Raw genomic sequence first — 57,671 nt, 5'->3', positions numbered from 1 at the left:
CAGCGCATCGAGCTGGGGCGTCAGGTGGCGCAGTGATGCGCTGCCCGGGCCGCCGAATCTTATAATTGCCTGTTTGGCCCGGCACTGCGCGCGGGCCCCGTCACGGCGCGGGCGGCGCCATGAGCTCACCAATGGGTGAGGGCATGGACCACCCACCCAACCAGAACCCTCTCTTTGCACCCCATGAGCACACCTATCACCGTCGCCCAGATTCGCAAGACCTTCCTCGATTTCTTCGCCTCCAAGGGGCACACCGTGGTGGCGTCGAGCTCGCTGGTGCCGGGCAACGACCCGACGCTGATGTTCACCAACTCAGGCATGGTGCAGTTCAAGGACGTGTTCCTGGGCACCGACAAGCGTCCCTATGTGCGTGCGGCTTCGGTTCAGGCCTGCCTGCGTGCCGGCGGCAAGCACAACGACCTGGAAAACGTGGGCTACACCGCCCGCCACCACACCTTTTTCGAGATGCTGGGCAACTGGAGCTTTGGCGACTACTTCAAGCGTGAGTCGCTGAAGTGGGCCTGGGAACTGTTGACCGAGGTCTACAAGCTGCCGGCCGACAAGCTGTGGGCCACGGTCTACATCGACGACGATGAGGCCTACGACATCTGGACGAAGGAAATCGGCCTGCCGCCCGAGCGTGTGGTGCGCATTGGCGACAACAAAGGCGCCAAGTATGCTTCTGACAACTTCTGGATGATGGCCGACACCGGCCCCTGCGGTCCCTGCAGCGAGATCTTCTTCGACCACGGCCCCGAAATCCCGGGCGGCCCTCCGGGCAGCCCCGACGCCGATGGCGACCGCTACATCGAGATCTGGAACAACGTGTTCATGCAGTTCGACATGCAGCCCGATGGCTCGGTCAAGCCGCTGCCGGCCCCCTGCGTGGACACGGGCATGGGCCTGGAGCGCCTGGCCGCCATCCTGCAGCATGTGCACAGCAACTACGAGATCGACATCTTCGACACGCTGATCAAGGCGGCCTCGCGCGAAACCGGCGAGAAAGACCTGGACAACAAGAGCCTGCGCGTGATCGCCGACCACATCCGTGCCACCGCCTTCCTGGTCAGCGACGGCGTGATCCCCTCCAACGAAGGCCGCGGCTACGTGCAGCGCCGCATCGTGCGCCGCGCCATCCGCCATGGCTACAAGCTGGGCCAGAAGACCCCGTTTTTCCACAAGCTCGTCAAAGACCTGGTGGTGCTGATGGGTGATGCCTACCCCAAGCTCAAGACCGATGAGGCCCGCATCACCGAGGTGCTGAAGGCCGAAGAAGAGCGCTTCTTCGAAACCTTGGCCAACGGCATGGAAATCCTGGACGCCGCCCTGGCCGATGGCAGCAAGACCCTGCCGGGCGAGGTGGCCTTCAAGCTGCACGACACCTATGGCTTCCCGCTCGACCTGTCGGCTGATGTGTGCCGTGAACGTGACGTGGCCGTCGATGAAGACGGCTTCAAGCTGGCCATGGACAAGCAAAAGGCCCAGGCCCGTGCTGCCGGCAAGTTCAAGATGGATCGCGCCCTGGAGTACACCGGCGCTGGCAACACCTTTGTGGGCTACGAGCAGCTCGAAGCCCCGGCCAAGGTGGTGGCCCTGTACGTGGATGGCACCCCGGCTGCCGAACTCAAGGCCGGCCAGACCGGTGTGATCGTGCTGGACACCACCCCCTTCTACGCCGAAAGCGGTGGTCAGGTGGGCGATGAAGGCGTGATCCGCAGCGGCTCGGCCATGTTCGCCGTGGGCGACACCCTGAAGATCAAGGCCGATGTGTTCGGTCACCATGGCACGCTGGAATCCGGCACGCTGGCGGTGGGCGACCACGTGACGGCTGCCGTGAACACCGCGGTGCGCGCTGCCACCATGCGCAACCACTCGGTCACCCACCTCATGCACAAGGCCTTGCGCGAAGTGCTGGGCGACCACGTGCAACAGAAGGGTTCGCTGGTCAATGCCGATCGCACCCGTTTCGACTTTGCGCACAACGCCCCCGTGACCGATGAACAGATCCGCGCCATCGAAGCCCAGGTGAACGCCGAAATTCTCGCCAATGCCCCCACCCAGGCCCGCGTGATGGACATCGAATCGGCCCAAAAGACTGGCGCCATGATGCTGTTCGGTGAAAAGTATGGCGAAACCGTGCGTGTGCTCGACATCGGCAGCAGCCGTGAACTGTGCGGCGGCACCCATGTGCAGCGCACCGGCGACATCGGCCTGTTCAAGGTGGTGGCTGAAAGCGGCGTGGCGGCGGGTGTGCGGCGGATTGAAGCCGTCACCGGTGTCAATGCATTGACCTACCTGCAAGGCCTCGAAGCCACGGTGCAGCAGGCCGCTGGCACGCTGAAGGCGCCGGCGGCCGAGCTGCAAGGCCGCATCACCCAGGTGCTGGACCAGGTCAGGACGCTTGAAAAGGAAGTGGCTGCGCTCAAGGGCAAGCTGGCTTCCTCGCAAGGCGACGAGTTGATGGGCCAGGCGGTGGACGTCAAGGGCATCAAGGTGCTGGCCGCTTTGCTCGATGGCGCCGATGCCAAAACCCTGCGCGAGACCCTGGACAAGCTCAAGGACAAGCTCAAGACCGCCGCCATCGTGCTGGCTGCCGTGGACGGTGGCAAGGTGCAGTTGGCGGCCGGCGTCACGGCCGACAGCGTTGGCAAGGTCAAGGCGGGTGAGTTGGTCAACTTTGTGGCCCAGCAAGTGGGCGGCAAGGGGGGCGGCAAACCCGACATGGCCATGGCGGGGGGCACGGATGCCTCCGGCCTGGCCAAGGCCCTGGCCTCGGTGCAGGGCTGGGTGGCCGAGCGCGCCTGAGGCGGGGCTTCTGAGCAAGGGGGGCGGGCTTTGCCCCCGACTGAGGCACGCCCTGGATGGGGCTTGTCCGGTGGCGGTGGCCGCGCTCAAGTTGATAATGCGGCCCATGGCCCTGGGCCACCTGTCCCCTTGCAAGCCCTTCGCCCCGTGCCAACTGGGTTGACTTCTTCTGGATCCCTGTTGTGAGTGCCGCGCTGAATCGACTCTTTCTGTTGTTCACGATGACCTTGGGCCTGGTGGGTCCGGCCCAGGCTTTGTCGGTGGCCTTCATCAACCCGGGGCGCAGCAACGAGGCCTATTGGGTCGCCGCAGCCTCTGCCATGGTGCAGGCGGCACGCAGCCTCGACCTGCAGCTGGAGGTGCGCTATGCCGAGCGGGACCACCTCAAAACGTTGGAGATTGCAGCGTCTCTGGCGGCCCGGCCGGCGGCCCAGAGGCCTGACTATGTGATTTTCTCCAACGACTACGCTACCGGCCCGGAGATTCTTCGGCTGCTGAACGGCTCGGGTATCAAGGCCATGATGGCCTTCAGCGGCATTCATGGTGCAGACCGTCGCACCACCGGTGGTCCTCGCGAGAAATACGATTTCTGGCTGGGGACGCTGGAGCCCCGCGCCGAAGACGCGGGCTACCTCACGGCAAAAACCTTGATCGAGAAAGGTCGCCGCGCCCAGCTGAGAGGGGCGGACGGCCTGCTGCATGTGATTGCCATCGCTGGCGACCGCTCCACGCCCAGTTCGGCGGCCCGCAATGCCGGCCTGCAGCGCGCCCTGGCCGAGGCCTCGGATGTGGTGCTGGACCAGATCGTTTACGCCAATTGGAGTCGCGAAACCGCCTTGACCAAGTCGCGTTGGCTGGTGCGCCGCCACCCGGATGCCCGGTTGGTGTGGGCGGGCAGTGACCAGATGGCCTTTGGTGCCATGCAGGCCTGGCGTGAGCATGCCGACGTGCCGGGCAAGGATGTGCTGTTCAGTGGTGTCAACACCTCCACAGAAGCCCTCAATGCGGTGCGTTCGGGCGAGCTTTCTGCTCTGGCGGGTGGGCATTTCATGGCCGGGGCCTGGGCGCTGGTCATGATCTACGACCATGCCAAGGGCCATGACTTTGCCAAGACCGAGGGGTTGGAGATGGTGGTGCCCATGTTCATCCTGTTCACCCCCCCCTTGGCCGAGCGCTTTCTGCAGCGTTTTGCGGGCGATGGTGGGGCGTTGGATTTCAGGCGCTACAGCCTGGCGCTGAATCCGCGCCTGGTCCATTACGATTTTGATGTAGGCGACCTGTTACGCTAGGCCGACATGTCTTTGAACCAGCCTTATTATCGTTCGATTGCCGCCACGCTGATCCGGCGCATCGTGGTGCTGGCCGGGCTTTGCCTGCTGGCCATGACCTTGCTCCAGGCGGGTCTGGCCTATCGCAGCAGTCAGTCACAGGTGGAACACGCGGTCAGCGAGATTGCTGACAACAGCCTGCCGATGCTGTCGCTGTCGTTGTGGGACATCGAGCCCGAGGTGATCCAGCGCCAGATGAACTGGTTGGCGGGCCTGCCCGAAATCGGGCGTGCCCGGGTGTTGGCCAGCACGGGCCAGATTTTTGAGGCTGGCGCGTTGTCGGCCGAGGTGGGCGGCGACACACCGCCGACCCACACGCTCGAGATCGCGTCGCCCCAGGGCGGCAAGGCAGTGGGCCAATTGCAACTGTGGGTGGATCCCAGCTACCTTTACCAACAGATTCTGGCCAATACCCTCACCATCGCCGCCGGTTATGGCGTTTTCACCGCCTTGCTGTGCCTGGTCGTGGCCTGGATGTTGCGGCGAGACCTGCAGCAGCCGCTGCAGCAGATTGCGCGTTTTGCGTCCGAGCTCAAGCCACAGGAAATCTCGCGTCCCCTGGTGCTGGACCGTGCCAGCAGCGATCATCTGGACGAGATCGATCTCGTGACCCAGGGCTTTCGCCAGCTCCAGGGCGAGCTGCAAAGCCACATTGCCAACCTCGATGGCCTGGTGGCCGAGCGCACCCAGCAGCTGGAGAAGTTGATTGGCGAGGTGCACCGGCTGTCGATCACGGATGCGCTGACCGGGTGTTTCAATCGGCGTGTGATCGAGGAGCGCCTGCCCTCCGAGATCGAGCGGGCACGGCGCTATGGCCGGCCGCTGTCAGTGATCTTTGCCGACATCGACCATTTCAAGGTCATCAACGATACCCATGGCCATGCGGCGGGCGACGCCGTGCTGCGCGACTTTGGCACTTTGCTGCGGGGGCAGCTGCGCAGCCAGGTGGATTGGGTGGCCCGCTATGGGGGCGAGGAGTTTCTGATCGTTCTGCCTGAAAGCGATCTGGTGGACGCGCGCCAGGCGGCAGAGCGATTGCGTGAACGGGTGGGCGAGCAACCCGCCCTCTGGGAGGGCATGGTGATCCCCCGGACAGCCAGCTTCGGCGTGGCCCAGTGCGGACCGGACGAGGGTGTGGCTGACCTGCTGGCACGCGCTGATGCCATGCTCTACCACGCCAAGAGCGAAGGGCGAGACCGTGTCGAAGTGAGCGGGTGACGCCGCCCCCGCCCGGGGCTGCGGCAGGACCGCGTTGCCTGAGGCGCTCTCAGGTCTTGTAGCCGGGGTCCAGTCGCTCCAGCTTGCGCAGCAGCGATGGCCAGACAAATTGGCCCCCCATGCCGCTCGTCTGTACCTTCATGGCGTGTGCCACGCCGTCGAGGATGGTGGGGTTGACCGAGATCACTTCGCCGCCACCCGCCAGGGCATCGATCTGGATCCGGCAGGTGTTCTCGAAGGTGTACATGGCCAAAAACGCCTCAGGAATGTTGCGCCCCACGGTCAGGAGCCCATGGTTGCGCAACACCAAGTAGTTGGCGGTGCCCAGATCGGCCTGCAGACGGGTCTTTTCATCGTCGCGGATCGCCACCCCTTCGTAGTCGTGGTAGGCCAGCGAACTCAGCACAAACGTGGATTGCTGGCTCAGCGGCAGAATGCCGTGCTTCTGTGCGCTCACGCCCACACCGGCGCGGGTGTGGGTGTGCAGCACACAGCCCGCCTCGGGGCGGGCCTCATGGATGGCGCTGTGGATCACGAAGCCCGCCGGGTTGACCGGGAAGGGGCTGTCGTGCAGCTTGTTGCACTGCATGTCCACCTTGACCAGGCTGGAGGCGGTGATTTCATCAAACATCAGCCCGTAGGGGTTGATCAAAAACTGGTGTTCATCGCCCGCCACCGAGCTGGGCAGCTTGGCGCTGATGTGGGTGAAGACCAGGTCGCTCCAGCCGTAGGCCGCCACCAGGCGGTAACAGGCGGCCAGATCGACGCGCAGCTGCCACTCTTCGGCGCTGACCTGCTGCTGCAGTGAGGGGATGTTCATGCTGTCTCCTGAAAGGGGGATCGGATGCGGGGTGGGGTGCCGCATCTTGCCCCACGCGGGCGCCGCCCCATGTCAAGGATTTGACACGGCATGGGCCATTGCGGCGCCGGCGGCAAGGGTGGAGCTTGACGGGCATCAATGTAGGTGACCTACCCCGTCCCTAGAATCCGCCCTTGGCCCCTCCAAATCGACCATGCTTCGCCCCATCACTTCCCGCTGGCTGTTGCTGATGGCCCTGTGTCTGGCACTGACCATGGCGGGTCTGTCGGTGCATTGGGCGCGCACGGATCTGCGTGAAACCTGGGGGCGCGTGGCAGAGCACGATGCCCGCGTCCTGACCCAACTGGGCGAGGCGCTGGGGCGCCATGTGAGCCTGGGTGACCGTGTGTTGGGGGCCTTGCGCGATGACTGGCAGGACCCTGGTCTGCAGAAACTGGCACCGGAGTGGCGCCAGCGTCTGTTGTTCAAACGGCTCACGGGTGAACCGGTATTTGCCGCCACCCTGGTACTGGACCGTGCCGGCCGCGCCGTGGCCGACAGCGCGGGCCTGGTGCCCCGCCTCGTCACGGCGACCCAGCGTGACTATTTTCATGCGCAATGGCATGCGGACCGCGATGCGCTCTACATCAGCCATCCCTTTGTCAGTCAGATCAAGAAGATTTCTTCGCTGGCCCTGAGCCGGCGCCTGCAGGATGAAGAGGGGCATTTTGCCGGTGTGGCGGTGGGCCTGGTTCCGCTGGCCCATTGGCAGGGGCTGCTGGACAAGGCCGACCTCGGCGGCGACTCGCTGCTTTGGCTGGAGCACCGCGATGGCACCTACCTGGCCGGGGCGGTTGGCCCAGGGGGGCCCTCGCTCAGTGGCAGCCTGAACTGGCCGGAACAGGGGCCACAAGGGCCGGCGCCGGCCGGCAGCTTCCGCTCGGATCTGGCGGGTGACGGCGCACCCCGCCTGGTCAGCTACCTGCAGGTTGGCGATGCGCCCCTGCGCCTGGTGCTGATGCGCCCTGCGGGGGCGGTCGAGTCGGCCTGGTGGCAGCGGGTTGCCAGCACCGGGGGGGTGACGCTGGTCCTGGTGGCCGGTTGTCTGGGGTTGGTGCTGTTGTTCGAGCGCGAATTGCGCCATCGTCAGCAGGTGTCGCAACTGCTGGCCCACGCCGAAGGGCATCTGCGCACCATCGTCAACCACCTGCCGTCGCTGGTCAGCTATTGGGACCGCGACCTGCGCAACCTGTTTGCCAACCACCTGCACCGCGACCTCTTCGGTCTTCTGCCTGAGGTCTTGCGGGGACAGACCCTGCCTGATGTGGTGGGACCGGCCCTGATGCATCGCTACGGGCCGTACATCAAGTTGGCTCTGGCGGGCGAGGCGCAGACTTTTGAGTGGCCGGTCAAGCTGCCCGGGGGGCTGCTGCGCACCTTGCTGGTGTCCTTGGCGCCGGATCTCCGCGAGGGCCGGGTCGCGGGCATTTTTGCCCAGCTCATGGACATCACCGATCGCAAGCAGGCCGAGAGCCAGGTCTTCGAAGAGAAGGAGCGTTTCAGGGTCACGCTGAGTTCGATCGGGGACGCCGTGATCACGGTCGATGTGGCGGGTCGGGTGACCTACCTCAACCCGGTGGCCGAGATGATGACCGACTGGCGCCTGGATCTGGCGCGGGGCGAGCCGGTGGAGGCGGTGATGCCCATCGTCAACTCGGTGGATGGCAGTCCCTTGCGAAACCCGGTGCGGCTCGCCCTGGAGCTTCAGGACACGGTGGGGCTGGCCGCAGACACGTCCTTGGTCCGGCGGGATGGGCAACGATTTGACATCGAGGACTCTGCCTCACCGATCAAGGACCGGCACGGTGAAATCATCGGTGCGGTGATGGTGTTTCATGATGTCAGTGAGATGCGCTCCATGGCCATCCGCATGGCCCACCTGGCCCAGCACGATGCCTTGACCGGTTTGCCCAACCGGCTGATGTTGTACGACCGGGCCGAACAGGCTATTTTGCTGGCTCAGCGCGAGCAAGAGCAGGTGGCGGTGATGTACCTGGATCTGGACCGCTTCAAGACCGTCAACGACTCGCTGGGTCATGAGGTGGGTGACCGCCTGCTGGTGGATTTTGCGCGGCGCCTGTCGGGGGCCATGCGCCATTCCGACACCCTGAGCCGACAGGGGGGGGATGAGTTCGTGATCCTGCAGACCGGTCTGAAAGATGGGGCCCAGGCCGGCCACCTGGCCCGCAAGCTGCTGCGCCTGTGCAGCGAGCCTTTTGTGGTGCAGGGCCGGGAGCTGAATGTGTCGGTGACGATCGGCATTGCCTTGTTTCCGGCCGACGGCAACAGCTTCGATGAACTGGCCAAGCACGCCGATGCGGCCCTTTATGCGGCCAAGAATGCAGGCCGCAACCGCTTCCATTACTTCACGCGTGAACTGGGGGTGGCCGCCCATCAGCGGTTGCAGCAGGAACAGGCGCTGAAGGCGGCTCTCGGGCATGGCGAGATCTTTCTTGAGTACCAACCCAAGGTCGATTTCAGTGCGGACCAAGTCGTGGGCGTGGAGGCCCTGGCGCGCTGGTGCTGGTCTGGGCAGCGGGTGTCGCCGGCCCAGTTCATTCCGCTGGCCGAAGAAAGTGGTCAGATCATCGAGATCGGGCGCCACATTCTGCGCACCGCCTGTGAAGAGGCCAGCCGTCTTTGCGGGCTCGGACTGTTGCGCGCTCCCATGGCGGTCAATGTGTCGGTCCGGCAGTTGGCCGACCCCAGCTTTGTGAGCGAGGTGCAGCAGGTGCTGAAAAGCACCGGACTGCCGCCGGCCCTGCTGGAGATCGAAGTCACCGAGAGCGGCTTGATGCAGAACATGGAGGCCATGGCCGGCGTGCTGCATGCGCTCAAGGCGCTGGGCCTGCGCATTGCGATTGATGACTTCGGCACGGGCTATTCCAGCCTGGCCTACCTGGCCACCCTGCCGGTGGATGTGCTGAAAATCGACAAATCGTTTGTGGATGACTACCAGGCCAGCCCGAAGAACATGGCCATCATCACCGCCATCATCGATCTGGCGCACCACTTGCAACTGGAGGTCATCGCCGAAGGGGTGGAGAGCCGCGAGCAGGCCGATTTTCTGGTGGCGTTCGGCTGCTGCAGCATGCAAGGCTATTACTTCAGCCGGCCGGTCTCGGCCTCGGATCTGCAAGCCTGGTGTGAGGCCCGTGCCAGCGTCGCGCTGCCGGCCTAGGCCTTGCGCGACGGCAGCGATCGGCTCTGCGTTCTGCAGCGGCCGTTCAGAACAGCTCGACTTCGTCGTGGGCCTGCGTTTGCTTCTTCAACTGGCCTGAGCCGATGAGTTCGTCGTAATGGCAGACCTGGTTACGGCCGTGCTCCTTGGCGAAATAGAGCGCCTGGTCTGCGTGCCCCAGGATCTCGACCGCAGACCCTTCGTGGGTACTGACGAAACCCACGCTGACGGTGACGCGCCCGACCTGCGGAAAGTCATGGTGCTCCACGGCCTGGCGAAAGCGGTTGAAGATCTGCCGTGCGGTGGCCAGCGTGGCGGAGCGCAGCAGGATCACAAATTCCTCGCCACCAAAGCGGAAAATCCGATCCTGGGCCCGGAAGGACGCCCGCAACAGGTTGGCCATCAGGATCAGCACCTCGTCGCCGTACAGGTGACCGAAACGGTCGTTGACCTGTTTGAAGTGGTCAATGTCCACCACGGCCAGCCAATGACGGGGGCTGTCTTCATCGTTGGCCTCTGCCGCGCCATTGGCGGCTGGGCTGTGGCCGGGACGGGCAAACTCGGCGTCAAAGGTCTTGCGGTTGAACAAGCCGGTCAGTGCATCGCGCTCGCTGTAGTCGAGCAGGCTCTGGTAGTTGCGGTAGACGTGAAAGATGCCATGGATCACGTTCAGGGTGTCCTGGGCAAAGGGGCTGTCGTTGCGGATCTCCAGGCAGGCCACCACCTTCTCCTGCAGCCACACCGGCAGCCACAGCTCATGCTCCCCGCTGGAAGAGCGCTCTTCCCGACCGGCAGATTTTTCGGCGATGCAGGTGGCCAAGGCCGGGTAGGCCATCAGAGGCAGGCGCGGAATGTCGGCGTGCTGAGGGTCTTCGATGGATTGGAGTGCCCCCTCGCTGATCCAGGCCTTGGGCCGCACGTGGGTCTCTTCACCAATGGTCACCACCTCCAGGGCGCGAACCTCTTTCACATTGCCCAACTGATGCAAGGCCGAGATGACCGAGATCTCCAGGCGGGCGTGATCTCGATGACCCGTGATCTCGACCAGATGCTGCAAAAGTGGATTCATTGTCAAAACCGGTTGCACACAAGGGGAAATGACGAGTTCGAGCCGGGCCGAATGAGGCGGATCCGTTTCAATCCCGGCAGAAGATGGATGAGGCGCGATGGTAGCCAGTTTTTGTAAAAGCACGCTTGTGCGGTGCTGGGCTGTCCTGAGAATTGTTTGATTTCAGACAGTTTTGTCGCATAAATGCAGCAGACCCGGGCCTTGGGCAGGCGTTGGGGTCACTGCCTCGCCCGCCAGCGCCTGGGGTCAGCCCCCAGGGGCGAACCGCTCCGGTCACGGGGGCTGTCACGGGGTCTTTTCGAACACCAGATCCCAGACGCCATGCCCCAGACGCAGGCCCCGGCGCTCGAATTTGGTCTCGGGCCGGTAGGCTGGGCGATCGGCGTAGCCACCGGCGGCCTGGCGATTGCGCAACAGAGGCTCGGCACCCAGTACCTCCAGCATCTGCTCGGCATAGGGCTGCCAGTCGGTGGCGCAATGCAGGTAACCGCCGGGGCGCAGCCGGGCGGCCAATTTGGCCACCAGCGGCGCTTGGATCAAGCGTCGCTTGTTGTGCTTGGTCTTGTGCCAAGGGTCGGGAAAGAAGATGTGCACGCCTTCGAGCACGCCATGAGGCAGCATGTTGTCGATCACCTCGACCGCGTCGTGCTGCAGGATGCGGATGTTGCTCAGCCCGCGCTCACCCACCTGCTTGAGCAGGGCACCCACTCCGGGTTCATGCACTTCGCAGCACAGAAAGTGCGTGTCAGGCATCAGGGCTGCAATGTGGGCCGTGGCGTCGCCCATGCCGAAGCCGATCTCCAGCACCACCGGGCCCGGCGCGCCAAAGGCTTCGCTCAGGTCCAGTGGCGCGGCGCGGTAGGGCAGGATGAAGCGGGGGCCTAGCAACTCAAAGGCCTTGGCCTGTCCGGTGGTGGTGCGGCCGGCGCGCCGCACAAAGCTCTTGATGGTCTTGGGGAAGGCCACGCCGGCAGGGGCGCCGGTCGGCTGGGCGTCAGAGGCCGTGCCAGACGGTTCGTCCACTGGGGCGGGGGCCACGGGGGTGGTGTGTTCTTGGTGTTCTTGCATGATGTCGGGGTTTCAGGCGCTGGGCCAGGCGGCCGGGTGGCGCCAAATGGAGTGAGATTGTAGGCAAGCGGGCGCCTTGTGGGCTCATTCAGGCCCAGCGCGCCCGCCACAGGCCGGTCCATTGGGTCAGTTGATCGCTGATGCTGGCGTCGGGCGCGGTTGCATGCGGCAAATCCAGGGCCGCGGCAGCTTGGCGCAGAGCGGCCAGGCAGGCGGCTGGGCTTGACGTGTCGATGGCTGGCGCCCCATGCTGCTTGGACAGTTTCTCACCCCGTGCGTCCAGCACCAGCGGGGTGTGCAGGTAACGCGGCGTGGGCAGGTTCAGCGCGTGTTGCAGCAGGATCTGGCGCGCCGTGTTGTCGCACAGGTCGGCGCCGCGCACGATGTCGGTCACGCCCTGGGCCGCATCGTCCACGACCACGGCCAACTGGTAGGCCCACAGGCCATCGGCGCGCTGGAGCACGAAGTCGCCCACTTCGGCCGCCACATCCTGGATCTGGGGCCCCAGCCGCCGGTCCTGCCAGCGCAGGGCGGTGGCCCCGGGGATCTGCCCCACGGCCAAGCGCCAGGCCCGCACGGGGCGGCCTTGGCGGCCCTGGCGGCAGGTGCCCGGGTAGACGGCTTGCTGGTGCCTTGCCCGCTGCAGGCCTTGGGCCAGCAGGGCGGCCTCGATCTCCTTGCGGGTGCAGGCACAGCCATAGGCCAGCCCCGCCTGGATCAGGGTCTGCAGGGCGCTGGCGTACAGCGCATGGCGTTGGGATTGCCAGACCGGTGGCTGATCGGGGTGCAGGCCGCAGGCCGCCAATTGTTGCAGCAGGTGTTGGTCAGCGCCCGGGCTGCAGCGCGGTGGGTCGATGTCTTCGATGCGCACCAGCCACTGCCCGCCATGGGCCCGGGCGTCAAGCCAGCTGGCCAGGGCCGCGACCAGTGAGCCCGCGTGCAGCGGGCCGGTGGGGGAGGGGGCAAAGCGGCCGGTGTAGCCGCCAAGTGGCAGAGGCATGGCAGAGGCATGGCCGCCCGGGGGGCAGGTCAGCTCAGCGAGAGCGCCAGGCTCAGGCCGGACACGAAGGCGTCTTCGACCCGGTGGCCCAGGCACCAGTCGCCGCACAGTCCGACGCCATTGGCCGGGTCCCAAAGGTGGGTCTGACCCAGGGGCTTGAGCGTTTTGGCGTGCTTCCAGCGTTTGAGTGCGATGTGGCTGGGCTCGGCATGGATGCCCGTGATGTCGACAAAGGCGCGGTGCAGCTTGCCCTGCACACGCTCGGCGCTGTCGTCCAGGTGTTCGCTTGACCAGACATCGCTGGCCTGGACGGTCCAGCGCTCGATCTGGCTGCGTCCGGGCTTGGATGATTCGCGTGCCAGCCAGGCGATGCGGTGGTGGGTGCTGCGGGCCGCGTTCCATTGCGGGCCCAAGGTGGTCAGGCCCGGCTGCACCGCCTGCGGGAAGGCCAGCATCAGGGTCCAGCAGGGGGCGATGGTCACGGGCTGCAAGGCTTCGACCAGGGCATTGGCGCTGGGCACTGCGGCCAGCAGTTCGGCCGCCTGGGGGGCCGGCAGGGCCAGCAGCACGGCGTCAAAGCCGGCGTGGACCTGGCTGCTGCCGTCGTCGCCAGCGGTGTGCAGTTGCCAGCGTTGGGGTTGCAGGGTGTCGCGCTGCAGGGCACTGACGCGGGTCTGCGTGAGCAGGCGGCCCTGGGCTTGCAAGGGCGCGGCCCAGTCACTCACCAGGCGGTTCATGGCCGGTACACCCACCCAATGGGGTTCGGGGTGGGGCAGGCTGGGGGAGCTGACCTGGCCATGCTCATCGAGCACGCGCACGGCATTGGCGCTCCAGCGGCGGGCAGCGTTGGGGGCGGTGGCCAGGGCCAGCTCAAAGCGGGGATCGCGCACCGTGAAGTACTGGGCTCCGGTGTCGAAACTGCCAAAGGCCGAGTCGGTGCTGGCCATGCGGCCGCTGACGCCCGCGCTCTTCTCGAACACGGTGACGTCGTGACCCGCCTGGGCCAGGGTACGGGCGCAGGTGATGCCGGCCATGCCGGCGCCGACGATGGCAATGCGTTGGGGCACCAGGGTGGGTGAGGCCGGCTTCTTGCGCGGGCCGGTCGAGCTGCGAGGACGTTTTGCCATGCTGGGTCTCCGATCAATGAGGACGTCACAAAGCCTAACCCAATTGGCGGTCGCTCCGGACGAGTTGGATCAGCGTTTTGTGTTGCAGGCTTCAGGGCTTTCCCGCCCCTGTGAGCGTCAGCACGTTCCTGGCCCGGCCTCAGCGCACGACAGGGCGAGGCTGTTCCAGCAACGCTTGCCGGGTGGCGGCCGACTCCAGGCGATCCAGCCACCATTGCAGCGCCCGCCCCGGACGTTGGCCCGGGCTGGCCCGCCAGGCATAGCCGCAGCGGACCGTGCGCGCTGCCCGCTCCAAGGGCTTGTGGATCAGCATGCCTGCTTCGAGGTAGTTTCGCACCATGGATTCGGGCAGAAAGCCCGCACCCAGCCCGCGCAACTGGGCTTCGACCTTGGCCTGCATGGTGGGCACCGTGAAAACATCCTGGCCGGGCAGCAGGTTGACGGTCATGCCCCGGCCACGCTGACTGGAGTCGGCGACGGCAACTGCTCTGTGTTGACGAATCAGGTCGTCGCACAGAGGCTCTTCGATCTTGGCCAGGGGGTGGTGCGGGGCCACCACATACAGGAAGTGCATCACCCCCAGCTCACGCTGCTGGATGTCAGTGGGGGTAGAGCCATCCATCACCACGCCGACGGCCAGGTCGGCATGCCCCAGCACCACAGCCTGCAAGGTGCCGGTCATGATCTCGTCACGGATGCGCAGCCGTGTCGGCGGGTTGAGCTGGAAGAAGTCGCCGGTCAGCTCCAGCAGGGTGCTGCGGGTGATCACGCCGTCGGCGGCCAGGGTGAACTGAGGTTCCCACCCCGTGGCCACACGCTTGACACGGTTGGCCACGGCATCGATCTCGTCCAGCAGGCGCTCCCCTTCGCGCAGCAGTTCCTGCCCCGCCTCGGTCAGGCGGGCCTGGCGGCTGCTGCGGTCAAACAGCAGCACGTCCAATGCGTCTTCGATGGCGCGCACCCGGTAGGTGAGGGCGCTGGGGACCAGGTTGAGTTGCCGCGCCGCCGCCGCAAAGCTGCCGCTCTGGGCGATTTCCTTCAACATGCCCAGGGCATCGGGGGTCAGGACATCGCGGGCCGTGGGGGTCGTGGAGGGCATGGCCAACGTCGATTCAAAAAAAATGAATGATGCCATCAATCACCGCGCATGGCAGAACGCGGGGCGGGCCCTAAAGTTCAGCTTCAGGAGATGCACACCATGCTCAGCATTCGCAAATCAGGGGAACGAGGTTATGCCGATCACGGCTGGCTGAAGTCCTTCCACAGTTTCTCTTTTGCCGGCTACCACGATCCGCGCCACATGGGCTGGGGCAACCTGCGGGTGATCAACGAAGACCGCATTGCGCCCGGCACTGGTTTCGGTACCCATGGCCACCGTGACATGGAAATCATCAGCTACGTGCTGAGTGGTGAGTTGGCCCACCAGGACAGCATGGGCCACGTCAAGGGCATCCGGCCTGGCGAGGTGCAGCGCATGAGCGCCGGACGCGGTGTGACCCACAGCGAGTTCAACCACGCCCCGGGCCAGACGACCCACTTTCTGCAGATCTGGATCCTGCCCGACGTGCAGGGCATCGAGCCTGGCTACGAGCAGAAGGCATTCTCAGACGCCGACAAGCGCGGTCGACTGCGCCTGGTGGCATCGGCCGATGGCGCCGACGGCTCGGTGCGCCTCCATGCCGATGCCCGTCTGTACGCCGGCCTGTTCGACGGGGAGGCCGAACAGGCCACCCTGGCGCTGCGCACGGGCCGCAAGGCCTATGTGCACCTGGTGCGCGGGCAACTGCAGGCCAACGGCCAGTGCCTGGAGGGCGGCGATGCGCTGCTGCTGGAGCACGAGAGCCAACTCTCCCTCAGTCACGGCCGCGATGCCGAAGTGCTGGTGTTTGAACTGGCGCCCTGAGCGGGCGTCAGAATCCGTTTTTCTCAACCAAGGTTTCTCAACCAAGGAGTCTTTCATGGCAAAAGTCGTTGTTGTTTTCCACTCGGGTTATGGTCATACCCTGCGCATGGCGCAATCGGTGGCCGAAGGCGCCGGCGCCACCCTGCTGCCCATCGACGCCGAGGGCAACCTGCCCGAAGGCGGCTGGGACACCCTGAACGCCGCGGACGCCATCGTCCTGGGCTCGCCCACCTACATGGGCTCGGTCAGCTGGCAGTTCAAGAAGTTTGCCGACGCCAGCTCCAAGGCCTGGTTCACCCAAGCCTGGAAGGACAAGCTTTTCGCCGGTTTCACCAACAGCGCCTCGCTGAATGGCGACAAGCAAAGCACCCTGCAATACCTGATGACCCTGGCCATGCAGCATGGCGGTGTCTGGGTAGGCCTGGGTTTGTTGCCCAGCAACAGCAAGGCGGCCCAGCGCAACGACTCGAACGTGCTCGGTGCTTCGCTTGGCGCCATGGCCCAGAGCCCCTCGGACTGCTCGCCCGCCGAAATGCTGCCGGGTGACCTGGAAGGGGCCAAGGCGTTCGGCGCCCGCGTGGCCGCCACGGCAGCCCGCCTCGCCAAATAATCGAAGGGGCCTGGGGCCTGCTGCCCGGTGGGTGCAGGCCTCCCATTTATTTCGCAAGGAGCACCGCCCATGACGTCCTGGACCCTGATTTCGCCCCACACCAAAGACCTGGGTGGCGGCTTCCTGGTGCGCCGGGCCTTGCCGGCAGCGCAGCGGCAGGCCGTGGGGCCTTTTCTGTTCTTCGACCACTTCGGGCCGGTGCAGGTGCAGCCTGCCGATCAGTTTGACGTGCGCCCCCATCCGCACATCGGTCTGGCCACGGTGACCTACCTGTTTGAAGGGGCGCAGATCCACCGCGACAACCTGGGCTTCGAGCAACGCATCGAGCCCGGTGCGATCAACTGGATGACGGCCGGCCGGGGCATCGTGCATTCGGAACGCCGCCCGCCTGACCTGACGGACCAGTCCTATGCCATGCATGGCTTGCAGCTGTGGGTGGCCTTGCCCGAAGCGCTGGAAGACGTGGTGCCGAGCTTTGTCCATACCCCGGCCGAGGCGCTGCCTGAAATTCAATACCCCGGCGTCCAGGTGCGGGTGCTGGTGGGTGAGGCCTTTGGTCACCGCTCACCGGTGCAGACTTTGTCGCCCACGCTGTACCTCGATGTGCAGATGGCGCCTGGTGCCACTTTGCACCTGCCCTTGCTGGCCCAGGAGCAGGCCTTGTACGTGGTGCAGGGCGGCTTGCTGGCGGGCGAACAGGCCTTGCCTTTGCAGCAGCTGGTGCTGCCGCAGGGCTCGCTGGATTTGAAGGCCGGCCCTGAGGGCTGTCGCTGGGTCTTGGTGGGGGGGCAGCCCCTGGGCCATCGAAACATCCGCTGGAACTTTGTCTCGACGTCCAAGGCCCGCATCGAGCAGGCCGAGCAGGACTGGGCTCAGGGGCGTGCGGAGGCCGGCATGGGGCAGGTGCCCGGCGAGACCGAGCGCATCGATCTGCCGGTGCGTCCCGGCCACTGAGCCGGAAATCGAAGGGGGCAGGGGCTTTGGCCCCGGGCCCCTGGAGCGGGCTCAGCGCAGCGGCGACAGGTCCGGCGCCAGCGCTTCGCGCTCGTCAAACACAAAGCAGCTGCCTTGGTAATGGGCGCCGTCGGTTTCCTCGAAGTACTTGAGGATGCCGCCTTCGAGCTGATAGACATGGGGCAGGCCTTCCTCGCGCATCAGGATGGCGGCCTTTTCGCACCGGATGCCGCCGGTGCAGAAGCTCACCACGGTCTTGTCCTGCAGTTCAGCTTTGTGGGCACGCAAGGCGTCTGGAAATTCGGTGAACTTTTGGATGCGCCAGTCGACCGCGCCTTCAAACGTGCCGTGGTCCACTTCGAAGGCATTGCGGGTGTCCAGGGTGACCACGGGCCGACCTTCATCGTCATGGCCTTGTTCCAGCCAACGGCGCACTGTGGCCGGCGTGACGGCGGGGGCCCGACCTTCGGCAGGGCGGATGGTGGGGTGGTTCATGCGGATGATCTCGCGCTTGACCTTGACCAGCATCTTGCGAAACGGCTGGTGGTCTGACCAGCTCTCCTTGGGCGCCAGATCGGCCAGGCGCGGATCTTGGCGCAGGGTGTTGACCACCTCGCGCACAGCCTCAGCGGGCCCGGCCAGGAAGAAGTTGATGCCTTCCTCGGCCAGCAGGATGGTGCCGCGCAACGCCAGGCGTTGGGTCTGCTCGGCCAGTTGATCGCGGAGTGTGGCCGCATCAGGCAGCGGCACAAACTTGTAGCAGGAGATGTTGAGGACGGGGGTGTTCACGGCGCGCATTGTAGGGGGCCGAACCAGCCCGCACTCATTGTGTGGACGTGGTGCTGCAGTTGCTGTCGCTGGACGAGGCTGGCTTGCACACCCGGGCCCGGCCCGTTCGGGCCAGCACCATGATGCGGGTCTCGGCGGGTTGCTGGCCTGTGCTCACGTCGTTGCGGCGCAGGCGCAGGGTCATGGCTTGAAAGCCGCTGTTGTCGGAGGTCTTGGAGTAGCCCGAGCCGTCGAAGCGGATCAGGCCCACGGCCGTGCCTGCCGAGTCGCTGGAAGTGATACTGAGGTAGCTGGGCTGGGCCGGCACGCTTTGCACCAACAGGTCATGTCCGTCGTTGTAGGTAGAGGATGTGACGTCAGTCGAGGTCGGGTCGTACACCCCGGTAGAGGTGCTGTAGCCGGGCCTCGAAACAAACACCTTCCAACCTGTCGTCCAGTCGGTGCCGGTGTTGGGCACGACGAACGCTGTCTGATTGCGTTTCATGGCCTCGCCGCGCGCAGCATTGATTGACGCCAGCAGGCCATTGGCCGTCGAGGTCAGCTGTGAGTTGCGCTGAAAGGTCACAAAATTGGGGATGGCCACCACGGCCAGCACCACGATGATGGCCATCACCACGATCAGCTCGATCAGCGTGAATCCCTGCGAGCCCCGATGTGGCAAGGCTTTCATGGCCAGCACAGCTTGGGGTTGGTGGATGCGGCGGTGCCGGTGCAGCTTTTGGTGCCGCTGCTGGTGGCCTGAAGGGATCCGACTGCGGTGTCATTGAACTGGGGCGTGGCGGTGATTTGCACGCAATCGCTCAGAACGGTACTGCCCGTGCAGGTTCCTGCGCTCAGCAGGTAGGCCGGGCTGCTTGCGTTGTCACCCGAGTAGAACTTGAACGGAAAAGTGCTGGCGGTGAAGCTGGGGGTGCTGCCGCAACTAGTCAGAGCAGTGGCTGCGCTGGTGGACGAGCTGAACGCCAAGTAGCAATTGCGCTGCGTCAGGTAGCGTTCCTGCTGTAGCAGCAACTCGGTGATGGCCGTACGGCCCTGGGCACGCTTGCCTTTGAGCACCGAGTCTTGGTAGGCCCCTAGGGCCACCTTGGCGAGGATGGCCACGATGGCCACAGTGATCATCAACTCGATGAGGGTGAAGCCTTGATTGGCTCGTTTGAAACTCATGGTGCGGCCTTCAAGTCCCAGTAATTGTTGATCTGGCGCCAGCTCAGGCGGCCCAGGATGTCGGTGATGACGACCTGGGTTCCGGCCACGGCGGAGCCCGTGGAGCCGCTTTGCAGGCTGGTTTTGGTGGTGGTTCGGGTGCGACGGCCAGTGCTGTCACTGGGTGACACCGGTGAGGTGCCCGAGTCGGTATCGATGTACAGGCTGGCACCCAGCAGGCCCACCGTGGAGACGGTGTAGCCCCCATTGCCGGTGGCAATCGTGACCACGTATTGGTTGCCGCTGCCTGGGGTTGCGGTGCACGAGCCCGAGGCCCCCGCCGCACCGGGGATGATGGTATTGAAGGTGACCTGGGGGCTGAGGTCCAGGAAGTTGCTGATCATCTTCTCGCCCGAGACGGGCAGATCGAAATACCAACCTGATTTCAGCGGCAGTGTGACCGTAGAGCCTGTGCTGGTGTCACTGCTGGTGGCCGTATCCGTCATGGGGCGGCCCCAGAAAAAGGCTGATACCGTGATGGTCTTGGCGCTTGTGTCCAGGGTACCAGCCTGCAAGCGGCTGCGGCCGGTGATCACACTGGGGGTGGTGCTGGCCAGCGTGGCCGTGTCTGACTGGTTGAGCGTGGTCTTGCCATCGTCATAAATGGCATAGATCGAGTTCTGCGCTGTCGAGGTCTTGTCCCCGGATTCCAGGAACTTGCCGGTGCCAAAGATCACGTAGAAGGTCTGCAGGCCACCCAATACCGGGCCGGTGACCACCTTCGGGGGCGAGAAGATCGGTTGGTTGTTGGTGCTGGTGGTGCCGTCCTTGGCGATGTACATCGGGTAGGCCGCCGGGGCAGCTGGGTCGCCGCTGTTGGAGAAGAAGGACAGGTTGTTGGCATTCCAGTTGGCGAGCACAGTGGGGTCAAAAGCCGCCCGTGTCGTGCTGACAGCCCGAGGCGTGAAATCGAACTTCCAGAGCTTGCCATGCAGGTCGCCCACAAAGATGCGGTTGGCAGCGCCGGCTGCATCGTACAGGGGGGTGAAATTGCTCACCCCTGGCGCCTTGCTGGCGGCCAGCGTGGTGTCCAAGGGCAACGACACTTTGTAATAGTTGGTGCCCAGGGTCCAGGCATCGCCTGCGGCCTTGTCCAGCGCCAGAAAGAACAGCGCGGGCTTGCCGGTGCTGCTGAAGCGGCCATTGGCATCGGTCACGTAGTTGTTGACGCCGCTGGCCACCACGGCAAACCATCGATAGGTGGTCGATGAGGCCCCCGGTGCGCTGGTGGCCAGCTTGAGGATCTGCGGTTGGCCAACCACATAGCCCAGGTCGTTGTCGTCGGTGTTGGTGAACTCCCACATCACCTTGGACGCCGAGAAGGCCGTCGGATCGGTCACATCGAGCGCGAACACCCCCTGGCCGCCGGCGCCAGTGCCCGAGACGAGCACCGATTTCCAGGTGCAGGTGGTGGCGCTCAGGGTGTGCGAGGACCCCACGCAAGCCTCACCGACGGCAGGCAGTCCGTCCACATAGCTTTGATGGTTGTTGGCATAGCTGGTGCCGGTGAGGGCAGACAGCTTGGTGGCCATCCAGCTCGGGATGTAGCCAAACAGCTCGGCGCCGGTGCTGGCATTGAAGGCGTGCAGCATGCCGTCGTTCGCGCCGACATAGACGGCCGCGGTACGGCTGGCATTGTTGGTGTAGAAAGTGCTGTAGGCGTTTTCGGTGTAGCCCGTGGCGGGCTTGCCTGCGTACACCACGCTGGAGTTGATGATGTCGCCGAGCAGCTTGCTGCGGGTTCGGAAGGTGGTGCCCTCCAGTGAGCGGTCGCCGCGCAGGTAGTTGAGTCGGCTTTGGCCGAGCGTGTCGGTGGCTGCCGTCGGCGAGGCCTTGTTCAGCGCCGCTTGGACGGTGGTGCTGATCGAGGCCCATTGAAAATCGGTGGCTGTGGGGTTGGCCGTGGCCCCGGATACCCCCATCACGATGTTGCGCGTGGTGGCCGGGTTGGCTCGGTTGGTCAGCATGTCGGCGGCACTCCAATTGGCATTGGTGCCCAGGGTGACGGTGCCACTGCTCACAGTCAGTGGCAGGGCGAGCACGTCGCCGGTCCAGTTGCTGGTGTCGAAGGCGCCCTGATAGATCACGCTGCCATTGGTGGCCGTGAGGTACTTGGATTGCAAAGCAACCCCGGCGATGTTGCGCGACGAGTTGGCCGCGCGGCTGAAAATCCCGTTGAAGGCACTCAAAACGCCACGCGCACTGCTTTGAAGGTAATAGGTGCTGGCTTCGCCGGGCGAGGTCAGGTTCTGCCAGACATTGTTGTCGTTGGTGCCATCTTGCCGCTTGAAGGGGTTGCCCCAGGTGTTGTAGGGGTTGCTGCCCACGTTGGACGCGTCGGTCTCAAAGCCGCCGTACTTGGAGGCCATGAAGAACTGGTTCGCGTAGTGGCGGGTGTTGGCGTCGTTCTGGGCACCGTATTCGTTGACGTCGAAGAGGAAGGTCTTAACACGCAAGCCCGGGCGTTGCATGGTTGTTGCATTGGTCCAGGAGGTCCCTCGGATGTCGTGGGTGTGTGCCCAGTAGGCCGAGCCCATGATCTGGCTTGTGGTGGTGGCGGAGGGAACACTGTTGTTGGCCCCGTTGGGGTTGCCCGTATTGCGGGTGGTGCCTTGCCCATCAACGTAGGTGGCAGTGGTCACGTTCTTCTCGAAATTTTGAACCGTGGTGCGCCATCCGTTGATATCGATGATGTTGTTGCTCATGTCCGGAGTGGGCAGGCGATTGCCGTCATGCGTGTTGATGTCGCCAATCACCACGATGTTGCTGCGCACGCAGGAGTAGTCTGCCGTGCTGCTGCGGCTGCCACCATAGGGGTCGCTCCAGGTGGTGAAGACGGGGAAGCCGTCCTTGTAGGTGTCGGTGATGTTGCTGATGGCGTCGGCGCTGGGGCTCAGGCCCTGCAGGTAGCGCAGCACCTCGTAATGCAACTCGCCCACCGGGTCGTAGATCTTGTATCGGCCAGCGACCGGACCGGTGCGACCGAACTTGTTGAGGTAATTGACCACACCGCTGATGCCCATGGCATTGCTGTCCGGGTTGGCGACAAAGATGCCGGTGGTCGTGTTCCATTCGACATTGGCATTGCCGGTGCTGGGGGTGTTGTCGTTGCCGGTTTCGTCAAACGTCTTGTAGCCCACGTACTTCATGGGCGCACGCAACACGCCGCCATAGCGACCACCGGTGTTGTAGCTGGCGGTCTGGTCCATCAGGTAACCAAAGGCCGCCAAGCGCAGTTGATCACTGTACTTCTGGATCACGCCCGTGGGCTTGTAATTGCCGCTGGGGTAGAGCGAACACAGCCCGTAATCGCGCACGTCTACGAGTGCTCCGCTGCTTTTGTTGCAGACCTGAACCCGCGAATAGAAGAACCCATCGCTGTTGAGCTGCGTGCCGGTGGCTGCGGGCGGGGTCCAGGTACCTGTGTAGGTCCGTGTATAGCAATTCTTGGCCACACCAGGGTAGGGGTCTCCAAACACCGTGTTGTTGCACCCAACCCCGTTCTTGACGGGTGCCACGGCCCACTTGCTGCCTGAGCCATACCAGACCTCCAAGACGCCGGTGAAACTGCAAGTGCCGTTCTCCGCGGCGCAATTGGTCGTACTGCCGGGCAAACTCTTATTGCCGTAGGTCGTGATTGGCCCGACGGCTTGGCTCGCCGCCGGACTGTTCAGCACATAGCTGCTCGGCCCCGAGCCACAGTCCCCTGTGGCCGAGGTGCCGAAATAGATGCGGTTGAGCGTGTTGGCCACATAGATGTCGCTGCCATTGGCTGCCGTGATCATGGCGGTGGGTACGGCACCCCAGTAGGTGCCAGCGCCGCCGCCATCCTTGCTGAGCTGCTTGGCCGGGAAGTTGCTGCTGTTCCACATGCAGATCGGGTCGCCATTGGGGATCAGGGCGCGTTGCAGAATGGTCAGACCGTCCTGGTCGATGTAACGATCGCCGCCTGACAAGGCCAGGCGCAGCATGTCGATGGCCGAACTGCTGGCCCAGTTCAGAAAGTTGCCGCTGAAGGCATTGCTGCACTTGCGATTGGTGGCGGCGCCACTGCGGTCAAAGCGCTTGTAGTCGGTGGTGCTGAGGCCGGTGGCCGGTGTTTCGCTGGGGCTGTCGTTGTAGGTGTAGCACGATTCGGCGTCGTAGTAGCCCAGGTACTCGTTGACGTTGGAGTAGGTGTTGTCACTGCTGCCGCCTGGCGTGTATTGCGCACCCACGGTGGGGTATTCCACGGAGAGTGCCAGCGCGAGGCTGGGTTTGTCGATGGGGGTGGTCGCATACAACGGTGTGGATGCCAATGCAATCGCCGGGTAGCTTGGCGCGGTGCTCTGGCTGTGCACCAGCCAGGACAGGCCCAGGCCGGTCAGCAGCAGGGCGACAGCGGCGGTGGCAAAACCAGCCCGCTGGATCAGGCCAAGACGCCATTGTTGTAGCCACGAGAGATGGGGGGTAGGGGCGTTCATGGTGTAGCCTGCTCAATCGCGGTAAATCATTTGCATCACGGCCTGGATGTCCTGACGCGGGCCGAAACCCATGGCCGTGACGCGGAATACGTAACGGGACTCGACGATGCCTTTGGTCTGTACTTCGGCGGGGTCCTTGATGGCTTCGATCACGTAGCGGGGCGCCTGGTAAGACTTCAAGCCTGCCCCGGTCGGATAGGTTGTGACGCGTGTGGTGAAGTCGCCCCAGGCGGCCGTCTTTGGGGTGCTGGTACTCAGAAAGTCGACAGTTAACCAGGCCGGCTTGCCGGTTGGGTTTTCAGCACACAGGCCGCGGTTCGTGGACGAGCTTCCACAGTTGAGTACAAAGGCGCTGGCATCGGTGATTGGGGCAAAGGTACCTCGCCTTGAGCCGGTGCCCATGCCTGCGGGGTCAATGTCCAACTCGGCATCCATCAACGCCGCTTCGGCGGCCTGCCAGGCAATCTGCTGGTCCCGGTCGTTGCGCGCGCTGCGCTCGCCCATGGTCGCGATCTGGATGCTGCCAACACCCAGCAAGGACACCACGATCAGCAGGATCAGAACCACGATCAGCGAAGCCCCGCGCTGAAGCTTTGCCATGCTGGTCGGGCGCTTGGAGGTAGGCTTGGCCATGTCAGCTTCCCTGGTCATTGCGCAAATGGATGGTGAAGGTCACGGCACGGCGGAAACGGGTATCGGTGAAGGTGTTCTCGCTGGCCGTGGTGCCGGGGTCGTTGCTGCTGGAAAAGGCACTGCCGGCTGAACCTGAGCTGCTGCCCTGACCGACGCCGAACGGCAAAAAGGTGGCCGAGGTGGCATCGGTGGATTGGCCCAGTGGGCTGCGCAACACCAGGCCGATGCGCACGCTGCGCACGCGGCGCCAGTTGAAATAGGTGGCTGTTGGGTTGCCGCCCACGGTCAATTCGTCGGCACGCAGGTAACGGTCGGGGAGGCTGTCGGGGGTGCTGGTGGTGGCGGTGTTGTTGGGGGTGATGCTGTCGGTGCCGTAAAGCACCTGAAAATTCTCCACCCCGCGCACCAGGGTGGTCTGCGTCACGGTGCTGCTGTTGACCGGGATGGAGCTGCACATCAGGCTGGGTTCACCATCTGAATCGGCTCCCACATGAAAGATGCTGATGGCGCGGTCATCCCGATTGGTTGGCAGTGTGGTCAGGTTCTCGCCATTGCAGTTGATCATGCTGCCATCGGCGGTCGTGGCGGTGGACGAGGTTGAGCTGGGTTGAAAGCGCAGCACCAGGATGTCGCTGCCATAGCCGGTGGCACCGGATGTCCAGGCGGTGCCGGCATCCCAGGCGTCGGTGCTGACGCGGCTCCTGTTGTTCAGCCCATAAATGGCAGGCGGTGGGTTGCTGACAATGCCCGCCACATTGGTGGGGCGCACGGTGGTGGCGTAGCTCAAATCCTTGAAACCTGTCTGCACCACCAGACGCTGCAGCAGGTCAGACACAAAACGCCCGTTTTCCCGCAACTGAGAGGCCGAGTCATTGACGGTGAAGCCTTGTCGGGCAATGTTCAAGGCGGCCAAGGCCGCAAGGGCCACGATCATGCTGACGGCCAAGGCCACCATCAATTCGACCAGGGTCACGCCCCTTTGATGGCGCATGGGGGCAGGGGGCAGATCAAGACGCATCAGGTGTTACCGGCTGTCACGGGGATCATGATGATGGGCCGCGTGCTGGCCTGCACGGTGACCGCCGAGCCCGTGTCGCTGCGATCGGTGCTGGTCTGGGGCCAGGCAAGCTTGATGTAGGCCACAAAGTCGGTGCCCGTGCCATTGCAGCCCCATTGCGGCAGGTTGTTGCTGTCGTAAGGCAAGTTGTCAAAGCAGATCTGTACCTTGGCACCTGGCAATTCGGCGTTTACACGCGCCAGCCACTCGGTCATTTCGGCGTTGGCAATGTCGGTGGCGCTGGTACAGCCCGTGCCGCTGTTGCTCACACTGAGGCAGTAATTTGCGGTGGGCGGGGTCAAGGTGCCGCTGAGGTCCACGAAGTAGGGGTTGTTGGTGGTGAGCAAGGCCTGATTCTTGTTGCCTCGCATCATTTCAGCCATCTCGCGGGCCAGCCCTGCTGCCGTCGAGGCCAGCCTGGCTTGGCGGTTCGCCTGCAGCGAAAACGACTGCATGCCCACCATGCCCAACATGCCGAAGGACAGCACAAAAATGGCCACCAGCACCTCCAGCAATGAGAAGCCACCCTGTGCGCGACCGCTGGCAAGGCGGCGGCAAGGGTGATGCAAGCGGGAGAACATCGGGGCGGACATGAGTTTTGTAACTTGAATGATCAATGGATTACTACCGATACCAAATTTAACATTGCCAGTGAAGATGGTTCAGATCTGGTGAATCTAGGTGATGATTGGTAAATATTGAACGATGAGTGGTTGCTTGTGCCGCTCGTCGGTATCGAGCGGTCAGTGGATCGTTCGCGAGGCTTGGAACCCGTCAGTGCCGGTCTGGTGCAAAGGATTTGTGCTGCCAGGCCCGTGCCCTGGGGCGGCCTTTCCTACAATGGCCGGATGTTTGTTCACCTGCGCCTGCATTCCGAGTTTTCCGTGGTCGACGGAACCACCCGCATCGATGAGGTCGTCAAGCTGGCGGCCAAGGATGCCCAGCCTGCCCTGGCCCTGACGGATTTCAACAACCTGTTCGGCGCGATCAAGCTGTACAAAGAGGCCCGCGGCAAGGGCGTCAAGCCCATCATCGGGGCCGAAATCGTGCTGGAAGGCACGCCGCAGGCCCCTGCCCAGGTGTCGCGCATGCTGCTGCTGGTGCAGAACCGCCAGGGCTACCTGAACCTGTGCGAGTTGCTGGCCCGGGGCTGGACGCGCAATGTGCACAACGCCCAGGCGGTGTGCACCCGGGACTGGCTGGCCGAACTCAATGAGGGCTTGATTGCCTTGTCAGGGGCCCATTCGGGGGCGGTGGGGCAGGCCCTGCTGCGCGGCGATGAAGGCGCGGCGGCCGACCTGGCTTTGCAGATGGCCAGCGTGTTTCCGCACCGTTTCTACATGGAGGTGCAGCGCGCCGGCCGCGCCGAGGACGAGGCCCACGTGGTGGCCGCAGTCAAACTGGCGGCGCGCCTCAAGCTGCCGGTGGTGGCCACCCACCCGGTGCAGTTCACCGGGCCGGACGACTTTGAAGCCCATGAGGCGCGGGTCTGTATTTCAGAGGGTGAAATCCTGGCCAACCCGCGGCGCGTGCGCAAGTTCACGCGTGAGCAGTATTTCAAGAACTCCGAGCAGATGCAGGCCTTGTTTGCCGATCTGCCTTCGGCGCTGCGCAACACGGTCGAGATCGCCCGCCGTTGCAGCCTGTCGCTGGTGTTGGGCAAGCCCCAACTGCCCGACTTCCCCACGCCCAACGGCATGCCGATTGCCGAGTACTTCCGCTTCGCCTCGCACGAGGGGTTGGAAGAGCGTCTGAAACTGCTGTTCCCGAAGGCCGAGGAGCGAGATGCCCAACGCCCACGCTACGTGGAGCGGCTGGAGTTCGAGCTCAACACCATCCTGAAGATGGGGTTCCCGGGTTACTTCCTGATCGTGGGCGACTTCATCCAGTGGGCCAAGACCCACGGTTGCCCGGTGGGCCCGGGCCGGGGTTCGGGGGCCGGCTCGCTGGTGGCCTATGCGTTGAAGATCACCGACCTGGATCCGCTGCAATACAACCTGCTGTTCGAGCGTTTCCTGAACCCTGAGCGGGTGTCGATGCCTGACTTTGACATCGACTTCTGCCAGGGCAACCGCGACCGCGTGATTGATTACGTGAAGGACAAGTACGGCAAGGACGCCGTGAGCCAGATTGCCACCTTTGGCACCATGGCGGCCAAGGCGGCCATCCGCGACGTGGGGCGCGTGATGGACATGAGCTACACGTTTTGCGATGGCATCTCGAAGCTGGTGCCGAACAAGCCGGGCATGTCCTACACCCTGCAGTACCCGCCGAACCCCAAGAAAGAGGGCGACAAGAACAATTACGCCATCGAACTGGAGCCGGTGCTGGCCGAGCGCATCCAGAAAGAAGAAGACGTCAAGACCGTCATCGAGATGGCGCAGAAGCTCGAAGGCATGACCCGCAACATCGGCATGCACGCCGGGGGGGTGTTGATCGCACCCGGCAAGCTGACCGATTTCTGTGCGCTTTACCAGCAGCCGGGCAGCGAGTCGGCCGTGAGCCAGTACGACAAGGATGACGTGGAGGCCATTGGCCTGGTGAAGTTCGACTTCTTGGGCCTGGCCACCTTGACCATCCTGGAAATTGCGCGCGAATTCATCATGAAGCGCCACAAGGGCCAGGAGAACTTCAACTTCGAGACCATCCCGCTCGATGACCTGCCCACCTACCGCCTGTTCCAGGACGGCAAGACCGAGGCGGTGTTCCAGTTTGAAAGCCGCGGCATGCAGGGCATGCTGAAAGACGCCAAGCCTTCGCGCCTGGAAGACCTGATTGCACTCAATGCCCTGTACCGTCCGGGCCCGATGGACCTGATCCCCAGCTTTGTGGCCCGCAAGCACGGTCGCGAAGAGGTCGAGTACCCGCATCCGCTGGTGGAGGCGGTGCTGTCCGAGACCTACGGGATCATGGTGTACCAGGAGCAGGTGATGCAGACCGCCCAGGTGCTGGGCGGCTACTCGCTGGGCGGCGCCGACTTGCTGCGCCGGGCCATGGGCAAGAAAAAGGCCGAGGAGATGGCCGAGCACCGCCTGATCTTCCGCGCCGGTGCGGCCAAGAATGGTCTGGACGAAAAGAAGGCCGACGAAGTCTTCGACTTGATGGAGAAGTTTGCGGGTTACGGCTTCAACAAGTCGCACGCGGCCGCGTACTCCCTGTTGGCCTACCACACGGCCTGGCTCAAGGTGCATTTCACCGCCGAGTTCTTCTGCGCCAACATGACCGTTGAAATGGACGACACCGACAAGCTCAAGGTGTTGTACGAAGACGGCGTGAAGATGGGCATGAGCTTCGAGCCGCCCGATGTGAACCGCGGCCGGTACCGTTTCGAGCCCGTCACCAACACCGTGATCCGTTACGGCCTGGGGGCCGTCAAGGGCACGGGGCAGTCGGCCATCGAGGCGATGGTGGCCGCGCGTGAAGAGGGCGGCCCCTTCAAGAGTCTGTTCGACTTTGCGCTCCGTGTGGACCGCAAGGCCATCAACAAGCGCACGGTCGAGGCCCTGATCAAGGCCGGTGCTTTCGATGCCATCGAACCGAACCGGGCCGCGCTGGTCGCTTCAATCGACCGGGCCTTCGAATTTGCCAATGCCACGGCGGCCAACGCCAACCAGGGCGGCCTGTTCGACATGTTCGGCGACGATGCGCACGGCTCCAGCACGCAGGAGCCTGGGCTGGTCGAAACGCTGCCCTGGGGCATCAAGGAACGGCTCACCTACGAAAAGACGGCGGTGGGCTTTTACCTCTCGGGCCACCTGTTCGATGAGGTGGCCACCGAGGTGCGCCGCTTTGTCAGGCGGCAGATCGATGAACTGGCCGACAGCCGGGATCCCCAGATGGTGGCCGGCATCGTGAGCGACCTGCGCGTCATCAATGGCCAGCGCGGCAAACTGGCGATCTTCAAGCTGGACGACAAGAGCCGCACGATCGAGGCCACCGCCGATGAAGCCTTGATCAATGCCAACAAGAACCTGCTCAAGGACGACGAGATGATCATCGTCAGCGCCAAGTGCCAGCCCGATCGGTTTTCGGGCGGGCTGCGCCTGCAGGTGGTGCAGATCTGGGACCTGGCGTCAGCACGCTGCCGTTTCGGCAAGCATTTGCAGGTGGTGGTCAACGGCCGGGCGCCCGACATTGCCCGGCTGCTGCGCGAACACCCGCCGCGCCTGGAAGAGTCCGAATCCGGCACCCTGGAGCGCGGCATGGACATTCGCCTGCAAGTGCTGCGCGAAAAGGATGGCATGGCCGTTTCGGCCGAGTTGCACCTCGGCGAGGGCGCCCGCTTTTTCCCCAGCGATGCCGCTTTGGCAGGTTGGACAGCGCAGGCCCATGAGGGGCAGGCCCGCATCATTTACGACTGAGCCGGCTGACGAACCCGCAGAGTGGCGGTTGAGGGCGAAATTTTTTCATTTTGTGAAAAATCAGCCCTTGAAATGTCCACTCGTGGGGGCCAATTGCCCTTTGAACCCTCGGGCCCCCAAGACCGTCATTAGAATGAAATTCATGGCAACGAAATCACCTTCCAAACCCGCTGCACCCAAGCTGGCGCCGCCGGAGCATGGCGGCGGCGATTCCGTGGTGCTTGAGCGCTTGACGCAAAAGGTCAAGCCACCACAGATGTACCAGGTGGTCATGTTGAACGACGACTACACCCCGATGGAGTTTGTGGTCCTCGTGATCCAGGAGTTTTTCAACAAGGACCGTGAAAGCGCGACCCAGATCATGCTGAAGATCCATCTCGATGGCAAAGGCGTCTGCGGCGTGTATTCGCGGGACGTGGCCGCCACCAAGGTGGATCAGGTCATGGATGCGGCCAACAAGGCTGGTCATCCGCTGCAATGTGTCAGTGAGCCTGTTGAATAAATGGCTTTCGATCCGATTTAAAGTTCAACCACTTAAAGCAAGGCAAAAGGAATTCACATGATTGCCCAGGAATTGGAAGTCAGTCTGCACATGGCCTTTGTTGAGGCCCGCCAGCAGCGCCACGAGTTCATCACCGTGGAGCACCTGCTGCTCGCCTTGCTCGACAACCCCAGCGCCGCCGAGGTACTGCGGGCCTGCTCAGCCAACATCGACGATCTGCGCAAGTCCTTGACCAACTTCATCAAGGACAACACCCCTCAGGTGGCCGGCACCGATGAGGTGGATACCCAGCCCACACTGGGTTTCCAGCGCGTCATCCAGCGCGCCATCATGCACGTGCAGTCCACCGGCAACGGCAAGAAGGAAGTGACCGGCGCCAACGTGCTGGTCGCGATCTTCGGTGAGAAGGATTCGCACGCGGTCTACTACCTGCACCAGCAGGGCGTGACCCGTCTGGACGTGGTGAACTTCATCGCCCACGGCATCAAGAAGGGCGAGCCGCCGGAACCCGTCAAGGGCAATGACCAGCCGCAAGCCGAGCAGGAAGAGGGCGGTGAGCGCAACGAGAAGGCGTCTCCGCTCGAACAGTTCACGCAGAACCTCAACCAATTGGCCAAGGACGGCAAGATCGACCCACTGATCGGCCGCGAGTACGAGGTCGAACGGGTGATCCAGATCCTGTGCCGTCGCCGCAAGAACAACCCTCTGCTGGTGGGTGAAGCCGGCGTGGGCAAGACCGCCATCGCCGAAGGCCTGGCCTGGCGCATCACCCAGGGTGACGTGCCCGAGATCCTGGCCGAGGCCATTGTTTACTCGCTGGACATGGGCGCCTTGCTGGCCGGCACCAAGTACCGTGGCGACTTCGAGCAACGCCTCAAGGGGGTGCTCAAGACGCTCAAGGAAAAGCCCAACGCCATCCTGTTCATTGACGAAATCCACACCTTGATCGGTGCGGGTGCTGCCTCGGGCGGCACACTGGATGCCTCCAACCTGCTCAAGCCGGCACTCTCCAGCGGTCAGCTCAAGTGCATTGGCGCCACCACCTTCACCGAGTACCGTGGCATCTTCGAAAAAGACGCCGCCTTGTCGCGTCGTTTCCAGAAGGTTGACGTGGTCGAGCCCACTGTGGACCAGACCATCGAGATCCTCAAGGGGCTGAAGTCGCGCTTTGAAGAGCACCACAGCGTCAAGTACGCGGCGGCCGCCCTGCAGGCTGCGGCTGAACTGAGTGCCAAGTACATCAATGACCGCCATCTGCCCGACAAGGCCATCGACGTGATTGACGAAGCCGGTGCTGCCCAACGCATCCTGGCCCCGTCCAAGCGCAAGAAGACCATCGGCAAGACCGAGGTCGAAGAAATCGTGGCCAAGATCGCGCGCATTCCGCCGGCCAATGTCTCCAACGACGACCGCGGCAAGCTGCAGACCCTGGAGCGCGACCTCAAGAGTGTGGTGTTCGGTCAGGACAAGGCCCTCGAAGTGTTGGCCTCGTCGGTCAAGATGGCTCGGTCGGGCCTGGGCAAGGGCGACAAGCCGATTGGTGCCTTCCTGTTCAGCGGCCCCACCGGTGTCGGCAAGACCGAGGCCGCCAAGCAGCTGGCCTACATCATGGGCATTGACCTGATCCGCTTCGACATGTCGGAGTACATGGAGCGCCACGCCGTGAGCCGCCTGATCGGTGCGCCCCCGGGCTATGTGGGCTTTGACCAGGGCGGTCTGCTGACCGAAGCCATCACCAAGAAGCCGCACGCGGTATTGCTGCTCGACGAAATCGAAAAGGCGCACCCGGACATCTTCAACGTGCTGTTGCAGGTGATGGACCACGGCACCTTGACCGACAACAACGGGCGCAAGGCCGACTTCCGCAACGTGATCCTGATCATGACCACGAACGCGGGCGCCGAAACCATGAACAAGGCGACCATCGGCTTCACCAACCCGCGTGAGGCGGGCGACGAGATGGCCGACATCAAGCGCCTGTTCACGCCTGAGTTCCGCAACCGCCTGGATGCCATCGTGGGCTTCAAGGCCCTGGACGAACAGGTCATCCTGCGCGTGGTCGACAAGTTCTTGCTGCAGTTGGAGACCCAACTGGCCGAGAAGAAGGTGGAAGTCACCTTCACCGACAAGCTGCGCAAGTACCTGGCCAAGAAGGGCTTCGATCCGCTGATGGGCGCGCGTCCGATGCAGCGCCTGATTCAGGACACCATCCGCCGGGCCTTGGCCGACGAACTGCTGTTCGGACGCCTGACCGACGGTGGCCGCCTGACGGTCGACCTCGACGACAACGCCGAAAAGCCGGATGTGGTGCTGGACATCCAGCCCCTGCCCAAGAAGGAGCGCGCCCCCAAGGCCGAACCCACGGAGCCGGAAGAGGCCGCCGCTGCAGATTGAGCTGCGCCAGCCACCAGAGGCTGACCTCAACAAGGCTGACCCAGGAGCGATCCGGGTCAGCTTTTTTGTTTTCTGCGGGTACAGAATGAACAGTTGGCGTTGATTTTGGCGAATCGGCCTGTGAGCATCAAACCACTTTGCTGCTAACAGTCCCTTTCACCAAGGAATCGCGATGTCATCTCGCCCCATGTCTTTGAGTTCCGAAGCCGGCCCGGCCAGCCCACGGCGGCGCTACGTCCAGTGGGCCGACACGATTCGCCTGCTGGCCGGCGTGGGCGTGATCGGCTCCAGTGCGGTGGGGCTGCTGGCCTATGGCGGGCTGCAATTGCCCGCAGGCTCGGATGCGATCGGGGCTGTGGTGCTGATGGTGGTGGCCCTGGTGTTCGTGGTGCGTCGATGAGTGCGCCTGACGGCAATCCGATCGACATTTTGTGCATCGTCATGGCCTTGCTGGCCACCCTGGTCCGTCTTTTGCGAATGCTTGTCGCCCCCATGGATCGCGAGCACAGCCTTGACGTGGCGCGGCTGATCAGCTGTACCTCGTGCCCGGCCACGTTGGAAAGATCCCCATCGACCCCATCGACCCCATCGGCCAACAGTTGAGACGGTCATCCCAGGAGATGTATCACTGCGTAAGGGCTGAAATCTGTCAGATCGAGACGCTTCACGAACTCCTTGAATGACAAGCACTTGCCGGGACTCGGTGCTCGTTGGCGCCAGGCTCTGTAGCGGCAGCCTACGCTTTGACACACCTCTGCCGGTGCCACGCCCCCCCGACTCCTAGACTGCCCGGCTTTCAGGCCAGGGCCTGGATGTTCGGGGTGCCTTGCTCATGCGGTGCCAAGGTGCCTCTTGTGGGCGATGACGGCTGGGCTGTTCATGCATTGGTTTTCTTCTCTCCTGGCGGCGTTGCGTCGCATTGTGTCGTTGGGCCACACGGTGGGCTGGGCCGGCTTGGCCCTGGGCTTGCTGTGCTGTCAGCCTGCGCTGGCTTGGGCGGGGGCCGCGGGGGTCTCTTACCAGCTCTACCTGGACAGTGATGGTCAGCCAACGGGGGGCTGCACGGAGGCTGCTGCTGGCGCAGGAGGCGGTTCCTCAGGTTTTGAGTTCCGTCTGCAGGTGGCGCTGGATGCGCAGGGCGAGCCCCTGCCAGCGCGTTGGAGCGTCTGCCAGGCCGGCGCCTTTGTCGAAGTGACGCCGTCGCCGCCCATTGATGTGCTGGCCAGCAGCACCCTGTCAGGCCCTGGCGGGCTGGAGGATGTGCTGGACCTGGCCGTGCCCTGGGCTTTGCTGGGTGACGCCACGGCGGTGAGGGTGAGGGTCAGCGCCGGGGCCGATGTGCTCGACTCGGGGACGGGCGGTGCTACCGGGGCCATCTGGCTGCTGCGGTCCGAGGCCAACAGTGGGCCGGCCCCTGGTTCCGGGTCGGTGCAGGCCGTTCCGGCGCTGCAGCCTGTTCTGCAAGGGGTTTTGATGTTGGGCGTGGTGCTGGTGGCCGCGTGGGCTTGGCGCCGTGGTGGCCCAGCGGTTCTGGCTGTGGGGGGGCTGTGCCTGTTGTTGGCGGCGACGCCTTGGCAGGCCCCGGCCTGGGCCGACCAACCCCTTGAATTGCCCGCGGTCGGTGTGGATGCGGCTGGCGATGTGCCCGCCGGCAGCCCTGATTTGCTGAGCTTGCAGGCCCAGACCCGCCAAGACACGCTGTACCTGCGCTTGCGCTCCAGGGGCAACAACCATGCGCCGACCTGGCAGCCGGCAATCCCCCCTGTGCAATACGGGGTCGCTGGGCAGACCACCGAGCTGAAGCTGCAAGCCCTCGACCCTGACGGCGAGGCCTTGCGCTGGCAATGGCTGGGGCCGGTGCCAGCAGGGATGAGCCTGCAGCCCGACGCACAGGCCGTCTCGGGGGTCTCGGGCGCCACCGTGACCGCCCGCTTCGATCAGCCCGGCCGCTACAGTGCCCAATTGCTGGTGTTGGACGCCGCTGGCGCAAAGGCGCTGGCCGTGCTGGCCTGGGAGGTGGCCCCGGCACCGCGTCAGCCCGACCCCGACGCGGGCCACTGTGGCGTTCTGGGCGGCGGTGGTCTGAGCACCGGCGGGGTGGACCAGGCCAGTGTGTCCTATGTCACGGCCATCGACTACATCACGCTCAAGCAGCACCTGGATCGTCTGGAGCCCTACATCCATGTGCCTGCCGGCGTGACCATCGACATCCCCAACCGCAAGTATGCGGTGGTGCTGCACCGAGGGCAGACCTTGTTTGGCGATCGCGGCCAGGACGGGCAGCCGGGGGCCTTGCTGCGCGTGGCCTACGAAGACGAGCAGCCGCACGAGTGGGCCGTGTTCAGCCTGGACACAGGTTCCCGCATCAGTGGCCTGCGCATCGAAGGGCCCTACCAGGCGGCCAACACCGCCAACAACACCATCGGCCTGCAACTGGCGGTGGACGCCCTGGACATCGAAGTCGACAACTCAGAAATCTACGGCTGGCCCTGGGCTGCGGTGTCGGTCAAGGCCTCGCGCCAGGCCCGCATCCATCACAACCACATCCACCACAACATCAAATCCGGGCTGGGCTACGGTGTGGTGGTGCAAAACGGCCGCACCTCGGCGGACATCGCCTGCAATGTGTTTCATTTCAACCGGCATGCCGTCGCGGGCTCTGGGCAGAGTGGCGAGCGCTATGAAGTGCACCACAACCTGGTGCGGCCCGGCGGCGGGCGCGATGCCTACCATCAGGTCGACATGCACGCCTACCCCAACACGACCCAGGCCGGGGCTTTCCTCGATATCCATGACAACTGGTTTGACTATGGGCAGTACGGGACCATGAGCCGGGTGGTGATCGGCATCCGTGGCATCCCGACCGATGGGCCACCGGTGATCTATGGCAACGTCTTCAACCAGCCCTACCACGTCAGCTCGACCCAGGACAGCATTTCGCTGACCCTGAACCCCACGCCCACCGAGGCCGATCTGGTGCGTGACAACCGCTTCAAGGTGGCGTTCTCGTACCGCCGTGAGGGCGACAAGTGTGTGCTGGGTTGGCTGGGCCAGCGGCAGACCGTGTCTTGCAGCAGTGTCGACCTGGCCCCTTGAGCCTGACGGCCCTGCGCAGCAAGGATAATGGGCGCCCATGTCGCATACCTTCCTCTGGCACGATTACGAAACCTTTGGCGCCAACACCCGGCGCGATCGCCCGGCCCAGTTTGCGGCCATCCGCACCGATGCCGAACTCAATGAGATCGGTGCGCCGCTGATGCTGTATTGCCAGCCCGCGCCCGACTACCTGCCCGACCCGCAGTCTTGCCTGATTACGGGCATCACCCCACAGCTGTGCCTCGAAAAGGGCCTGCCTGAGCATCAGTTCGCGGCGCAGATCGAGACCGCCTTCTCAGAGCCGGGTACGGTCGGCGTGGGGTATAACACCATCCGTTTTGACGATGAGATCACGCGCTTCATGTTCTGGCGCAACCTGATCGACCCCTATGCGCGCGAATGGCAGAACGGCTGTGGCCGCTGGGACCTGCTCGATGTGGTGCGCATGGCCTATGCGCTGCGCCCCGAGGGCATCGTCTGGCCCACCAAGGAAGACGGCAGCCAGAGCTTCAAACTGGAGCACCTGAGCGCCGCCAATGGCCTGCAGCACGAGGCTGCCCACGATGCCTTGTCCGATGTGCGTGCCACCATCGCGCTGGCCCGGCTGATCCGCGACAAGCAGCCGCGTCTGTTCGACTTCTGCTTCAGCCTGCACAAGAAAGACCGTGTGGCCGCTGAGCTGGGCTTGCCCACCTCGCCGCAAAACGCCAAGCCTTTTTTGCATGTGTCGGGCATGTTCCCGGCCGACCGGGGTTGCCTGGCCGTGATGTGGCCCCTGGCCACCCACCCGACCAACAAGAACGAGCTGCTGGCCTGGGACCTGGCGCACGACCCCAGTGAGCTGGCCATGTTGGACGCTGCCACCGCCCGGCAGCGCCTGTTCAGCAAACGCGATGAACTGCCCGAGGGGGTGCATCGCCTGCCCGTCAAATCGGTGCACTTGAACAAGTCGCCCATGGTGGTGGGGCAGCTCAAGACATTGCGTCCCGAGATGGCCCAGCGTTGGGGCATCGACCTGGCCCAAGCGATGCGCCACGCGGAAAAGGCCTTGGCCCTGCCCGACCTCAGCGAACTGTGGAAGAACGTGTTCCACCGGCCTGCGGACGACCAACCCACCGACGTGGACCAGGATTTGTACGGCGGCTTCATCGGCCCGGCCGACCGGCGCCGCTTGAACCAGCTGCGCGCCCAGTCGCCCGAAGAGCTGGCCACCAGCCGCACGGGTTTTGATGACCCACGCCTGGGTGAACTGCTGTTCCGCTACCGGGCACGCAATTTTCCGGCCACGCTGTCAGGCGCCGAAGCCCAGCGCTGGGAGCAGTTGCGCACCGCCCGCCTGTTCGAAGGTGAGGGTGGGGCGCGCACCCTGGAGCAATTGTTTGCTGAGATCGATACGCTCTCCGAGACCGCGGATGAGCGCGGCGAAGCCATCCTGGGCGCCTTGTACGATTACGCCGAACACATCGCCCCCGAGTTCTGAGGGCTTCACCGTTTTCCCTGTTTTTTGACCCCTGCCATGACCGATACCCACTCCAACGGCTTCACCACCCAGATCGTCCATGCCGACCGCCGCGGCCACGTGGAGCACGGTGGCGTGCACAAGCCCGTGCACAACTCGGTGCAGTATGGTTTCGACCGCGTCGAAGACCTGATCGCCGTGTTCCAGGGCACCGCCAAGGGCGGTTTCAACTATGCCCGCCAGGGCACGCCCACCACGGCTGCGCTGGAAGCCAAGCTCACCCAGATGGAGCAAGGCCTGGGCAGCATCAGCTTTGCCACCGGCATGGCGGCCATCTGCGCCGTCTTCCTGACGCTGCTCAAGGCGGGTGACCATCTGGTGGCCAGCCGCTTTGTGTTCGGCAACACCAACAGCATTTTCGGCACCCTGGCCGACCTGGGCATCCAGGTCAGCACGGTGGACGCCACCGACGCGGCCCAGGTGGCCGCGGCCATTCAACCCAACACCCGCATGGTGTTTGTCGAGACCATCGCCAACCCAGGCACCCAGGTGGCCGATCTGGCCGGCATCGGCCAACTGTGCCGCGACAAGGGCTTGCTCTACGTGGTCGACAACACGGTGGCCTCGCCCTACCTGTTCAAGGCGCGCAGCGTGGGGGCTGGCCTGGTGATCCACTCGCTGACCAAGAGCATCGGCGGCCACGGCAACGCGCTTGGTGGTTCGGTCACCGACACCGGCTTGTTCGATTGGGCCGCCTACCCCAACATCTTTCCGCCCTACCGCAAGGGCGATGCCAAGGGCTGGGGCCTGCAGCAGATCCGCAAGAAGGGCTTGCGCGACATGGGGGGCACGCTGTCTTCGCATGCGGCCAGCCAACTGGCCACCGGTGCCGAGACCCTGGCGCTGCGCATGGACCGCACCAGCGCCACCGCCCTGGCCCTGGCGCAGTGGCTGGAGCAGCACCCTGCGGTCGCTCGTGTGCTCTACCCCGGCCTGCCGTCGCACCCGCAGTACGAGCGCGCGCGTGAGCATTTCAAGGCCGGTTCGTGGCTGCTGTCCTTCGAACTCAAGAACGCTGACGACTGCCTGGGCCTGTGCAACCGCCTGCAGCTGCCCATCAAGGCCACTGGCCTGGCCGACACCCGCACCCTGATCATCCCGGTGGCACACACCATTTTCTGGGAGGCCGGCGCCGAGGTGCGTGCCGGCATGGGCATTGCCGACAGCATGATCCGGCTGTCGGTCGGCCTGGAAGACGCCGAAGACCTGATCGCCGACTTCGCCCAGGCCCTGGGCTGAGTTTCCACGCAGGCAAGGGGCGGCTGAGGCCCCAGTTCAGCTCCGGAAGGCCGTGCTGTCCGGTCGACCTGCCAGTTGCAACTGACTGATCGCCGGTTGGGCCTGCGCAATGCAGCGGCCACGGCGATAGACGCGCAGGCGGGGCGGGCGCAGCCGCAGGGCTTCGACGGGGTCGGTGGCATCCAGCAGCACAAAATCGGCATGGCAGCCTGCGGCGAGGCCGTAGTCCTCCAGGTGCAGCAGGTGGGCCGGCGCCGTGGTCACGGCTTCGAAGCACTGGCGCATGGCCGCCTGGCTGGTCATCTGGGCCACATGCAAGCCCATGCTGGCGACCTCGAGCATGTCGCCCGAGCCCAGGCTGTACCAGGGGTCCATCACGCAGTCGTGGCCAAAGGCCACGGTCAGGCCCGCCGCCAACTGTTCGGGCACCCGGGTCATGCCGCGGCGTTTGGGGTAGCTGTCGTGGCGCCCTTGCAGGGTGATGTTGATCAGCGGGTTGGCCACCACGCCCAATTGGGCCTCGGCCATCAGGGCCAGCAGCTTGCTGACGTAGTAGTTGTCCATGCTGTGCATGGAGGTCAGGTGCGAGCCCGTGACCCGGCCGTGCAGGCCCAGTCGATGCGTTTCACAGGCCAGGGTCTCCACATGGCGTGACAGCGGGTCGTCGGATTCGTCGCAATGCATGTCGACCAGCAGGCCGCGTTCTGCCGCCAGCTCGCACAGCAGCTTCACACTGTCGGCACCGTGGGCCATGGTGCGCTCGAAGTGCGGAATACCGCCCACCACCTCAACCCCGAGGTCCAAGGCACGCTTCAGGTTGTGGAGGGCGTTGGGCGAGCGCAGCACGCCGTCCTGCGGGAAGGCCACCAATTGCAGGTCGAGGTAGGGCGCCACGGTCTTTTTCACCTCCAGCAGGGCTTGCACGGCCAGCAGTCGGTCATCGCAGACATCCACATGCGAGCGGATTGCCAGCAGGCCCTTGGCCACAGCCCAGTCGCAATAGCTCAGGGCCCGCTGCACGATGGCGTCATGGGTCAGTTGAGGCTTGAGTTCACCCCAGAGCGCGATGCCCTCCAGCAGCGTGCCGCTCTGGTTGATGCGCGGCAGGCCGTAACTGAGGGTGGAGTCCATGTGGAAGTGGGCGTCGACAAAAGGCGGGCTCAGCAACCGGCCCTGGCCGTCCAGCGTCTCATGGGCGGGGGCCTGCAGGCCCGCGGCCACTTCGACGATGCGGCCGTTCTGTACCGCCACCGATTGGTCGCGGCGGCCGTCCGGCAGGTTCACGTGTTGGATCAGGAGGTCAAGCATGGGCAGTCTCGGTGGTGCAGGCTCGGCGCCGGGGCAGGCTCAGCGTTCGCCTTTGCGGTAGGGTTTCATCAGGGCCTGGGGATAACTGGCTTTGCGCGCCACCACCACCAGGGCCAGGATCGACAGGGCGTAGGGCAGCATCAGGTAGAGCTGATAGGGCAGGGCGCTGCCCCCTGCTTGCTGCAGGCGCAGCTGCAGGGCGTCAAAGAAGGCAAACAGCAGGGCGCCAAGCAAGGCCTTGCCGGGTCGCCATGAGGCAAACACCACCAGGGCCACGCAGATCCAGCCGCGCCCATTGACCATGTTGAAGAAAAAGGCGTTGAAGGCCGACAAGGTCAGGAAGGAGCCCGCCACACCCATCAGGGCCGAACCGGCCACGATGCCTGCCGTGCGGGTGCGGCCCACGCTGAGGCCCTGGCCTTCTGCGGCCTGGGGGTTTTCGCCCACCATGCGCAGCGCCAGCCCCGATGGGGTTCGGTACAGCCACCAGGCCAGGGCTGGGACCAGCAGCAGGGCCAGCAGGGTGAGCGGGGTCTGCGCCGACAGCACCGGAATGCCCAGCCCGTCCATGGCCGTGAAGGGCGTGATGGTGGGGGGCGTGTTCACCTTGGGAAAGCTGACCCGGTAGCCGTAGTAGCTGAGCGCAGTGGCCAGCATCGTGATGCCCAGGCCCGCCACATGCTGCGACAGCGCCAGGCCCACGGTGAGCGCGGCATGCAACAGGCCGAAGGCCGCCCCGGTCAGTGCGGCCACGGCCACGCCGCCCCACAGCGGCAGACCCAGGTAGACCGCCAGCCAGCCGGCGAAGGCGCCTGCGACCATGATGCCCTCGATGCCCAGGTTGAGCACGCCGGCACGTTCGCACAGCAGCACGCCCAGGGTGCCGAAGATCAGGGGCGTGGCGATGCGCAACACGGCCACCCAGAAGGCCGGTTGGGCCAGGATGTCGAACAGTTCGGTCATTTCAGGCGCACCCGGTATTGCGTGAGCAGGGTGGCCACCAGCACTGACAGCAGCGAGGCCGCCACGATCACGTCGGCGATGTAGGTGGGCACGCCCACGGCGCGGCTCATGCTGTCGGCGCCTACCTGCACGCCGGCCACAAAGATGCTGGCCACCAGCACACCCAGAGGGTGCAAGCCGGCCAGCATGGCGATCACGATGCCGCTGTAGCCATAGCCCGGTGACATGTCCAGCGTCACATAGCTGGTGCGCCCGGCCACCTCGACCGCCCCCGCCAGCCCTGCCAGTGCCCCCGACATCATGGCCACCAGCAAAGCGGTGCGTCCGGTCGCCACCCCGGCAAAGGCCGCCGCGCGGGCATTGGCGCCCGTGGCCCGGATGTCAAAGCCCAGCACGGTAAAGCGCATCAGCACCCACACCCCCAGGCACAGGGCCGCCGCCAGCAACAGGCCGGTGTGCACCCGGGTGCCCTCGACCAGGCGCGACAGCTCCAACTTGGGCTGCAGGGCCACGCTTTGCGGCCAGCCCAGGGCGGTGGGGTCTTTCATGGGGCCGTCCAGCAGGGCCGACACGCCCAGCAGGGCCATGAAATTGAGCAGCAGGGTGGTCACGACCTCGTCCACGCCAAGCCGGCTCTTGAGCAGCGCGGGCCCCAGCAGCAGCAGGGCGCCGGCCGCGGCTGCCGCCAGCAGCATCAGGGTGAACAGCAGCGGCAATGGCAAGGCCCAGCCGGCGCTGTCGTGCATGCCACCCACGGCCACGGCGGCCAAGGCCCCGGCATACAACTGGCCCTCGGCGCCGATGTTGAACAGCCGGGCCCGGAAGGCCACAGCGGCCGCCAGGCCGGTGAAGATCAGCGGGGTGGCGCGCGTCAGGGTCTCGCTCCAGGCGAACAGCGAGCCGAACCCCCCCTGAACCAGCAGGCCGTAGGTGCGCCCCACCGGGGCCCCGGCCCACAGCACCAGCAGGGCACTGATCAGCAGGGTGAAGGCGATGGCCCCCAGCGGGGCCAGCACATGGGCCAGGTGAGAGGCCTGGTGCCGTTTCTCAAGTCTCATGGGGTCTCCGAGGCCTGGGCCGCGACCGGGCCGCCGGCCATGGCCAGGCCGATGCTGTCGCGGCTCCAGTGGGAACTGGGGTGGGCCGGGCTCAGATGCCCGTGATGCATGACCGCGATGCGGTCACCGAGGGCCATGGCTTCGTCCAGGTCGTCGGTGATCAACAACACCGCGGCCCCTGCGTCACGGGCGGCCAGCAGCTGTTGCTGCACATAGGCCACGGCGCCGATGTCCAGGCCCCAGGTGGGTTGGTGGGCCACGATCAGGCAAGGCCCCTGTTGGGCGGTCTGGCCGGGCAGCGGCAGCAGGGCGCGGCCCAGGATGAGTTTCTGCATGTTGCCGCCCGACAGGGCCCGGGCCGGACTCAGGGGGCCGGCGCCGCGCACATCGAAGGCCTCGATCACCCGCTGGGCGTGTTGTCGCGCCACGGCACGGCGCACCCAGCCCCAGCGCGAGAACACGGGGTGCCGAAGCCGCTCTGAGACCGCGTTCTCCCAGACCGGCAGATCACCGACCACGCCCACAGCGTGCCGGTCCTCGGGAATCCGTGCCACCCCTTGGGTGACCAGCCAGGCAGGCGAGGCCTGCAGGGGCTGGCCCTTGAGCCAGACCTCGCCCTGGGCGGCGCGGCGCGTGCCACACAGCAGTTCGGCCAGCGCCAGTTGCCCGTTGCCTGAGACGCCGGCGACGGCCACGATCTCGCCCGCCCTCAATTGCAGGTTGACCTGGCTGAGGCGCTCGCGCTGACCGGCCGGTGTGCTGACGTTGCGCAATTCACAGGCCACCGGGCCAGGCGCCGCCGCGGGGCGCCGTTCGGGCGCTGAGACGGCGTGGCCCACCATCCACTGCGCCAGCTGAGCCTGGGTGGTTCCGGCAGCCGGGGCTTCGGCGACCAGGCGGCCGCTGCGCAGCACCGCTACCCGGTGCGAGACGCGCAGCACCTCGGCCAGTTTGTGGCTGATGAAGATCACTGACAGGCCCTCTCGGACCAACTGGGCCAGGGTGTCGAACAGGGCTTCGCTCTCTTGCGGGGTGAGTACGGCCGTGGGCTCGTCCAGGATCAGGATGCGCGCGCCGCGGTACAAGGCCTTGAGGATCTCGACGCGCTGGCGCTCGCCGACCGAGAGCTGGCCCACGCGGGCCTCGGGCTGCACGGTCAGGCCAAAGCGCTGACCCACCTGCATCAGGCGGTTCCGGGCCCGGGCCCGGGCCGACCAGGGCTGCCAAAGGGCTTCGGTGCCCAGGATCACGTTGTCCAGCACACTGAGGTTGTCGGCCAGCGTGAAGTGCTGGTGCACCATGCCGATGCCGGCGGCCAGGGCCGCGGCCGGATTGCCAGGGGGCAGGGGCTGACCGTTCAGGGTGATGTGGCCTTCGTCGGCCCGGTAGTGGCCGAACAGGATGGACATCAGGGTGGATTTACCGGCCCCGTTTTCGCCCAGAAGGGCCAACACCTCGCCTGCGTTCAGGCTCAGGGAGATGTTGTCGTTGGCCACCAAGGGGCCAAAGCGCTTGGTGATGCCCTGCAGTTGCAGCACCGGGGCGGGGCGGGGGGTGTCAGTCATGGAGGGCTGCCAGAAAGGCCAGCAGAACCCGCGCCGAATTGCCGGCGGCCAGCGTCATGAAGGTGTGCATTTCGTTTTCGCCCTCGCCGCCGCCCGCCAGATCGCTGAGGGAGCGGAACGCAATGAAGGGGACCTGGTTGCTGTAGGCCACCTGGGCGGTGGCGGCGCTTTCCATGTCGAGCACCTGGGCCTGGAAAGTATTGAAGGCGTATTCGCGCCAGGCTGTGTTGTCGACAAAGGCGGCGCCCGAAACGCCATTGCCGCCTACCACCACGCGGGGTGCCTGGCTCAGGCATTGCTGACGGGCATCGCAGCGCTGCAGCGGGGTCTGGGCGATGCGCTCGGCCATGGCCAGCAGGGCCGCATCGACTTCGAACCAGGCTTTGCGCTCGGTGCCCGCCTGGCGGCTGGAACGCACCTCGACCGAGCGCGGCACGAAGGGGCCGAAGCCCGGGCCGACCAGGTCGTCCATCCAGGGCGGGGGCTGGTAGTGGCCTGGGGTGGTTTCGCGGGCCAGCACCCCTTCGAGGTAAGGGGCCCAGCGGCGTGGAACAGCCACATCACCCACGTGCAGGGCAGGGTCGACACCGCCGGCGATGCCGCTGAACAACAGTCGGCGCACCTTGAAATGGTCCAGGGCGCGTTGGGTGTTCATGGCCGCATTGGTCATGCTGATGCCGCTGAGAAACAGCAGCACGGGCTTGCCCTGCAACTGGCCGGTGGTGAATTCGACCCCGGCGATCCGTTGCACGCGGGGCTGGCGCAGCTGCGAGCGCAGCAGCACCAGCTCGGGCTCGAACGCAGACACGATGGCTGTGCGCGGCACGCCATCGTGCCTGGGGGCCGCTTGCAGCGGCGCGGCGAGGGCGCCGGCCAGCAGGCCGGCCGTCAGCAAGCTGCGCCACCGAGGCACGCTGGGTGGGGCAGGCCGCCTCATCACTTGGCGCTGGACTTGGGCTGGCTGTCGTCCACCTTGACGGTGAACTTGCCGGACAGGATCTCGGCCTCGCGTGCCTTGACCTTGTTCATGATGGTGGCAGGCACTTTTTTCTCGAAGGTGCCCAGGGGCGCCAGCTCAGAGCCCTTGTGCTTCATCGTCGAGTAGGGGCCGTAGTCTTCGGCGGTGAATTTGCCTTCCTTGACCAGCTTGAGGGCGCGATCGATGCTGGGCTCCATGTTCCACAGCGCCGAGGCGACCACGGTGTCAGGGTATTTGTCCTGGGTGTTGATGACGTTGCCGATGGCCAGCTTGCCCTTTTCTTTGGCGGCATCACTGACGCCGAAGCGCTCGGCATACAGCACGTCGGCGCCCTGATCGATCATGGCAAAGGTGGCTTCCTTGGCCTTGGGCGGGTCAAACCAGCTGTTGATGAAGCTCACGCTGAAGGTCACCTTGGGGTTGACCTCCTTGGCGCCCGCCATGAAGGCATTCATGAGGCGGTTCACCTCGGGAATGGGGAAACCGCCCACCATGCCGATCTTGTTGGATTGGGTCATGGCACCCGCCACCATGCCGCTGAGGTAGGCCGGCTCTTGGATGTAGTTGTCGAAGACGCTGAAGTTGGGCGCCTGCGGCTTGCCCGAAGAGCCCAGCAGGAAGTAGGTCTTGGGTGAGTCTTTGGCCACCTTGCGGGCGGCGGCCTCGACCCCGAACACCTCGCCGACGATCAACTGGTTGCCACCGGCGATGTATTCGCGCATCACGCGCTCGTAGTCGGCGTTGGCCACGTTTTCGCTGGCCTTGTATTCAATCTCGCCACGGGCCTCGGCGGCTTTCAGGGCCTTGTGGATGCGGCTCACCCATTGCTGCTCGAAGGGCACGGTATAGATGGCCGCCACCTTGATTTTGGCCTGGGCCAGGACGGGCAACGAAACCGAAGCCGCGAGCGCGGTGGCTGCCACCACCAGGTGGCGGCGGGACGGGGCGAAACGACGGGACATGAAGGCTCCTTTTGGCAAAGTTGGCGGGGGTTGCAAAATTGAGCGGGCCCGGCAGGCCCCGGACGGCCCGTCGTGGCGGCCGTAGGCGGTATTTACTGGGTACCGAAGATGCGGTCGCCCGCGTCACCCAGGCCCGGCAGGATGTAGCCGTGGTCGTTGAGCTGGCGGTCGATCGACGCGGTGTAGATGGGGACGTCGGGGTGGGCGGCCTGCATGGCGGCCACGCCCTCGGGGCAGGTCAACAGGCACACGAACTTGATCGACTTGGGTTTCAGGGCCTTGAGCTTTTCAATCGCCGCAATGGCCGAGTTGCCGGTGGCCAGCATCGGGTCGACCACGATGATGTCGCGCTCGGTCATTTCCGAGGGCATCTTGAAGTAGTACTCGACCGGCTTGAGGGTGTCGGGGTCGCGGTACAGGCCAATGTGGCCGACCCGGGCGCCAGGCACCACGTTGAGCATGCCCTCCAGAATGCCGTTGCCGGCACGCAGGATGGACACGAAAACCAGCTTCTTGCCATCGATCACGCGGCCAGTGGTGGTTTCCAGGGGGGTCTGAACCTCAACGTCCTGCAACGGCAGTTCGCGGGTGATCTCATAGGTCATGAGGCTCGCCAGTTCGCCGAGCAGGCGGCGGAAGCTGTTGGTGCTGGCCTCGCGGTTGCGCATCAGGGTCAGCTTGTGCTGAACCAGGGGGTGGTCGATGACGTGGACGTTGCTCATGGTGTTGGGCTTGGGTGCAGTGAAAGGTCAGGGACGCCCGCCGGCAGCGCTGGCCGGACCGGGGTGATCAGTGCAAGCGCTGTGCCAGGATGGGGGGAAGACCGGTGGCATGGGGTGACAGGGCTCCTGCAGGGCTTGGCAAAGAGGGGCCGCTGTCGGGTGGCCTTGGGCCCAGGCGGACGCCGGGCCAGGGCGCACCCCCGCAGCGGGCGGTGGCTGGGGCAAAAGAATACCATGCAGGCGCACTCGGCTGGTGCCTGGGGGGCACCAAATTTGATCAGATGGTCAAGAAACGGGCGCCCCGCGAGGCCGAGTGGGCCTGGCAGTCAGGGCGGGGGCAGGCCAGGGCGTCGCGGCATGTGCAGCCCCGGGTGATGGCTCAAGTCTTCGCTGAGTTCGTCGATGAACAGGCGCAGCTTGGGTGGCACGTGTTGGCGGTCGCGATAACACACATAGAACTCCAGTGGCTCGGGTGCGGCATGGGCTGTGGCCGGGTCGGTGAACAGCGGGATCAGTTCGCCCGATTCAATCAGCGGGTTGGACACGAAGCTGCCCAGGCGCGCGATGCCGGCACCGGCCAGGCAGGCTTGCGCCAGGGTGTCGATGTCGCTGCAGGTCAGGCTGGGCTCAAAGGCGGCTTCAATGCGCAAACCCTCCCGGATGAACGGCCAGGGCATGATCCGGCCGTCCATGGCCATGCGGTAGGCCAGGCAGCGGTGTCTGGCCAGGTCTTCCAGCGTGGCGGGCTGCCCGTGATGGGCCAGGTAGGCTGGCGAGGCGCAGTAGTGGATCGGCGCACTGGCGATGCGCCGGGCCACCAGGCCGGGCTCCAGCATGTGCTGGTAGCGGATGCTGGCGTCGACGTTCTCGTGCAAGAAGTCGACCTGCCGGTCGACCACCAGCAACTCCACGTTCAGGCGCGGGTAGCGTTGCATGAAGCCGGTGATCCAGGGCCCCAGCACATGGCGACCGAAGGCCACCGAGCAGGCCACCTTGAAGCGGCCCTGGGGTTCGCCCCGCAGTGCCCCGATTTCGCCATGTGCGTCCTCCAGCACGCCGAGCACCGGTCGCACGCGTTCAAAGTAGATCTGGCCCTCGTCGGTCAGCGCCAGGGACCGGGTGCTGCGGCGCAGCAGCCGGGTGCCCAGATCGGCTTCCAGTCGGGCAATGCTCTGGCTGGCGGCGGCAGCGCTCAGGCCCAGCTGGCGACCTGCCGCCGCAATGCTCCCGCCTTCCACCGCCTTGATGAAGGCCTCGATGCCGCGCAGGGAAGGGGTGGTCATGTCTTTTGAATGATGGTCATCAGTCGAAAGATTTTAGGATGACTGACGGTGTGCCAAGCCCTCTTCTGCGCTGGGATGAAGCTGGCCAGAATCCAGCCATCGAACTGAACCTGAGGGAATTGACCATGCCACACACGAAGGACACCCGCCCGCGACGCCGGATTCCGCGCCTGCACAAACGTTTCACTCCGCTGGTTTTTGCCTTTTACATGGCCGGGATCATGGCCTTGCTGATGTCGGCCGTGATCGTCGCCGCCGGCTCGGGCCTGGGAGGCGATTACCACTGGCGCGTACTGCGCGCTTACGCGCTGGCCATGCCGGTGGCCTTTGTCTGTGTGATGCTTGTGCGGCCCTTGGTGATGCGCCTGGTGGCCCTCACCGTGCAAGGCTGAGGCCCGCAGCCTGCGGTGCCGTGGCTCAGACGCCCTGGCTCAGCAGCTGGGCATAGCGGGGCAGGTCGACGTTGCCGCCGCTGATGATCACCCCCACGCGCAGGCCCTTCAGGTCCAGCCCGCCATGGTGGGCGCCTGCCAGGCTGAGTGCGCCGGTGGGTTCCACCACCAGTTTCATGCGTTCGGCATAGAAGCGCATGGATTCGACCAGTTGGGCATCACTGACGGTCAGGATGTCGCTGACATCGCGGCGGAGGATGCCGAAGGTCAGTTGCCCCAGGTGCTGGGTCTGAGCGCCGTCGGCGATGGTGCGGGGCGGGGCGATGTGGATCACCTCGCCACGGCGCAGCGATTGTTGGCCGTCGTTGCCCGCCTCGGGCTCGACCCCATACACGCGGCAGTCGGGCGACAGGGCCCGCGCGGCCAAGGCGCTGCCGGCCAGCAGGCCGCCCCCGCCCAGGCAGACCAGCAACACATCCAGGGGGCCCACCTCTTCGAGCAACTCTTTGGCGGCGGTGCCTTGCCCTGCGATCACATCGGCATGGTCGAATGGCGGGATCAAGGTCATGCCCCGTTCGGCAGCGACGCGGCGGCTGATGGCGTCCCGGTCTTCGCTGTAGCGGTCGTAGGTGATGACTTCGGCCCCATATCCGCGGGTGGCCTGCAGCTTGGCCGCGGGCGCATCGGCGGGCATCACGATCACCGCCGGCATGCCCAGTTCGCGCGCCGACAGGGCGATTGCCTGGGCGTGGTTGCCGGACGAGAAGGCCAGCACGCCGGCACGTCGCTGATCTGCACTGAAGCGGCTCAGCGCATTGAAGGCGCCGCGAAACTTGAAGGCGCCCATGCGCTGCAGGTTTTCGCATTTGAAGAACAGCGTCGCTTGCAGGGCCTCGTTGGCCGTGCGCGAGCGCAGCACCGGTGTGCGGTTGGCGTGGCCGGCCAGACGGGCCGAGGCGGCCTCGACATCGGCGTAAGTGGGCAGGAGCAGTTCGGTCATGGGGAGGCTTTCGTGGGGCTCAGCGGCTCTTGCCGCCAAAAATGCCGCCCAGCACGCCGCGGATGATTTCCTTGCCTACGGTGGTGCCCATGGTGCGCAGCGCCGATTTGGCCAAGGTCTGCGCCAGACCATCGTGGTGGCCGCCACGGGGGCCGGTGGTGCCGAACAACACATCGTTGAGCACTGAGCCCAGGCCGGCACTGCCGGCCTGGCCGCCCTGAGGCTGCAGACCGGGCAGGGTGGGTTTGGCCGATCCCTGGGCTGGTGCTGCCGGTGCGCTCGCGGTACGGCCCTTGAGCACTTCGTAGGCCGATTCCCGGTCGACGGCCTTTTCATAGACGCCAGCGACCAGCGACCCGGCCAGCAAGACCTGTCGCTGCGCCGGGGTGATCGGGCCAATCTGGCTGCCGGGGGGCAGCACATAGACACGCTCGGTTTCGCAAGGGCGACCTTTGGCATCCAGCAGGCTGATCAGTGCCTCGCCCACGCCAAGCTCGGTGATGGCGGCCTCGATGTCCAGGCCGGCTTTGGGCCGCATGGTCTGGGCGGTGGCCTTGACGGCCTTCTGGTCACGCGGTGTGAAGGCGCGCAGCGCATGCTGCACGCGGTTGCCGAGCTGGGCCAGCACGGTGTCGGGGATGTCCAGCGGGTTCTGGGTGACGAAATAGACCCCCACCCCCTTGGAGCGCACCAGGCGCACCACCAGTTCGATGCGCTCGACCAGTACCTTGGGTGCCTCGTTGAACAGCAGGTGGGCCTCGTCAAAGAAGAAAACCAGCTTGGGTTGGTCGGGGTCGCCGATTTCGGGCAGGTGTTCGAACAGCTCGGACAGCATCCACAGCAGAAAGGTGGCATACAGGCGCGGTGCGTTCATCAGCTTGTCGGCTGCCAGGATGTTGACCACGCCGCGGCCGTCCACGGTCTGCATCAAGTCGCTGATGTTGAGCATGGGCTCGCCGAAGAATTTGTCGCCACCCTGGGTCTCGATTTGCAGCAGGCCGCGTTGGATGGCCCCCACGCTGGCGGCGCTGATGTTGCCGTAGCTGGTGGTGAATTCGGAGGCGTTGTCGGCCACGTGCTGCAGCATCGCGCGCAGGTCTTTGAGATCCAGCAGTGCCAGGCCGTGGTCGTCCGCGATCTTGAACACCAGGTTCAGCACGCCGCACTGGGTGTCGTTGAGGTTGAGCATGCGCCCCAGCAGCAGGGGGCCCATGTCCGACACGGTGGCACGCACCGGGTGGCCTTGTTCGCCGAAAACGTCCCACAGGGTGGTAGGGCAGGCCTGGGATTCGGGCGTGGGCAACGCACGTTCTTTCAGCGCCGCGGCCAGCTTGCCGCTGATCTGGCCGGCCTGGCTGATGCCGGTCAGATCGCCCTTGACGTCGGCCATGAATACCGGCACACCGATGCGGGAAAAGCTCTCGGCCAGGGTTTGCAGGGTGACAGTCTTGCCGGTGCCGGTGGCCCCTGTGATCAGTCCGTGGCGGTTGGCCAGGCCGGGCAGCAGAGTGCATTGGGCGTGGGCATTTTGGGCAATCAGGATCGGGTCGGCCATGGTGGGGTGGGCGAAAAGTAAAATCGGTCCCGATAGATTAAACAATTAATAAGGAATCTCCCGTGGCTGGACACAGTAAATGGGCCAATATTCAACACCGCAAGGGTCGTCAGGACGAAAAGCGCGGCAAGGTCTGGACCCGCGTCATCCGTGAAATCATGGTGGCCGCGCGTGCCGGTGGCGGCGATCTGACCACCAACCCCCGTCTGCGCCTGGCCGTTGAAAAGGCCAAGGCCGCCAACATGCCGGCCGACACCATCAAGCGCAACATCGACAAGGCCACTGGCAACCTCGAAGGCGTGAGCTACGAGGAAATCCGGTACGAGGGCTATGGCATCGGCGGCGCTGCGATCATCGTCGACACCATGACCGACAACCGTGTCCGCACCGTGGCGGATGTCCGTCACGCCTTCAGCAAGTACGGCGGCAACATGGGCACCGAAGGGTCGGTGGCCTTCCAGTTCAAGCACTGCGGCCAGATGATCTTTGCGCCGGGCACCGACGAGGACAAGCTGATGGAATTGGCCCTGGAGGCCGGGGCCGAAGACGTGATCACGGGCGACGACGGCGCCATCGAGGTGCTGACGGCACCTGCTGACTTTGAGGCCGTGAAGAACGCCCTGGAGGCCGCCGGCCTGACGCCCGAAGTGGCCGAAGTGACCATGCGCGCCGAGAACACCATCGAGTTGACCGGCGACGACGCCGCCAAGATGCAAAAACTGCTCGACATGATCGAAGACCTGGACGATGTCCAGGAGGTCTACCACAACGCTGCACTGTGAGCACCATGAAAGTATTAGTCATTGGCGGCGGTGGCCGCGAACATGCCCTGGCATGGAAACTCAACCAGTCGCCCAAGGTGCACAAGGTCTATGTGGCGCCCGGCAACGGCGGCACGGCCCTCGACAATCGCCTGATCAACGTGCCCATCACTGATGTGAAGGCCTTGCGTGAGTGGGCCCAGGCCGAGAAGATTGGTCTGGCCGTGGTGGGCCCTGAGGCCCCGCTGGCCGCCGGGGTGGTGGATGAATTCCGCGCCCACGGCCTGCGGGTGTTCGGCCCGACCAAGGCGGCGGCCCAACTGGAAAGCTCGAAAGCCTTCTCCAAGGCCTTCATGAAGCGCCACGGCATTCCGACCGCTGAATACGAGAGCTTCACCGATGCGGCACTGGCCCACGCCTATGTGGACGCCAAGGGCGCCCCGATCGTGGTCAAGGCCGATGGCCTGGCTGCCGGCAAGGGCGTGGTGGTGGCCATGACGGCCGCCGAGGCCCATGAAGCCATCGATTTCATGCTGCTCGACAACAAGCTTGGCGTGGTGCACAACGATGGTGGCGCCCGCGTGGTGATCGAAGAGTTCCTGCAGGGCGAAGAGGCCAGTTTCATCGTGCTGTGCGATGGCAAGAACGTGACCGCCCTGGCCACCAGCCAGGACCACAAACGCTTGCTGGATGGCGACGAAGGCCCCAACACCGGCGGCATGGGCGCCTACTCGCCGGCCCCGGTGGTCACGGCCGACGTGCACGCCCGCGCCATGCGCGAAATCATCCTGCCGACCATCCGCGGCATGGAAAAGGACGGCATCCCCTACACCGGCTTCTTGTACGCCGGCCTGATGATTGATGCCCAGGGCCGGCCCAAGACCCTGGAGTTCAACTGCCGCATGGGCGACCCGGAAACGCAGCCCATCATGATGCGCCTGAAGAGCGATCTGTCCGATGTCTTGGCCGCTGCGGTCGATGGCAAGCTCGACCAGATCGAACTGCAATGGGACCGTCGCACTGCCCTGGGCGTGGTGATGGCCGCCCACGGTTACCCCATGACCCCCCGCAAGGGCGATGTCATCACCGGCTTGCCGGCTGAGGCGGACGATGCTGTGGTGTTTCATGCGGGCACTGAGCTGCAAGACGGTGCTGTGCGCGTGACCGGCGGGCGAGTGTTGTGCGTGACGGCCTTGGCCGACAACGTCAAGCTGGCACAGCAGCGCGTGTATGAGGTGGCGGCGGGCATTCATTTCGACGGTGCGCAGTACCGTCGTGACATCGGTCACCGGGCGGTGAAGAGCTGATGGAGGCCGCACACGACGCCGTGGCCTCGGTGCGGTCCTGGCTGCTGGGACTGCAAGATCGCATCACCTCGGCGATCGAAGTCCAGGAAACAGCCGGGGGCGGCGCAGCCCGCTTCCTGGCCGACGCCTGGGACAAACCTGCCGGCGAGAAGTTGCAGGGCAATGGCCTGACCAAGATCCTGGAGGGCGGCACGGTGTTTGAGCGCGCCGGCTGCGGCTTTTCGCACGTGCGTGGCCCGCAGTTACCGCCCTCGGCCACCCAGCACCGCCCGGAGCTGGCCGGTGCGCCCTTCGAGGCGATGGGCGTGTCGCTGGTGTTCCACCCGCGCAACCCCTATGTCCCGACCGTGCACATGAACGTGCGCATGATTGCTGCCACTCCGGCGGACAAGGCGCCGGTGTGCTGGTTTGGCGGCGGCATGGACCTCACGCCCTTTTACGGCTTTGATGAGGATGCACGGCACTTTCATACCACCTGCCGGGATGCGCTCGCCCCCTTTGGCGACGACAAGTACCCTCGCTTCAAGACCTGGTGCGATGAGTATTTCTTCTTGAAGCATCGCAACGAACAGCGTGGCGTGGGCGGGGTCTTTTTTGACGATTTTGCTGAACTTGGCTTTGATCAGAGCCTGGCCATGACGCAGGCCGTGGGCGATGCATTTTTGCAGGCCTACCTGCCCATCGTTGAGCGCCGGGTGAGCACGCCTTATGGCGAGCATGAGCGCGCGTTTCAGCTGTACCGTCGTGGGCGCTATGTGGAGTTCAATCTGGTCTGGGACCGGGGCACCCACTTTGGTCTGCAGTCGGGTGGGCGCACCGAGTCCATCCTGTTGTCGATGCCGCCGCTGGCCAGTTGGGCTTACCAGCAGACCCCGGCAGAGGGCACGGCTGAGGCTCGCCTGTACGAGCACTTTCTGGTGCGCCAGGCGTGGGTCTGACCCTGAAACAGCCCCGTTTGGGGGTGTTCGGCGGGGCATTCGACCCGCCTCACCGGGCCCATGTCGCCTTGGCCGAGGCGGCGCTGCAGCAACTGAGCCTGGCGCGCTTGCATGTTCTGCCCACGGGGCAGGCCGCGCACCGGGCCGGCTTGTCGCCAGGCGAGCATCGACTCGCGATGGCCCGACTGGCCTTCGCCAGCCTGCCCGGGGTGGTGGTGGACGAGCGTGAATTTCATCGCGCCGGCCCCAGCTACACCGTGGACACGCTTGATGAACTGAAGCGCGAATATCCGGCCTACGAGTTGGTGCTGATCATCGGTGCCGACCAGGCCCGGGCCTTTGGCCAGTGGCATCGCCACGATGAGATTTTGCGCAAAGCTATAATTTCGGTAGCTGGTCGTGAGCAAAGTGCTGCGGCCGGCGGTCAAACTGAGCTTCAAGATCTCCCGGGAGGGCGATGGGAGCCTCTGCAGTGGCCCCTCATGTCCGTGAGTGCAACGGACATCCGGTCGCGCGTCGCACAAGGCCTGGGCATCGAACATCTGGTTCCCGCTGGCGTTGCGCGCTATATTGAACAACATCATCTTTACAAATCCGCCTGATGACCACCTCCACGGACTCCTCCGCTAAAAAAGACATCCAGAAACTCCAGCGGGCCATCGTCGATGGCCTGGAGGATGTGAAGGCCCAAGACATCCAGGTTTTCAACACCGAAGCCCTCTCGCCGCTGTTTGAGCGCGTGATCGTGGCCTCCGGGACCTCCAACCGCCAGACCAAGGCCCTGGCCTCCAGCGTGCGCGATGCCGTGCGTGAGGCCGGCTTCAACAAGCCCCGTACCGAGGGCGAAGAAAACGGCGAATGGATCATTGTTGACTGCGGCGCAGCGGTGGTCCACGTGATGCAGCCCGCGATCCGCCAGTACTACCGCCTGGAAGAGATCTGGGGCGCGACGCCAGTGCGTCTGAAACTGGGTGCGCCCAAGCCGGTTGCCGCAGAAGGTGCCAAGGCGCCGGCCAAGAAGGCTGCAGCCAAGAAGACGGCCGCCAAGTCTGCCAAGACCGCCGAGCCCGCCGCCACCACCCCGGCCAAGGCTGCTGCCAAGGCCACCAAAGCCTTGAAGGGCGCCCCTGTGGCTGAGAAGGCACCTGCCAAGACATCAACCCGCGCACCCGCCAAGACGGCGGTCAAGGCCCCTGCCAAGACGGCCGCAAAAACACCCACCAAGACCGCAGCCAAGACCAGCACGGCCAAGCCGGCGGCCAAGAAGGCTCCGCTCAAGGTGATCAAGGTGGGCGCACCGAAGAAGCCGGCAGCCAAGAAGGCGGTTGCTGCACCGGCCCCGCGCAAGAAGCCCAGCAAGGCTTGATGGATCGCCAGGCATGAAGCTGGTGATCGTGGCGGTGGGGCAGCGCGTGCCCGATTGGGCTCAGACAGCCTGGGACGATTACGCCAAGCGCTTCCCCCCTGAGCTCAAGGTCGAGCTCAAGGCCGTCAAGACTGAGCCCCGCAGCTCCAAGACGCTTGAAACCCTGCTGGCGGCCGAGCGTGAGCGCATCGAGGCGGCCATTCCGAAGGGCGCCCGTGTGGTGGCGCTCGATGAGCGGGGCACCCAGCTCACCACCGTGGCGCTGGCCGCCAAGCTCAAAGGCTGGCAGCTGGCGAGCGACGACGTGGCCTTGATCATCGGGGGGCCCGATGGCCTGGAGCCCGCGTTTCGTCAGGCTGCGCATGAGCGCATCCGTTTGTCCGACCTGACGCTGCCTCATGCCATGGTGCGCGTGCTGCTGATCGAGCAGCTTTACAGGGCCTGGTCGGTCAACGCTGGCCACCCTTATCACCGCGAGTGATTTCCGGGGCGTGGCCTTGGCTGCGCCCTGTTCCGTGTCAACCTGGCTGGAGCCTGTCCATGGCCAACCCCGAATTCATCTACCTTGCCTCCCAGAGCCCGCGTCGGCGCCAGTTGCTTGAGCAGTTGGGCGTGTCGCATCGGTTGCTCCTGCCGAATACCGATGGTGACCTTGGCGAAGATGCCGAAGCCATCGAGGCTGTGCTGCCTGGCGAGGCGCCGGCCACCTATGTGCAGCGTGTGACCGGCCTCAAGCTGGATGCCGCCTTGGCCCGGCTCAAACGCCGAGGCCTGCCGGTGGCGCCTGTGTTGTGTTCTGACACCACGGTGGCCCTGGGCCGGGAGATTTTTGGCAAGCCCGATGATGCCGCCCATGCCCGGCGCATGCTGGCTGCGCTGTCTGGCCAGACCCACCGGGTGCTGACGGCTGTGGCCATTCAAAAAGGCCGCCGTCGCATGGCGGCGCTGAGCACCTCCAAGGTGACCTTTGCTGAACTCACGCCGGCCCGTATCAAGGCCTACGTGGACAGTGGTGAGCCGTTGGGCAAGGCCGGGGCCTACGCGGTACAAGGCCGCGCTGCGGCGTGGATCTCGCAGTTGAGCGGAAGTTATTCGGGCATCATGGGGCTACCGATGTTTGAGACGGCCGAACTGCTGCGCCAGTGCGGCTGGAAACTTTGAGGCCTGCCCGGCCTGACTTTGAGGAAAAAGCCAAGCCATGCAACAAGACATTCTGATCAACTGGTCTCCTCAGGAGACCCGCGTGGCCGTGATCGAAAACGGCGCTGTGCAGGAGCTGCACATCGAGCGTTCGCTGGAGCGGGGCTTGGTGAGCAACGTTTATCTGGGCAAGGTCACCCGCGTATTGCCTGGCATGCAATCCGCCTTCATCGACATCGGGTTGGAGCGCGCGGCATTCCTGCACGTGGCCGATGTCTGGCAAAAGCATCCCGAAGGTGAGGCGCCGCCCGCGCGACAGGCGCAACCAGCCGTGCCCATTGAACGCCAGGTGTTTGAAGGCCAGGCCTTGATGGTGCAGGTGATCAAGGACCCCATTGGCACCAAGGGCGCCCGCCTGTCCACCCAGATCAGCATTGCCGGGCGTCTGCTGGTGTTCTTGCCACAGGACGAGCACGTTGGGGTGTCTCAGAAAATCCCGGTCGGCGAGCGGGAGGCCTTGCGCAGCCGCTTGCAGGCGCTGGTGGGCGAGAAGGCCACCGGAGGCGGCGGCGGATTCATCCTGCGGACCAATGGCGAAGATGCCAGCGATGCGGAGTTGGCCGACGACATTGCGTACCTGCGCAAGACCTGGGCCCGCATCAAGGATGCGTCGGTGCGTCTGCCACCGGCTTCGCTGCTGCATGAAGACCTCAACTTGCTGCAGCGCGTGTTGCGCGATCTGGTGGGCGAGCAGACCCAGAACATCCGCATCGATTCGAAAGAACAGTCTGAAAAGTTGTTGGCTTTCGGGCAGGAGTTCATGCCTTCGGCCGTGGGCAAACTTCAGCATTACAAGGGCGAGCGGCCGATCTTTGACCTTTTCGGGGTGGAGGAAGAGATTGTGCGAGCCCTGGGGCGGCGGGTGGACCTGAAATCGGGGGGCTACCTGATCGTGGACCAGACCGAGGCCCTGACCACGGTGGACGTGAACACCGGTGGTTTTGTGGGGGCGCGTAACTTTGACGACACCATCTTCAAGACCAACCTGGAGGCGGCCCAGGCCATTGCACGTCAATTGCGGCTGCGCAATCTGGGCGGCATCATCATCGTCGACTTCATCGACATGGTGCGTGATGACCACCGTGAGGCCGTGCTGGCGGAGTTTCGCAAGCAACTGGGCCGGGACCGGGTCAAGACCATGATCGGGGGCTTTTCGCAACTGGGTCTGGTGGAGATGACGCGCAAGCGCACCCGTGAATCGCTGGCCCACATGCTGTGCGAACCTTGCCCGCAATGCCACGGCTCGGGGCAGGTGAAGACGGCCCGTAGCGTGACCTACGACATCCTGCGGGAGATCCTGCGGGAGGCGCGGCAGTTCAATCCCCGCGAGTTCAGGGTGGTGGCTTCGACGCAGGTGGTCGATCTGTTCCTGGATGAAGAAAGCCAGCACCTGGCCGGCCTGTCGGACTTCATCGGCAAACCGATCTCGCTGCAGGCCGAAGGCAGCATGGGACAGGATCAGTACGACATTGTGCTGCTGTGAGGCCCGGGATGCTGAACGGTCAGGAGGATGCGCAGGGCTTGCGCCACCAGGCTTTGGGGGCGCAGTTGCTGCAGGCAGTCACCCCACAGGGATTGTCTCTGCTGTACCTCAGCCCCTTGAGTTTGGCCGACCAGCCGGCGCGTGGGGGCGTGCCTTTGCTGTTTCCGCAGTTCGCGCAGTTTGGCCCGGGGCGCAAGCACGGCTTTGCCCGGCATCAGCGTTGGACGCTGGAGCGCGCCGAGCCTGACTCTCTGAGCTACTGCCTGGAGGTACTGCCAGACCAGTTGGATGGATGGCCGCACGCAGCGCGATTGCGCCTGATTGCCACCCTGGACAGAGAGGCCTTGAATCTGAATTGGCAGGTGGAAAACACCGGGCAGACGGGTTTTGAATGGGGGGGTGGCCTTCATCCGTATTGGGCAGTGTCCTCGCTGGAGGCTTGCGAGCTGCT

48 protein-coding genes (2 of these 48 cut by a window edge) are annotated in these 57,671 nt (G+C 64.8%); 25 read left to right on the top strand and 23 right to left on the bottom strand.

Annotated features, from left to right (window positions below):
* The 4 genes from AC07PT_RS06670 to AC07PT_RS06655 all read left to right on the top strand — a co-directional run.
* On the top strand, positions 1-36 hold the final stretch of the coding sequence (locus tag AC07PT_RS06670; protein ID WP_492349096.1) for an aminotransferase-like domain-containing protein. The gene continues 1,383 nt to the left of window position 1, outside the view; the window shows 36 of its 1,419 coding nt (coding positions 1,384-1,419); its start codon lies off the left edge, out of view; it ends in the stop codon at positions 34-36.
* A gap of 147 nt (positions 37-183) precedes the next feature.
* Positions 184-2,805 (top strand): alanine--tRNA ligase, encoded by a 2,622-nt coding sequence (gene alaS / locus AC07PT_RS06665; protein WP_492349095.1) that lies wholly within the window; start codon positions 184-186, stop codon positions 2,803-2,805.
* 182 nt (positions 2,806-2,987) lie between these two features.
* On the top strand, positions 2,988-4,094 hold the full coding sequence (locus AC07PT_RS06660; protein WP_492349094.1) for an ABC transporter substrate-binding protein: 1,107 nt from the start codon (positions 2,988-2,990) through the stop codon (positions 4,092-4,094).
* 6 nt (positions 4,095-4,100) lie between these two features.
* A complete protein-coding gene (locus AC07PT_RS06655; RefSeq protein ID WP_492349093.1) occupies positions 4,101-5,351 on the top strand; it encodes a sensor domain-containing diguanylate cyclase in 1,251 nt (416 codons plus the stop codon).
* Between the two features lie 49 nt (positions 5,352-5,400).
* Here AC07PT_RS06655 and AC07PT_RS06650 read toward each other — a convergent pair whose 3' ends face one another.
* Positions 5,401-6,171, bottom strand: coding sequence for a class II aldolase/adducin family protein (locus tag AC07PT_RS06650; protein WP_492349092.1), 771 nt, complete (start codon positions 6,169-6,171; stop codon positions 5,401-5,403).
* 193 nt (positions 6,172-6,364) lie between these two features.
* On the opposite strand from AC07PT_RS06650, the gene AC07PT_RS06645 reads away from it, so the two are divergent.
* The gene (locus AC07PT_RS06645) at positions 6,365-9,391 is read left to right on the top strand and encodes a bifunctional diguanylate cyclase/phosphodiesterase (protein WP_494656192.1); all 3,027 of its coding nucleotides are present in this window, start codon (positions 6,365-6,367) and stop codon (positions 9,389-9,391) included.
* 46 nt (positions 9,392-9,437) lie between these two features.
* Here the strand turns inward: AC07PT_RS06645 and AC07PT_RS06640 are convergent, their stop codons facing one another.
* The 5 genes from AC07PT_RS06640 to AC07PT_RS06620 form a co-directional block, all read right to left on the bottom strand.
* Positions 9,438-10,460: a GGDEF domain-containing protein gene (locus AC07PT_RS06640; protein ID WP_492349090.1), complete on the bottom strand. Its 1,023-nt coding sequence runs from the start codon at positions 10,458-10,460 to the stop codon at positions 9,438-9,440.
* A 285-nt stretch (positions 10,461-10,745) separates the two neighbouring features.
* Positions 10,746-11,528 (bottom strand): tRNA (guanosine(46)-N7)-methyltransferase TrmB, encoded by a 783-nt coding sequence (gene trmB, locus AC07PT_RS06635; protein ID WP_494656191.1) that lies wholly within the window; start codon positions 11,526-11,528, stop codon positions 10,746-10,748.
* Between the two features lie 88 nt (positions 11,529-11,616).
* Entirely contained in the window at positions 11,617-12,528 is a 912-nt protein-coding gene (gluQRS, locus tag AC07PT_RS06630) for a tRNA glutamyl-Q(34) synthetase GluQRS (protein WP_494656190.1), read from the bottom strand.
* A 29-nt stretch (positions 12,529-12,557) separates the two neighbouring features.
* Positions 12,558-13,655 (bottom strand): NAD(P)/FAD-dependent oxidoreductase, encoded by a 1,098-nt coding sequence (locus tag AC07PT_RS06625; protein ID WP_492349087.1) that lies wholly within the window; start codon positions 13,653-13,655, stop codon positions 12,558-12,560.
* Between the two features lie 139 nt (positions 13,656-13,794).
* Positions 13,795-14,754 carry a LysR family transcriptional regulator gene (locus AC07PT_RS06620; RefSeq protein ID WP_494656189.1) on the bottom strand — a complete coding sequence of 320 codons (960 nt, stop codon included), beginning with the start codon at positions 14,752-14,754 and terminating at the stop codon, positions 13,795-13,797.
* Positions 14,755-14,853: 99 nt separating this feature from the next.
* Here AC07PT_RS06620 and AC07PT_RS06615 point away from each other — a divergent pair, with 99 nt between their 5' ends.
* The 3 genes from AC07PT_RS06615 (at position 14,854) to AC07PT_RS06605 (ending at position 17,122) form a co-directional block, all read left to right on the top strand.
* Complete coding sequence (locus tag AC07PT_RS06615) at positions 14,854-15,558, top strand: pirin family protein (protein WP_494656188.1); 705 nt, start codon at positions 14,854-14,856, stop codon at positions 15,556-15,558.
* A gap of 55 nt (positions 15,559-15,613) precedes the next feature.
* Positions 15,614-16,168: a flavodoxin family protein gene (locus AC07PT_RS06610; RefSeq protein WP_492349084.1), complete on the top strand. Its 555-nt coding sequence runs from the start codon at positions 15,614-15,616 to the stop codon at positions 16,166-16,168.
* A 69-nt stretch (positions 16,169-16,237) separates the two neighbouring features.
* Positions 16,238-17,122, top strand: coding sequence for a pirin family protein (locus AC07PT_RS06605; RefSeq protein WP_494656187.1), 885 nt, complete (start codon positions 16,238-16,240; stop codon positions 17,120-17,122).
* A 51-nt stretch (positions 17,123-17,173) separates the two neighbouring features.
* On the opposite strand, the gene AC07PT_RS06600 is transcribed toward AC07PT_RS06605, so the two are convergent.
* The 7 genes from AC07PT_RS06600 to pilV are packed head-to-tail and all read right to left on the bottom strand — an operon-like array spanning position 17,174 to position 25,860.
* Positions 17,174-17,920: a sulfurtransferase gene (locus tag AC07PT_RS06600; protein ID WP_494656186.1), complete on the bottom strand. Its 747-nt coding sequence runs from the start codon at positions 17,918-17,920 to the stop codon at positions 17,174-17,176.
* A gap of 25 nt (positions 17,921-17,945) precedes the next feature.
* Complete coding sequence (locus AC07PT_RS06595; protein ID WP_494656185.1) at positions 17,946-18,581, bottom strand: GspH/FimT family pseudopilin; 636 nt, start codon at positions 18,579-18,581, stop codon at positions 17,946-17,948.
* A complete protein-coding gene (locus AC07PT_RS06590) occupies positions 18,578-19,075 on the bottom strand; it encodes a type IV pilin protein (protein WP_494656184.1) in 498 nt (165 codons plus the stop codon). Before AC07PT_RS06590 ends, AC07PT_RS06595 begins: the two co-directional genes overlap by 4 nt.
* Positions 19,072-23,577 (bottom strand): pilus assembly protein, encoded by a 4,506-nt coding sequence (locus AC07PT_RS06585; protein ID WP_494656183.1) that lies wholly within the window; start codon positions 23,575-23,577, stop codon positions 19,072-19,074. Before AC07PT_RS06585 ends, AC07PT_RS06590 begins: the two co-directional genes overlap by 4 nt.
* A 12-nt stretch (positions 23,578-23,589) precedes the next feature.
* Positions 23,590-24,210, bottom strand: coding sequence for a pilus assembly PilX family protein (locus AC07PT_RS06580; RefSeq protein ID WP_494656182.1), 621 nt, complete (start codon positions 24,208-24,210; stop codon positions 23,590-23,592).
* Between the two features lies 1 nt (position 24,211).
* Complete coding sequence (locus tag AC07PT_RS06575; protein ID WP_494656181.1) at positions 24,212-25,201, bottom strand: PilW family protein; 990 nt, start codon at positions 25,199-25,201, stop codon at positions 24,212-24,214.
* Positions 25,202-25,227: 26 nt separating this feature from the next.
* Positions 25,228-25,860 (bottom strand): type IV pilus modification protein PilV, encoded by a 633-nt coding sequence (pilV, locus tag AC07PT_RS06570; protein WP_494656180.1) that lies wholly within the window; start codon positions 25,858-25,860, stop codon positions 25,228-25,230.
* 255 nt (positions 25,861-26,115) lie between these two features.
* On the opposite strand from pilV, the gene dnaE reads away from it, so the two are divergent.
* The 7 genes from dnaE (at position 26,116) to AC07PT_RS06535 (ending at position 38,378) form a co-directional block, all read left to right on the top strand.
* Positions 26,116-29,628 (top strand): DNA polymerase III subunit alpha, encoded by a 3,513-nt coding sequence (dnaE, locus tag AC07PT_RS06565; protein WP_492349075.1) that lies wholly within the window; start codon positions 26,116-26,118, stop codon positions 29,626-29,628.
* A gap of 133 nt (positions 29,629-29,761) precedes the next feature.
* Complete coding sequence (clpS, locus tag AC07PT_RS06560) at positions 29,762-30,130, top strand: ATP-dependent Clp protease adapter ClpS (RefSeq protein ID WP_494656179.1); 369 nt, start codon at positions 29,762-29,764, stop codon at positions 30,128-30,130.
* Positions 30,131-30,187: 57 nt separating this feature from the next.
* Positions 30,188-32,524: an ATP-dependent Clp protease ATP-binding subunit ClpA gene (gene clpA / locus AC07PT_RS06555; protein ID WP_492349074.1), complete on the top strand. Its 2,337-nt coding sequence runs from the start codon at positions 30,188-30,190 to the stop codon at positions 32,522-32,524.
* A gap of 172 nt (positions 32,525-32,696) precedes the next feature.
* Complete coding sequence (locus AC07PT_RS06550) at positions 32,697-32,924, top strand: hypothetical protein (protein ID WP_492349073.1); 228 nt, start codon at positions 32,697-32,699, stop codon at positions 32,922-32,924.
* Positions 32,925-33,403: 479 nt separating this feature from the next.
* On the top strand, positions 33,404-35,620 hold the full coding sequence (locus tag AC07PT_RS06545) for a hypothetical protein (protein ID WP_494656178.1): 2,217 nt from the start codon (positions 33,404-33,406) through the stop codon (positions 35,618-35,620).
* Positions 35,621-35,657: 37 nt separating this feature from the next.
* Positions 35,658-37,100 carry an exodeoxyribonuclease I gene (gene sbcB / locus AC07PT_RS06540; protein ID WP_494656177.1) on the top strand — a complete coding sequence of 481 codons (1,443 nt, stop codon included), beginning with the start codon at positions 35,658-35,660 and terminating at the stop codon, positions 37,098-37,100.
* Positions 37,101-37,136: 36 nt separating this feature from the next.
* Positions 37,137-38,378: a cystathionine gamma-synthase family protein gene (locus AC07PT_RS06535; protein ID WP_494656176.1), complete on the top strand. Its 1,242-nt coding sequence runs from the start codon at positions 37,137-37,139 to the stop codon at positions 38,376-38,378.
* Positions 38,379-38,414: 36 nt separating this feature from the next.
* Here the strand turns inward: AC07PT_RS06535 and AC07PT_RS06530 are convergent, their stop codons facing one another.
* From AC07PT_RS06530 to AC07PT_RS06495, 8 genes are all read right to left on the bottom strand, one after another.
* A complete protein-coding gene (locus AC07PT_RS06530; protein WP_494656175.1) occupies positions 38,415-39,686 on the bottom strand; it encodes an amidohydrolase family protein in 1,272 nt (423 codons plus the stop codon).
* Positions 39,687-39,725: 39 nt separating this feature from the next.
* Complete coding sequence (locus tag AC07PT_RS06525) at positions 39,726-40,649, bottom strand: ABC transporter permease (protein WP_492349058.1); 924 nt, start codon at positions 40,647-40,649, stop codon at positions 39,726-39,728.
* Positions 40,646-41,707 carry an ABC transporter permease gene (locus tag AC07PT_RS06520; protein ID WP_494656174.1) on the bottom strand — a complete coding sequence of 354 codons (1,062 nt, stop codon included), beginning with the start codon at positions 41,705-41,707 and terminating at the stop codon, positions 40,646-40,648. The genes AC07PT_RS06525 and AC07PT_RS06520 overlap by 4 nt, the downstream gene beginning before the upstream one ends.
* Positions 41,704-43,272, bottom strand: a complete 1,569-nt coding sequence (locus AC07PT_RS06515; protein WP_494656173.1) for an ABC transporter ATP-binding protein — start codon at positions 43,270-43,272, stop codon at positions 41,704-41,706. The genes AC07PT_RS06520 and AC07PT_RS06515 overlap by 4 nt, the downstream gene beginning before the upstream one ends.
* Positions 43,265-44,209: a 5'-methylthioadenosine/S-adenosylhomocysteine nucleosidase gene (locus tag AC07PT_RS06510; RefSeq protein ID WP_494656172.1), complete on the bottom strand. Its 945-nt coding sequence runs from the start codon at positions 44,207-44,209 to the stop codon at positions 43,265-43,267. Before AC07PT_RS06510 ends, AC07PT_RS06515 begins: the two co-directional genes overlap by 8 nt.
* Entirely contained in the window at positions 44,209-45,213 is a 1,005-nt protein-coding gene (locus AC07PT_RS06505; RefSeq protein ID WP_494656171.1) for a BMP family protein, read from the bottom strand. The genes AC07PT_RS06510 and AC07PT_RS06505 overlap by 1 nt, the downstream gene beginning before the upstream one ends.
* A gap of 92 nt (positions 45,214-45,305) precedes the next feature.
* Positions 45,306-45,935 (bottom strand): uracil phosphoribosyltransferase, encoded by a 630-nt coding sequence (upp, locus tag AC07PT_RS06500; protein WP_492349053.1) that lies wholly within the window; start codon positions 45,933-45,935, stop codon positions 45,306-45,308.
* Between the two features lie 326 nt (positions 45,936-46,261).
* Entirely contained in the window at positions 46,262-47,218 is a 957-nt protein-coding gene (locus AC07PT_RS06495) for a LysR family transcriptional regulator (RefSeq protein ID WP_492349052.1), read from the bottom strand.
* A 125-nt stretch (positions 47,219-47,343) separates the two neighbouring features.
* On the opposite strand from AC07PT_RS06495, the gene AC07PT_RS06490 reads away from it, so the two are divergent.
* On the top strand, positions 47,344-47,610 hold the full coding sequence (locus tag AC07PT_RS06490) for a DUF2798 domain-containing protein (protein ID WP_494656170.1): 267 nt from the start codon (positions 47,344-47,346) through the stop codon (positions 47,608-47,610).
* 25 nt (positions 47,611-47,635) lie between these two features.
* Here AC07PT_RS06490 and AC07PT_RS06485 read toward each other — a convergent pair whose 3' ends face one another.
* Positions 47,636-48,610: a threo-3-hydroxy-L-aspartate ammonia-lyase gene (locus tag AC07PT_RS06485; protein ID WP_494656169.1), complete on the bottom strand. Its 975-nt coding sequence runs from the start codon at positions 48,608-48,610 to the stop codon at positions 47,636-47,638.
* 19 nt (positions 48,611-48,629) lie between these two features.
* Positions 48,630-50,165 carry a helicase HerA-like C-terminal domain-containing protein gene (locus AC07PT_RS06480; protein ID WP_492349049.1) on the bottom strand — a complete coding sequence of 512 codons (1,536 nt, stop codon included), beginning with the start codon at positions 50,163-50,165 and terminating at the stop codon, positions 48,630-48,632.
* 62 nt (positions 50,166-50,227) lie between these two features.
* Between AC07PT_RS06480 and AC07PT_RS06475 the strand changes: the two genes are divergently transcribed.
* The 9 genes in view from AC07PT_RS06475 to AC07PT_RS06435 are tightly spaced (at most 59 nt apart) and all read left to right on the top strand, a layout consistent with a single transcriptional unit that may run on beyond the window.
* Positions 50,228-50,947 (top strand): YebC/PmpR family DNA-binding transcriptional regulator, encoded by a 720-nt coding sequence (locus tag AC07PT_RS06475; protein WP_494656168.1) that lies wholly within the window; start codon positions 50,228-50,230, stop codon positions 50,945-50,947.
* A 5-nt stretch (positions 50,948-50,952) separates the two neighbouring features.
* Positions 50,953-52,233, top strand: coding sequence for a phosphoribosylamine--glycine ligase (purD, locus tag AC07PT_RS06470; RefSeq protein WP_494656167.1), 1,281 nt, complete (start codon positions 50,953-50,955; stop codon positions 52,231-52,233).
* A complete protein-coding gene (gene hemF / locus AC07PT_RS06465) occupies positions 52,233-53,171 on the top strand; it encodes an oxygen-dependent coproporphyrinogen oxidase (protein ID WP_494656166.1) in 939 nt (312 codons plus the stop codon). Before purD ends, hemF begins: the two co-directional genes overlap by 1 nt.
* On the top strand, positions 53,168-53,773 hold the full coding sequence (gene nadD / locus AC07PT_RS06460; RefSeq protein WP_492349163.1) for a nicotinate (nicotinamide) nucleotide adenylyltransferase: 606 nt from the start codon (positions 53,168-53,170) through the stop codon (positions 53,771-53,773). The genes hemF and nadD overlap by 4 nt, the downstream gene beginning before the upstream one ends.
* A complete protein-coding gene (gene rsfS, locus AC07PT_RS06455; protein ID WP_492349045.1) occupies positions 53,773-54,537 on the top strand; it encodes a ribosome silencing factor in 765 nt (254 codons plus the stop codon). Before nadD ends, rsfS begins: the two co-directional genes overlap by 1 nt.
* A 13-nt stretch (positions 54,538-54,550) precedes the next feature.
* The gene (gene rlmH, locus AC07PT_RS06450) at positions 54,551-55,018 is read left to right on the top strand and encodes a 23S rRNA (pseudouridine(1915)-N(3))-methyltransferase RlmH (RefSeq protein ID WP_492349044.1); all 468 of its coding nucleotides are present in this window, start codon (positions 54,551-54,553) and stop codon (positions 55,016-55,018) included.
* 59 nt (positions 55,019-55,077) lie between these two features.
* Positions 55,078-55,698: a Maf family protein gene (locus tag AC07PT_RS06445; protein ID WP_492349043.1), complete on the top strand. Its 621-nt coding sequence runs from the start codon at positions 55,078-55,080 to the stop codon at positions 55,696-55,698.
* Positions 55,699-55,735: 37 nt separating this feature from the next.
* Entirely contained in the window at positions 55,736-57,220 is a 1,485-nt protein-coding gene (gene rng / locus AC07PT_RS06440) for a ribonuclease G (protein WP_492349042.1), read from the top strand.
* An 8-nt stretch (positions 57,221-57,228) separates the two neighbouring features.
* Positions 57,229-57,671: the 5' portion of an aldose epimerase family protein gene (locus AC07PT_RS06435; RefSeq protein ID WP_494656165.1), read on the top strand. 370 nt of this gene lie beyond the right edge of the window; only the first 443 of its 813 coding nucleotides appear in the window; its start codon is at positions 57,229-57,231; the stop codon falls past the right edge of the window.

The organism is Curvibacter sp. GW821-FHT09D12, assembly GCF_059416245.1.
This window is presented reverse-complemented; position numbering and strand designations above follow the sequence as displayed.

Coding starts and splice junctions, on each gene's coding strand:
- alaS (WP_492349095.1), top strand. CDS start 184: ATGAGCACACCTATCACCGTCGCCCAGATTCGCAAGACCTTCCTCGAT.
- AC07PT_RS06655 (WP_492349093.1), top strand. CDS start 4,101: ATGTCTTTGAACCAGCCTTATTATCGTTCGATTGCCGCCACGCTGATC.
- AC07PT_RS06650 (WP_492349092.1), bottom strand. CDS start 6,171: ATGAACATCCCCTCACTGCAGCAGCAGGTCAGCGCCGAAGAGTGGCAG.
- AC07PT_RS06645 (WP_494656192.1), top strand. CDS start 6,365: ATGCTTCGCCCCATCACTTCCCGCTGGCTGTTGCTGATGGCCCTGTGT.
- AC07PT_RS06640 (WP_492349090.1), bottom strand. CDS start 10,460: ATGAATCCACTTTTGCAGCATCTGGTCGAGATCACGGGTCATCGAGAT.
- trmB (WP_494656191.1), bottom strand. CDS start 11,528: ATGCAAGAACACCAAGAACACACCACCCCCGTGGCCCCCGCCCCAGTG.
- gluQRS (WP_494656190.1), bottom strand. CDS start 12,528: ATGCCTCTGCCACTTGGCGGCTACACCGGCCGCTTTGCCCCCTCCCCC.
- AC07PT_RS06625 (WP_492349087.1), bottom strand. CDS start 13,655: ATGGCAAAACGTCCTCGCAGCTCGACCGGCCCGCGCAAGAAGCCGGCC.
- AC07PT_RS06620 (WP_494656189.1), bottom strand. CDS start 14,754: ATGCCCTCCACGACCCCCACGGCCCGCGATGTCCTGACCCCCGATGCC.
- AC07PT_RS06615 (WP_494656188.1), top strand. CDS start 14,854: ATGCTCAGCATTCGCAAATCAGGGGAACGAGGTTATGCCGATCACGGC.
- AC07PT_RS06610 (WP_492349084.1), top strand. CDS start 15,614: ATGGCAAAAGTCGTTGTTGTTTTCCACTCGGGTTATGGTCATACCCTG.
- AC07PT_RS06605 (WP_494656187.1), top strand. CDS start 16,238: ATGACGTCCTGGACCCTGATTTCGCCCCACACCAAAGACCTGGGTGGC.
- AC07PT_RS06600 (WP_494656186.1), bottom strand. CDS start 17,920: ATGCGCGCCGTGAACACCCCCGTCCTCAACATCTCCTGCTACAAGTTT.
- AC07PT_RS06595 (WP_494656185.1), bottom strand. CDS start 18,581: ATGAAAGCCTTGCCACATCGGGGCTCGCAGGGATTCACGCTGATCGAG.
- AC07PT_RS06590 (WP_494656184.1), bottom strand. CDS start 19,075: ATGAGTTTCAAACGAGCCAATCAAGGCTTCACCCTCATCGAGTTGATG.
- AC07PT_RS06585 (WP_494656183.1), bottom strand. CDS start 23,577: ATGAACGCCCCTACCCCCCATCTCTCGTGGCTACAACAATGGCGTCTT.
- AC07PT_RS06580 (WP_494656182.1), bottom strand. CDS start 24,210: ATGGCCAAGCCTACCTCCAAGCGCCCGACCAGCATGGCAAAGCTTCAG.
- AC07PT_RS06575 (WP_494656181.1), bottom strand. CDS start 25,201: ATGCGCCATCAAAGGGGCGTGACCCTGGTCGAATTGATGGTGGCCTTG.
- pilV (WP_494656180.1), bottom strand. CDS start 25,860: ATGTCCGCCCCGATGTTCTCCCGCTTGCATCACCCTTGCCGCCGCCTT.
- dnaE (WP_492349075.1), top strand. CDS start 26,116: ATGTTTGTTCACCTGCGCCTGCATTCCGAGTTTTCCGTGGTCGACGGA.
- clpS (WP_494656179.1), top strand. CDS start 29,762: ATGAAATTCATGGCAACGAAATCACCTTCCAAACCCGCTGCACCCAAG.
- clpA (WP_492349074.1), top strand. CDS start 30,188: ATGATTGCCCAGGAATTGGAAGTCAGTCTGCACATGGCCTTTGTTGAG.
- AC07PT_RS06550 (WP_492349073.1), top strand. CDS start 32,697: ATGTCATCTCGCCCCATGTCTTTGAGTTCCGAAGCCGGCCCGGCCAGC.
- AC07PT_RS06545 (WP_494656178.1), top strand. CDS start 33,404: ATGCATTGGTTTTCTTCTCTCCTGGCGGCGTTGCGTCGCATTGTGTCG.
- sbcB (WP_494656177.1), top strand. CDS start 35,658: ATGTCGCATACCTTCCTCTGGCACGATTACGAAACCTTTGGCGCCAAC.
- AC07PT_RS06535 (WP_494656176.1), top strand. CDS start 37,137: ATGACCGATACCCACTCCAACGGCTTCACCACCCAGATCGTCCATGCC.
- AC07PT_RS06530 (WP_494656175.1), bottom strand. CDS start 39,686: ATGCTTGACCTCCTGATCCAACACGTGAACCTGCCGGACGGCCGCCGC.
- AC07PT_RS06525 (WP_492349058.1), bottom strand. CDS start 40,649: ATGACCGAACTGTTCGACATCCTGGCCCAACCGGCCTTCTGGGTGGCC.
- AC07PT_RS06520 (WP_494656174.1), bottom strand. CDS start 41,707: ATGAGACTTGAGAAACGGCACCAGGCCTCTCACCTGGCCCATGTGCTG.
- AC07PT_RS06515 (WP_494656173.1), bottom strand. CDS start 43,272: ATGACTGACACCCCCCGCCCCGCCCCGGTGCTGCAACTGCAGGGCATC.
- AC07PT_RS06510 (WP_494656172.1), bottom strand. CDS start 44,209: ATGAGGCGGCCTGCCCCACCCAGCGTGCCTCGGTGGCGCAGCTTGCTG.
- AC07PT_RS06505 (WP_494656171.1), bottom strand. CDS start 45,213: ATGTCCCGTCGTTTCGCCCCGTCCCGCCGCCACCTGGTGGTGGCAGCC.
- upp (WP_492349053.1), bottom strand. CDS start 45,935: ATGAGCAACGTCCACGTCATCGACCACCCCCTGGTTCAGCACAAGCTG.
- AC07PT_RS06495 (WP_492349052.1), bottom strand. CDS start 47,218: ATGACCACCCCTTCCCTGCGCGGCATCGAGGCCTTCATCAAGGCGGTG.
- AC07PT_RS06490 (WP_494656170.1), top strand. CDS start 47,344: ATGCCACACACGAAGGACACCCGCCCGCGACGCCGGATTCCGCGCCTG.
- AC07PT_RS06485 (WP_494656169.1), bottom strand. CDS start 48,610: ATGACCGAACTGCTCCTGCCCACTTACGCCGATGTCGAGGCCGCCTCG.
- AC07PT_RS06480 (WP_492349049.1), bottom strand. CDS start 50,165: ATGGCCGACCCGATCCTGATTGCCCAAAATGCCCACGCCCAATGCACT.
- purD (WP_494656167.1), top strand. CDS start 50,953: ATGAAAGTATTAGTCATTGGCGGCGGTGGCCGCGAACATGCCCTGGCA.
- hemF (WP_494656166.1), top strand. CDS start 52,233: ATGGAGGCCGCACACGACGCCGTGGCCTCGGTGCGGTCCTGGCTGCTG.
- rsfS (WP_492349045.1), top strand. CDS start 53,773: ATGACCACCTCCACGGACTCCTCCGCTAAAAAAGACATCCAGAAACTC.
- rlmH (WP_492349044.1), top strand. CDS start 54,551: ATGAAGCTGGTGATCGTGGCGGTGGGGCAGCGCGTGCCCGATTGGGCT.
- AC07PT_RS06445 (WP_492349043.1), top strand. CDS start 55,078: ATGGCCAACCCCGAATTCATCTACCTTGCCTCCCAGAGCCCGCGTCGG.
- rng (WP_492349042.1), top strand. CDS start 55,736: ATGCAACAAGACATTCTGATCAACTGGTCTCCTCAGGAGACCCGCGTG.